47 protein-coding genes (2 of these 47 only partly in view) are annotated in these 57,671 nt (G+C 66.3%); 31 read left to right on the top strand and 16 right to left on the bottom strand.

Features of this window, described 5'->3' with window-relative positions:
* A protein-coding gene (locus U1738_RS16575) for a TonB-dependent receptor domain-containing protein (protein WP_332790157.1) crosses the window boundary here: on the top strand, positions 1 to 1,769 show its 3' portion. It extends 136 nt beyond the left edge of the window; only the last 1,769 of its 1,905 coding nucleotides appear in the window; the start codon falls outside the window, past its left edge; the stop codon is at positions 1,767 to 1,769.
* An 83-nt stretch (positions 1,770 to 1,852) separates the two neighbouring features.
* Entirely contained in the window at positions 1,853 to 3,928 is a 2,076-nt protein-coding gene (locus U1738_RS16570; RefSeq protein WP_332790156.1) for a hypothetical protein, read from the top strand.
* Here the strand turns inward: U1738_RS16570 and U1738_RS16565 are convergent.
* Both U1738_RS16565 and U1738_RS16560 read right to left on the bottom strand, forming a co-directional pair.
* The gene (locus U1738_RS16565) at positions 3,903 to 4,580 is read right to left on the bottom strand and encodes a DUF6445 family protein (RefSeq protein WP_332790155.1); all 678 of its coding nucleotides are present in this window, start codon (positions 4,578 to 4,580) and stop codon (positions 3,903 to 3,905) included. The two genes, U1738_RS16570 and U1738_RS16565, sit on opposite strands and share 26 nt — an antisense overlap.
* Positions 4,577 to 6,064, bottom strand: coding sequence for a tryptophan halogenase family protein (locus tag U1738_RS16560; RefSeq protein ID WP_332790154.1), 1,488 nt, complete (start codon positions 6,062 to 6,064; stop codon positions 4,577 to 4,579). The genes U1738_RS16565 and U1738_RS16560 overlap by 4 nt, the downstream gene beginning before the upstream one ends.
* Here U1738_RS16560 and U1738_RS16555 point away from each other — a divergent pair.
* Genes U1738_RS16555 through U1738_RS16545 form a run of 3 tightly spaced genes read left to right on the top strand, consistent with a single transcriptional unit; the run spans position 6,054 to position 6,903 of the window.
* On the top strand, positions 6,054 to 6,209 hold the full coding sequence (locus U1738_RS16555) for a hypothetical protein (RefSeq protein ID WP_332790153.1): 156 nt from the start codon (positions 6,054 to 6,056) through the stop codon (positions 6,207 to 6,209). The two genes, U1738_RS16560 and U1738_RS16555, sit on opposite strands and share 11 nt — an antisense overlap.
* Before the next feature lie 60 nt (positions 6,210 to 6,269).
* On the top strand, positions 6,270 to 6,440 hold the full coding sequence (locus U1738_RS20325; protein WP_443027039.1) for a hypothetical protein: 171 nt from the start codon (positions 6,270 to 6,272) through the stop codon (positions 6,438 to 6,440).
* 52 nt (positions 6,441 to 6,492) lie between these two features.
* A complete protein-coding gene (locus U1738_RS16545; RefSeq protein WP_332790152.1) occupies positions 6,493 to 6,903 on the top strand; it encodes a hypothetical protein in 411 nt (136 codons plus the stop codon).
* Positions 6,904 to 6,913: 10 nt separating this feature from the next.
* Here U1738_RS16545 and U1738_RS16540 read toward each other — a convergent pair whose 3' ends face one another.
* Together U1738_RS16540 and U1738_RS16535 are read right to left on the bottom strand one after the other, a co-directional pair.
* Positions 6,914 to 7,234, bottom strand: coding sequence for a hypothetical protein (locus tag U1738_RS16540; RefSeq protein ID WP_332790151.1), 321 nt, complete (start codon positions 7,232 to 7,234; stop codon positions 6,914 to 6,916).
* A gap of 54 nt (positions 7,235 to 7,288) precedes the next feature.
* Positions 7,289 to 7,810, bottom strand: a complete 522-nt coding sequence (locus tag U1738_RS16535) for a DUF1993 domain-containing protein (protein WP_332790150.1) — start codon at positions 7,808 to 7,810, stop codon at positions 7,289 to 7,291.
* A gap of 186 nt (positions 7,811 to 7,996) precedes the next feature.
* Between U1738_RS16535 and U1738_RS16530 the strand changes: the two genes are divergently transcribed.
* The 3 genes from U1738_RS16530 to U1738_RS16520 all read left to right on the top strand — a co-directional run bounded on the left by U1738_RS16530 (position 7,997) and on the right by U1738_RS16520 (position 12,320).
* Positions 7,997 to 9,388, top strand: a complete 1,392-nt coding sequence (locus tag U1738_RS16530) for a M20/M25/M40 family metallo-hydrolase (protein WP_332790149.1) — start codon at positions 7,997 to 7,999, stop codon at positions 9,386 to 9,388.
* A gap of 1 nt (position 9,389) precedes the next feature.
* Positions 9,390 to 10,583, top strand: a complete 1,194-nt coding sequence (locus U1738_RS16525; RefSeq protein ID WP_332790148.1) for an aromatic ring-hydroxylating oxygenase subunit alpha — start codon at positions 9,390 to 9,392, stop codon at positions 10,581 to 10,583.
* A 129-nt stretch (positions 10,584 to 10,712) separates the two neighbouring features.
* Positions 10,713 to 12,320 (top strand): phytoene desaturase family protein, encoded by a 1,608-nt coding sequence (locus U1738_RS16520; RefSeq protein WP_332790147.1) that lies wholly within the window; start codon positions 10,713 to 10,715, stop codon positions 12,318 to 12,320.
* Here U1738_RS16520 and U1738_RS16515 read toward each other — a convergent pair.
* Positions 12,282 to 13,598 (bottom strand): APC family permease, encoded by a 1,317-nt coding sequence (locus U1738_RS16515; protein ID WP_332790146.1) that lies wholly within the window; start codon positions 13,596 to 13,598, stop codon positions 12,282 to 12,284. The two genes, U1738_RS16520 and U1738_RS16515, sit on opposite strands and share 39 nt — an antisense overlap.
* A gap of 76 nt (positions 13,599 to 13,674) precedes the next feature.
* Between U1738_RS16515 and U1738_RS16510 the strand changes: the two genes are divergently transcribed.
* Both U1738_RS16510 and U1738_RS16505 read left to right on the top strand, forming a co-directional pair.
* Entirely contained in the window at positions 13,675 to 15,270 is a 1,596-nt protein-coding gene (locus U1738_RS16510) for a tetratricopeptide repeat-containing sulfotransferase family protein (protein WP_332790145.1), read from the top strand.
* A gap of 135 nt (positions 15,271 to 15,405) precedes the next feature.
* The gene (locus U1738_RS16505) at positions 15,406 to 17,910 is read left to right on the top strand and encodes a TonB-dependent receptor (RefSeq protein WP_332790144.1); all 2,505 of its coding nucleotides are present in this window, start codon (positions 15,406 to 15,408) and stop codon (positions 17,908 to 17,910) included.
* 690 nt (positions 17,911 to 18,600) lie between these two features.
* Here U1738_RS16505 and U1738_RS16500 read toward each other — a convergent pair.
* Entirely contained in the window at positions 18,601 to 19,512 is a 912-nt protein-coding gene (locus tag U1738_RS16500) for a crotonase/enoyl-CoA hydratase family protein (protein ID WP_332790143.1), read from the bottom strand.
* Positions 19,513 to 19,620: 108 nt separating this feature from the next.
* Here U1738_RS16500 and U1738_RS16495 point away from each other — a divergent pair, with 108 nt between their 5' ends.
* A complete protein-coding gene (locus U1738_RS16495; protein WP_332790142.1) occupies positions 19,621 to 22,122 on the top strand; it encodes a DegT/DnrJ/EryC1/StrS family aminotransferase in 2,502 nt (833 codons plus the stop codon).
* Positions 22,119 to 23,165 carry a glycosyltransferase family 2 protein gene (locus U1738_RS16490; RefSeq protein ID WP_332790141.1) on the top strand — a complete coding sequence of 349 codons (1,047 nt, stop codon included), beginning with the start codon at positions 22,119 to 22,121 and terminating at the stop codon, positions 23,163 to 23,165. Before U1738_RS16495 ends, U1738_RS16490 begins: the two co-directional genes overlap by 4 nt.
* A gap of 120 nt (positions 23,166 to 23,285) precedes the next feature.
* On the opposite strand, the gene U1738_RS16485 is transcribed toward U1738_RS16490, so the two are convergent.
* On the bottom strand, positions 23,286 to 23,879 hold the full coding sequence (locus U1738_RS16485) for a hypothetical protein (RefSeq protein WP_332790140.1): 594 nt from the start codon (positions 23,877 to 23,879) through the stop codon (positions 23,286 to 23,288).
* A 281-nt stretch (positions 23,880 to 24,160) separates the two neighbouring features.
* On the opposite strand from U1738_RS16485, the gene U1738_RS16480 reads away from it, so the two are divergent.
* The 3 genes from U1738_RS16480 to U1738_RS16470 all read left to right on the top strand — a co-directional run bounded on the left by U1738_RS16480 (position 24,161) and on the right by U1738_RS16470 (position 26,435).
* A complete protein-coding gene (locus U1738_RS16480; RefSeq protein WP_332790139.1) occupies positions 24,161 to 24,832 on the top strand; it encodes a response regulator in 672 nt (223 codons plus the stop codon).
* Positions 24,829 to 26,217: a sensor histidine kinase gene (locus U1738_RS16475; RefSeq protein ID WP_332790138.1), complete on the top strand. Its 1,389-nt coding sequence runs from the start codon at positions 24,829 to 24,831 to the stop codon at positions 26,215 to 26,217. The genes U1738_RS16480 and U1738_RS16475 overlap by 4 nt, the downstream gene beginning before the upstream one ends.
* A gap of 68 nt (positions 26,218 to 26,285) precedes the next feature.
* Positions 26,286 to 26,435: a hypothetical protein gene (locus U1738_RS16470; protein ID WP_332790137.1), complete on the top strand. Its 150-nt coding sequence runs from the start codon at positions 26,286 to 26,288 to the stop codon at positions 26,433 to 26,435.
* Between the two features lie 157 nt (positions 26,436 to 26,592).
* On the opposite strand, the gene U1738_RS16465 is transcribed toward U1738_RS16470, so the two are convergent.
* Positions 26,593 to 28,143 (bottom strand): PAS domain-containing hybrid sensor histidine kinase/response regulator family protein, encoded by a 1,551-nt coding sequence (locus tag U1738_RS16465; RefSeq protein WP_332790136.1) that lies wholly within the window; start codon positions 28,141 to 28,143, stop codon positions 26,593 to 26,595.
* Between the two features lie 148 nt (positions 28,144 to 28,291).
* Between U1738_RS16465 and U1738_RS16460 the strand changes: the two genes are divergently transcribed.
* From U1738_RS16460 to U1738_RS16440, 5 genes are all read left to right on the top strand, one after another.
* On the top strand, positions 28,292 to 28,906 hold the full coding sequence (locus tag U1738_RS16460) for a TetR/AcrR family transcriptional regulator (RefSeq protein ID WP_332790135.1): 615 nt from the start codon (positions 28,292 to 28,294) through the stop codon (positions 28,904 to 28,906).
* A gap of 315 nt (positions 28,907 to 29,221) precedes the next feature.
* A complete protein-coding gene (locus U1738_RS16455; protein WP_332790134.1) occupies positions 29,222 to 29,608 on the top strand; it encodes a hypothetical protein in 387 nt (128 codons plus the stop codon).
* Complete coding sequence (locus tag U1738_RS16450) at positions 29,605 to 30,867, top strand: efflux RND transporter periplasmic adaptor subunit (RefSeq protein WP_332790133.1); 1,263 nt, start codon at positions 29,605 to 29,607, stop codon at positions 30,865 to 30,867. Before U1738_RS16455 ends, U1738_RS16450 begins: the two co-directional genes overlap by 4 nt.
* A 25-nt stretch (positions 30,868 to 30,892) precedes the next feature.
* Positions 30,893 to 34,069, top strand: a complete 3,177-nt coding sequence (locus U1738_RS16445) for an efflux RND transporter permease subunit (protein WP_332790132.1) — start codon at positions 30,893 to 30,895, stop codon at positions 34,067 to 34,069.
* Positions 34,070 to 34,081: 12 nt separating this feature from the next.
* The gene (locus U1738_RS16440) at positions 34,082 to 35,479 is read left to right on the top strand and encodes an efflux transporter outer membrane subunit (protein WP_332790131.1); all 1,398 of its coding nucleotides are present in this window, start codon (positions 34,082 to 34,084) and stop codon (positions 35,477 to 35,479) included.
* A 12-nt stretch (positions 35,480 to 35,491) separates the two neighbouring features.
* On the opposite strand, the gene msrB is transcribed toward U1738_RS16440, so the two are convergent.
* The gene (msrB, locus tag U1738_RS16435; protein WP_332790130.1) at positions 35,492 to 35,941 is read right to left on the bottom strand and encodes a peptide-methionine (R)-S-oxide reductase MsrB; all 450 of its coding nucleotides are present in this window, start codon (positions 35,939 to 35,941) and stop codon (positions 35,492 to 35,494) included.
* A 94-nt stretch (positions 35,942 to 36,035) separates the two neighbouring features.
* Here msrB and U1738_RS16430 point away from each other — a divergent pair, with 94 nt between their 5' ends.
* The 5 genes from U1738_RS16430 to U1738_RS16410 all read left to right on the top strand — a co-directional run bounded on the left by U1738_RS16430 (position 36,036) and on the right by U1738_RS16410 (position 41,194).
* The gene (locus U1738_RS16430; RefSeq protein WP_332790129.1) at positions 36,036 to 36,395 is read left to right on the top strand and encodes a thiol-disulfide oxidoreductase DCC family protein; all 360 of its coding nucleotides are present in this window, start codon (positions 36,036 to 36,038) and stop codon (positions 36,393 to 36,395) included.
* Positions 36,392 to 36,886: a DUF427 domain-containing protein gene (locus tag U1738_RS16425; RefSeq protein ID WP_332790128.1), complete on the top strand. Its 495-nt coding sequence runs from the start codon at positions 36,392 to 36,394 to the stop codon at positions 36,884 to 36,886. The genes U1738_RS16430 and U1738_RS16425 overlap by 4 nt, the downstream gene beginning before the upstream one ends.
* 4 nt (positions 36,887 to 36,890) lie before the next feature.
* Positions 36,891 to 38,228, top strand: coding sequence for an ABC1 kinase family protein (locus U1738_RS16420; protein ID WP_332790127.1), 1,338 nt, complete (start codon positions 36,891 to 36,893; stop codon positions 38,226 to 38,228).
* Between the two features lie 78 nt (positions 38,229 to 38,306).
* Entirely contained in the window at positions 38,307 to 39,845 is a 1,539-nt protein-coding gene (locus tag U1738_RS16415; RefSeq protein ID WP_332790126.1) for a carboxylesterase/lipase family protein, read from the top strand.
* Positions 39,821 to 41,194, top strand: a complete 1,374-nt coding sequence (locus tag U1738_RS16410) for a glycoside hydrolase family 1 protein (protein ID WP_332790125.1) — start codon at positions 39,821 to 39,823, stop codon at positions 41,192 to 41,194. Before U1738_RS16415 ends, U1738_RS16410 begins: the two co-directional genes overlap by 25 nt.
* A 50-nt stretch (positions 41,195 to 41,244) precedes the next feature.
* On the opposite strand, the gene U1738_RS16405 is transcribed toward U1738_RS16410, so the two are convergent.
* Positions 41,245 to 44,304 (bottom strand): TonB-dependent receptor domain-containing protein, encoded by a 3,060-nt coding sequence (locus U1738_RS16405; RefSeq protein ID WP_332790124.1) that lies wholly within the window; start codon positions 44,302 to 44,304, stop codon positions 41,245 to 41,247.
* Between the two features lie 61 nt (positions 44,305 to 44,365).
* Positions 44,366 to 45,463, bottom strand: coding sequence for an alpha/beta fold hydrolase (locus tag U1738_RS16400; RefSeq protein WP_332790123.1), 1,098 nt, complete (start codon positions 45,461 to 45,463; stop codon positions 44,366 to 44,368).
* Positions 45,464 to 45,642: 179 nt separating this feature from the next.
* Between U1738_RS16400 and U1738_RS16395 the strand changes: the two genes are divergently transcribed.
* From U1738_RS16395 to U1738_RS16385, 3 genes are all read left to right on the top strand, one after another.
* Positions 45,643 to 46,512 (top strand): shikimate dehydrogenase, encoded by an 870-nt coding sequence (locus U1738_RS16395; protein WP_332790122.1) that lies wholly within the window; start codon positions 45,643 to 45,645, stop codon positions 46,510 to 46,512.
* Between the two features lie 79 nt (positions 46,513 to 46,591).
* Positions 46,592 to 47,887, top strand: coding sequence for an MFS transporter (locus U1738_RS16390; RefSeq protein WP_332790121.1), 1,296 nt, complete (start codon positions 46,592 to 46,594; stop codon positions 47,885 to 47,887).
* Positions 47,887 to 48,930 carry a hypothetical protein gene (locus tag U1738_RS16385; protein WP_332790120.1) on the top strand — a complete coding sequence of 348 codons (1,044 nt, stop codon included), beginning with the start codon at positions 47,887 to 47,889 and terminating at the stop codon, positions 48,928 to 48,930. The genes U1738_RS16390 and U1738_RS16385 overlap by 1 nt, the downstream gene beginning before the upstream one ends.
* Positions 48,931 to 49,107: 177 nt before the next feature.
* Here the strand turns inward: U1738_RS16385 and U1738_RS16380 are convergent, their stop codons facing one another.
* Together U1738_RS16380 and U1738_RS16375 are read right to left on the bottom strand one after the other, a co-directional pair.
* Positions 49,108 to 49,761: a TetR/AcrR family transcriptional regulator gene (locus tag U1738_RS16380; protein WP_332790119.1), complete on the bottom strand. Its 654-nt coding sequence runs from the start codon at positions 49,759 to 49,761 to the stop codon at positions 49,108 to 49,110.
* A gap of 66 nt (positions 49,762 to 49,827) precedes the next feature.
* Positions 49,828 to 51,486 carry a carboxylesterase/lipase family protein gene (locus U1738_RS16375; RefSeq protein ID WP_332790118.1) on the bottom strand — a complete coding sequence of 553 codons (1,659 nt, stop codon included), beginning with the start codon at positions 51,484 to 51,486 and terminating at the stop codon, positions 49,828 to 49,830.
* 140 nt (positions 51,487 to 51,626) lie between these two features.
* Here U1738_RS16375 and U1738_RS16370 point away from each other — a divergent pair, with 140 nt between their 5' ends.
* The gene (locus U1738_RS16370) at positions 51,627 to 52,166 is read left to right on the top strand and encodes a DUF3237 domain-containing protein (protein ID WP_332790117.1); all 540 of its coding nucleotides are present in this window, start codon (positions 51,627 to 51,629) and stop codon (positions 52,164 to 52,166) included.
* An 11-nt stretch (positions 52,167 to 52,177) separates the two neighbouring features.
* On the top strand, positions 52,178 to 54,046 hold the full coding sequence (locus U1738_RS16365; protein WP_332790116.1) for a bifunctional sugar phosphate isomerase/epimerase/4-hydroxyphenylpyruvate dioxygenase family protein: 1,869 nt from the start codon (positions 52,178 to 52,180) through the stop codon (positions 54,044 to 54,046).
* Between the two features lie 31 nt (positions 54,047 to 54,077).
* On the opposite strand, the gene U1738_RS16360 is transcribed toward U1738_RS16365, so the two are convergent.
* Positions 54,078 to 54,404 carry an L-rhamnose mutarotase gene (locus tag U1738_RS16360; protein WP_332790115.1) on the bottom strand — a complete coding sequence of 109 codons (327 nt, stop codon included), beginning with the start codon at positions 54,402 to 54,404 and terminating at the stop codon, positions 54,078 to 54,080.
* Between the two features lie 6 nt (positions 54,405 to 54,410).
* Positions 54,411 to 55,394 (bottom strand): glycosylasparaginase, encoded by a 984-nt coding sequence (locus U1738_RS16355; protein WP_332790114.1) that lies wholly within the window; start codon positions 55,392 to 55,394, stop codon positions 54,411 to 54,413.
* Between the two features lie 291 nt (positions 55,395 to 55,685).
* Here U1738_RS16355 and fucP point away from each other — a divergent pair, with 291 nt between their 5' ends.
* Positions 55,686 to 56,969, top strand: a complete 1,284-nt coding sequence (fucP, locus tag U1738_RS16350; RefSeq protein ID WP_332790113.1) for an L-fucose:H+ symporter permease — start codon at positions 55,686 to 55,688, stop codon at positions 56,967 to 56,969.
* Between the two features lie 151 nt (positions 56,970 to 57,120).
* Here fucP and U1738_RS16345 read toward each other — a convergent pair whose 3' ends face one another.
* On the bottom strand, positions 57,121 to 57,671 hold the 3' portion of the coding sequence (locus U1738_RS16345) for an IclR family transcriptional regulator (protein ID WP_332790112.1). The gene runs 265 nt beyond the window's last position; only the last 551 of its 816 coding nucleotides appear in the window; the start codon falls outside the window, past its right edge; it ends in the stop codon at positions 57,121 to 57,123.

The following is a 57,671-nucleotide window of genomic DNA, read 5'->3' as shown; positions in this document are numbered from 1 at the left end:
ATCGCTTCACCAACGGCAAGCCGGGCAGCATCCCCAGCCTCGACACGCAGTTTGGCAATGTCGGCGGCGACGCCTTCGGCAACATCGCGGTGCCGGTTTCGACCTTCGCCCATTCCAGCGGTTTCCGCGAATTCCGCTACAGCGACGGCGTGAAGGCCAAGACCGCGCAGGGCCGGCTCGATTTCGAAAAACCGCTGGGCGAATCGATCACCCTGTTCGGCCATGGCCGCTACCTGAAATATTCGTACGACTTCAACGGCCTGTTCCCCGGCTCGGGCACCGGCAATGCCGGTCTCACCAGCGCGGTGAATTACCTCACCTATCGCCCGACCGGCACCGCCGTGTCGCCGATCAACGACGTGCTGGGCCTGGGCATCGCGGCCTTCCCGAACACCGCGCGCTTCGGCATCAAGAACCTGCGCACCGGCGTCCTGCTCGGCGCGAACCAAACGGCGGCGCTCAACGCGCTGAACGGCAACGGCTTCCTGCAGCGCACGACGCTCAACCATGATTCCATCGACGGACGCGATCTCGGCATCAATGCCGGCGGCACCTGGCAGTATGAATCGGGCGGCCTGAAGAACTCGCTGACCGTCGGCGCGATGTACTACAACGTGAAGCGCGTCCAGGATCAGTCCGCGACCGCCAGCGTCGTCAACGACGTCCGCACCAACAGCGACATCTACGACATCGTCGCGCTGGACGCGAACAACAACGTCATCGGCACGCTGAGCGACAATGGCCTGGTCTCCTACGGCGATTGGGGGGCAGGCATTCGCGAGCGCAAGGATTCGACCTTCTCGCTCTACGCCAACGACGAATTGTCGATCGGCGATCTGCACCTCGATGCCGGCATCCGTTGGGAAAGCGACACCGCCACCGCGTTCGACGGGCAGACCGCCGCCATCAACCAGTCGGTCCAGCCGGGCGTTGTCGGCGTGGTCCGCACGGTCGGTTCGACGTTCAATGGCGTCTATGCTCCGGCCAATTCAATGATAACCGGCCCGGACGGCAAGATCACCCGGTCGAAAGCGTCGTATACGGTGGGCGCGAACTATCAGTTCACGCCGAACCTGGCGATCTATGCGCGCTTCGCCGATGGTTTCCAGACCAACAACATCGATCCGGTTACGACGATACGGTTGTATGAGGCTGGCATCCGGTATCAATATGGCCGAATTTTCACCGGCTCCGCGACGGTGTTCCGCACCGATTTCAAGGATCAGAGCTATAATTTCGCCGATCCGATCAACCCGACGATCCAGAGCAACATCAGGGCCGATCTGCGCACCAAGGGCGTCGAACTCGATCTGAACGTCCGGCCGATCGAGTGGTTCTCGCTTGATCTGCAAGGCGTGTTCCAGGACCCCAAGCTCGTCAATCTGGCGATCAACGGCGCAAATCAGGCCGGGTTCGAAGGCAACCGGCCGGAACGCACCCCGGCCCGTCTGTTCACGATCACCCCGACCGTGAAACTGCCGAACGGCCTGGGCGAAGTGTATGGCCGCTACAAATATGTCGGCAAGATCTTCGCCGATGCCGGCAACGGCGTGGCCTTGCCGAGCTACGGCGTGACCAGCGTCGGCGTCACGTTCAACATCAGCGAGAAGCTGCAGGCGAACTTCAATGCCGACAACATCTTCAACGTCGTCGGCCTGACGGAAGGCAATCCGCGCCAGGGCCAGACCCAGGCGATCACCGACGGGTATTTCTACGCTCGCGGCATCGTCGGCGCGACTTACGGCGGTTCGATCACGTTCAAGTTCTGATCGGCCGGCAAGACGAGATCGGGCGCGCGGCGGCTGGCAGGCCGACCGCGCCTTCGTCATTCTGGAACGCGAAGGAGACGGTTATGCGGCGTTATGTGCAGGGTATCGCGGCCGGCGCTCTGGTGCTGGCGGGCAGCCAGAACATGGCGGCGAACGGGCAGGCCGCGGCAAAGCCGGAACTCGCCTACAATCTGGTCGAGGGACAGAATCTCAACGCCTTCGTGCGCGACGGCAAGGTCGCCGCGCACCTGCTCCTGCGCAACGGTACCGATCCACGCATCCTTATCGCCTTCCCCGCCGGCAATAGCGGCGTCGGCCTGTGGTTCGCGCCGCTCGCCGCGCCCGCGACGTGGCGGCTCGATCAGGCCCCCGCGCCGGTGACGCTGGCCGATGCCAAGGGCCGGCCATTGTACGGCATCGCCACCACCGCCTCGCTGGCGACGCCGCGACTGGCGATCAAGCGGGCCGTGCTGTCGAACGTACGGTTCCTGCGCGACTATCAGGCGGTCGGCCGGTTCCCCGACGCGGTCGCAACCCCGCTGCGGATCGAGGGATCGCGGCTGTTGTATCAGCGTGACCGAGTCGATGGCGCGCCGGGTTATCGGCTCGAGGTCGCGGTGCTGGAGGGGCGGATCGCCGATGGCGCGATCCTCGCGGGCGCAAGCGGACGCATCACCCTGCGGATCGTCGCCGCGAGCGGCGATACGCCGCTGACCGGCCTGACCAAGGCCGAACTGCTCAACGCAAACGCGGCGCGCGATCCCGCCGCGCGCGATGCGCTGGCCTTTCTCAGCTACCGCGAGAAATTCCTCGCCGGATCGTGGCGGTTCGACACCTATTTCGGGCGCGACACGCTGATGTCGGTGCGGCTGCTGATGCCGGCGCTGCGCGGACCCGCAATCGAGGCCGGATTGGGCGCGGTGCTCGCCCGCCTGAATCCTGCGGGTGAAGTCGCGCACGAAGAGGGCCTGTCCGAATTCGCGATCATCGATCATCGACAGAACAAGCAGCCCGGCGGCGATACGCCGACGCTCGATTACGGCATGATCGACGACGATTACATGCTGGCACCGGTCGCGGGCGATTATCTGCTCGATCACGCCCCCCGCCGCGATGCGCTCGCCTTCTTGGCGCGCGCGGTGCCGAGTGCGGGGCAGCCGGGCAGCAGCGCGACGGCGGGTGCCTTGCTCGTCCGCAACCTGCGCTTCGTGCTGGCCGCCGCCGAACCGTTCGCCGCCAGGCCGGATCGGCGGCGCCTGATCGCGATCCACGAAGGCCGGCTGACCGGACAGTGGCGCGACAGCGAGGAGGGGATCGGCCGGGGCCGCTATCCCTATGACGTCAACGCCGTGTTCGTCCCCGCCGCATTGGAGGCCGGCGCGAAGCTGCTGCGGGCCGGTTTGCTCGATCCGTATCTTACGCCCGCCGACCGCATGTCGTTCGGACGCGCCGACGCGATGGCACGGGTCTGGCGCGATCAGGCACCGCACCTGTTCCGCGTCGATGTCGCGCCCCGCGAAGCCGCCGAACAGGTGAAGCTTTATGCCGCGCGCGTCGGCGTGCCCGCCGCGCCGGCGCTCGCCGCGCTGATGGGCAAGCCGCTGACGTTCCATGCCATCTCGCTCGATGCGCAGGGCGCGGCGGTGCCGATCATCAATTCCGACGATGGTTTCATGCTGTTGTTCGGCCATCCGTCACCCGCCGATCTCAACACCTATGTCGGCGCACTCGCCCGCCCCTTCCCGGCTGGCTTGATGACCGATATCGGTCTGCTCGTCGCCAATCCCGCAATCGCAACCCCGGTGGTGCAGGATCGCTTCGCCCCGGCCGCCTATCACGGCGCGGTGGTGTGGTCGTGGCAGCAGGCGCTGTTCGCCGCCGGCCTCGAACGGCAGTTGGCACGGCGCGATCTGCCCGCCACGACGCGATCGATCCTGCTCGATGCGCAGAGCCGATTGTGGCGCGCGATCCAGGCGACGCGCGCGACGCAGAGTTCCGAACTGTGGTCCTGGGCCTATGAAGGCGGGCGCTACCGCGTCGTGCCGTTCGGTGCTGGCAAGCAGGACGTGGACGAATCGAACGCCGCGCAATTGTGGAGCACGGTGTATCTCGCGGTGCAGCCGCCGCGTGCGCCTAGCCGGCGGACAGGAAAGCGGTGACGGTCAGCCGGCCCGTCACAGGGTCGGCGCTGAGCGGCGCATGCGGGGAAATCGCCCCGCTGTGCAGCAGCGCGCTGCGATAGATCACGGCACGATTGTAGCGCGCCTCCACGTCGGCGATGCGCTCGAACAAAGGCGTGCTGCCGCCTGGATACGCCGGAGACGGCTCGCCGCTCTCGCGTAATTCGCCATTCAACCGCGCCAGATAATCGGTCGATCGCGCGGCATCGATCGTCTCGAAGCCGCTGGCGCGGTGCCGGAAGAATGCGGTGCCGTCGTCGCTTTCCGGTGCAAGGTAATGGACCAAAGCGATCCGGCCCGGCTGCACCGCATCGACATGCGGCAAGCGCTGCGCGACGGTGAGATCGGACGGCGGCGTGGTGACGATCGAGAAGCTCGCATCGATCAGGTCGATCGCCCCGGCATGGCCGAACACCCCGGACAGGATCGTCGTCAGCACCGGGCGCACCCGGGCGAAATAGTCCGCCGGGAGGCGCGCGCGAATGCCCGGATAATTACGCTGCGCCGCTGCGAACGGGGTCTTCTGCGCGAACTGGCGCAAGGCATCCGGATCGGGATGGAAGCCGTCGACGATGACGATCGGCTGTTGCTCGGTGCCGATCCGCCGCGCGACGATCTCGGGGCGGATCATCCGGCCCCCGCGCCAGCCATCGCCCCGGCCGCCGCCCCGGCCGCTGCCCCGGCCATCGCCTTCGCCAACGCATCGTCGTGGCGCGGCAGCGTGGGCGCGGCGCGCGCGATCACGTCGGCGATCTGGCGCACCTGCGCCATGTTGGTTGCCGGATCGAGTATATCGGCGAGCGGATTGTAGTTCTCCGCCGTGATCCCCTGTCCGGCCAGCACCGCCAGCCAGCTCGCATCGCGGAACAATTCGTCGCTGCCCAGCATCAGCCGTCCCGATCGGCGATACTGCGCCTCGCGCGCGATCAGGCTCTCGGGCAATCGCATCTCCCGCCGCTCGACCCACATGGGTTCGGTGCGATGCTGCGCATGATAATGCAGGATCAGGAAATCCTTGATCCCGTCCATATCGGCATTCAACAGCGCGTTGAACTGATCGGCCAGCGCCGGGTCGCAATCGCGGTCGGGGAATAGGGTCAGCAGCTTGGCGATGCCGCTCTGGATCAGGTGGATGCTGGTCGATTCCAGTGGCTCGAGGAAACCCGAGGACAGGCCTATCGCGACGACGTTGCCGATCCATGCCTGCCGCCGCGTGCCCGCCTTGAAACGCAGCATCCGTGGCTCGGCCAAAGCCTCTCCGTCGAGATTGGCGAGCAATGTCGCCGCCGCCTCGTCATCGCTGATGAACCGGCTCGCATAGACGTAGCCGTTGCCGGTGCGGTGCTGCAACGGGATGCGCCATTGCCAGCCGGCCGAGCGCGCGGTCGATCGGGTATAGGGCGTGGTCTCGGCGACGCGCGCGCACGGCACCGCCACCGCGCGATCGCAGGGTAGCCAGTGCGACCAATCCTCGAACGTGCCCTCCATCGCGCCGTCGATCAACAGCGCGCGAAAGCCCGAGCAATCGATGAACAGATCGCCATCCAGACGCTCGCCGCGCTCGGTCGTCAGCGCGGAGACGAAGCCGGTCTGCACATCGCGATCGACCTTGCCCAGCTTGCCCTCGACCCGCACCACGCCGGCCGCCTCGGCGATGCCGCTCAGGTGCTTAGCATAAAGGCTGGCGTCGAAATGATAGGCGTAGCCCAGCGTCGAAAGGATCGAGCGCGCATCGCCCGTCGGCTTGGCGAACCGGTTGTCCGCCGCAAGCCGGCCCGCAAGCGAAAAGGCCGATAGCGGTAGGTCCAACCCCGCCGCCCGCGCCTTGAACCAGCGATGATGAAACGCGACGCCGGGCAGTCGTGCGCCGAACTCGCCGAACGGGTGAAAGTAACGGTGCCCCGGGTGCAGCCAATCGACGAACTCGATCCCCAGCTTGAAGCTCGCCTTCGTCGCGCGGAGGAATTCGGCCTCGTCGAGACCGATCAATTCGTTGAACCAGTGGATCGTCGGGATCGTCGCCTCCCCGACGCCGACCGTGCCGATCTCCTCGGATTCCAGCAGCGTGATGCGCACTGCCGGTCCGAACGATCGCGCCAGCGCGGTGGCCGTCATCCAGCCTGCCGTTCCACCACCCAAAATGACGACCGAGCCTATCCTGCGTGATGCGGGCATCGGTGCATCCGCCGCTCCTGAAATCATCTTCAGCATCCTCGACATTCTTGTGATCGTGCAGATCGAACAATGCCGCCGACGCTAGCGTAATCGGCTCAGAAAGCGATATTTTATCGGTGGAGCGACAGGTGGATGCGCCGTCTTATTGCGCCGCGATCATCTCTGTCATTTCGGCTTCGCTCACCACCTCGGCATATTTCGCCTGCAGGTCGAACAGGTTCGCCTCGTGCGGTGCGGGATCGCGATCGCCGCAGGCTTCGCGAACGATGACGTCTCGGACGACGACCTGTCCGGTGGCAATCTGATCGCGTCATGAACCGCGCGGACATCGTCTTTGCGGTTCGGCGTATCCGGGGTAAGATGGGCGCATGATCCGTTCAAAGCCATCTCATCGTCTCGGTCTTCCGCTGGGCATCGCCCTGATCTTGGGCTGGTCGGGCCACGCCTCTGCCCAGGCACAGGATATACCAGCGCCGACGACGTCGCAGGTCGTACCGTCCCTCGCCAGCGACGCGATTCGCCTGAGCGACGCGGAACGCAACGCGATTCTGGACAGCAACACCGTCGAAAGCGCGGCCGTTGCACGTGGCGAAGCGGGCAAGTCGGGCCTCGCCAAACTCGGCATCCATGGCGAGATGGGCGTCATGGTCGGATCGAACGGAACGCGCGGCATCTATGGCGTGGCAGAGATTCCGCTCGGTGAAAACGCGGGCGCAGTAGTGTCGTTCGAATCCAGCCGGTTCGGCGGCTATCGGCACAGGTCCAACACCGCGCCCTGAGTGCTGAAAACTACTTCGCGCAGTCCTTCAAACCATAACGCTTCCACGCAGCATCGGATCGCACCCCCGCTTTTGCCTTGATCAGCGTGCAGGCCAGATCGCGCTGATCCGGCAGCGTGCACTTCGCGACGATGAACGGCCCCTCATTGCCGGCGGGCAGGCAGGACACCTTCTGGCCCATCGTCAGCCCGGCCAGGATGCCACGCGCCTTTTTCGGCACGAGCGCGCCTGTTTCCAGCCCGGCGATGCGGATGCTGGTCTTGTCGCTGCAGACGAGCGTAGTGCCATCCGGCACACCGGCGACGAGACACAGGATCGTGGCAGCCATCATGATAGATCGTCCTCAATATTGACGCGCGGGGCGCCGGAATAATCTGCGGAACGCCTAGCGCTTGATCCGCGGCCGGCCCATGAAGTCCTGCTTGCCCAGCTTCACCCCCTGCGCCCGCAGAATCGCGTAAGCGGTGGTCGCATGAAAATAGAAGTTCGGCTGCGAGAAGGAGAGCAGGAAATTCGCGCCGGTGAACGGCAATATCGTTTCGCCGAACGCGAATTGCGTATCGCTGTCCGCCAATGCGTCGATGCTTTCGCGATCCAGCCCCTTCAGACTGGCGATCGCCCCCTGCAGCACGTCGTGGAGCCCGGCAAAGTCGGTCGGCCATGCCGACCGGTCCGGAGAAAAGCTGCCCGCCTTCACGCCGTCGATCCCGCCGACCGAATGCGCCGCGCAGGATTTCACCTGATAGCCGAACGGCAGCATGTCCGGCGCCAGCCGGGCATCGATCAGATCCGCTTCCGCCCGACCCTGTTCGACGCAAAACGCCTGCGCCTTGTCGAGCAGCGCATCGACCGCCCCCAGAATCTGCAGGTTGGACGGCACGACGGCATCGTAGAGTGAAAACGGCATGATCCTGCTCCAACTATTATGCCGGGCTTATGCGCGTCCTTTACCACCACGTCCACGCGGACGTCGCCTTCTGTTCTACGCCTCTTGGGCAAGCACACGCCATTTCCCCCGAGATCCATTTCACCCGAGACAAGGTGCGCGCCGCGCTCTAGCCTGCGCGCTGATCTTTCGGGAAGGTGACGGCACATGCGGCGACTGGCTTTGGCGACGGCGATCCTCGCTGCGATTACCGGCAGTGCACACGCCGCCGATACCGCCAGCCCCGCCGCGCAGGCCCAGGCGCTGGAGATCGCAAAGCGCGCCATCGCCTTCCGTTCGGTCACCGGCCCCGGCAACCAGACGCCGCAGCTCGCCGCCTATCTCAAATCGGTGCTGGTTGCCGGCGGATTCGCCGATGCCGATATCAGCATCACGCCGGTGGACGACACCGCCTATCTGATCGCGCGCTGGCGCGGCAGCGATGCCAAGTCCAAGCCGCTGGTCATCTCTGGCCATATCGACGTGGTCGAGGCGAAGCCGGCCGACTGGCAGCGCGATCCCTTCACCCCGGTGGTCGAGAACGGCTATCTCTACGGCCGCGGCGCGACCGACATGAAGCTCGACGCCGCGCTCGCCATGGCCGCTCTGCTGCAACTCAAGAAGGACGGCTACAAACCACGCCGCGACATCGTGCTCGAATTTTCGGGTGACGAGGAAACCGCGATGAAGACGTCGGCGCTGATCGCCGAGAAATTGAAGGACGCCGATATCGTCCTCAACATCGATGGCGGCGGCGGCGCGCTGGACGAGAAGACCGGCAAGCCGCTGTACTGGACGTGGAACGGCGCGGAAAAGACCTATGCCGATTTCGAGCTGACCGTCACCAATGCCGGCGGCCATTCCTCCGCCCCGCGCAAGGACAATGCCATCGTCCAGTTGTCGCGCGCGCTGGACAAGATCGGCGCGTATCAGTTCAAGCCCGAGGTCAGCGACCTGACCCGCGCCTATTTCGCCACCGCCGCGAAATACGAACAGCCGGCCATCGCCGCCGCGATGAAGGCCTTCGCCGCCGATCCGGAGGACAAGGCCGCGATCGCCACGCTAACCGCCGATCCCGGTTTCATCGGCAAGATCGGCACGACCTGCGTCGCGACGATGGTGAATGGCGGCCATGCGCTGAACGCCCTGCCGCAACGCGCCAGCGCCAACATCAACTGCCGCATCTTCCCCGGGCATCAGCCCGACGCGATCATGGCCGAACTGGCTAAGGTCGCCGCCGACCCGGCGGTGACATTCAAGAACGTCACCGAAGGCGCAGTGCCCAACGACGCCTCGCCGATGCGCGCCGATTTCGTCGCGGCGGTGCAGACCGCGATGAGCAAGATCTATCCCGGCGTGCCGGTATTCCCCAGCATGGCATCCGGCGCGAGCGACAGCATGTGGTTCCGCTATCACAAGGTGCCGAGCTATGGCGCGAGCCCGGTGTTCATCAAGGGATCGGACGATTTCAGCCACGGCCTGAACGAGCGCACGCCGGTGAACAACATCGCCCCCGCGATCACTTATTACCTATCGCTGTTCCGGACGCTGTCGAAATAACATGGCGCGCCGCTTCGCCGATCTGCCCCAAACCGATCCGCCGGCCGATCCCGACGCCGATTGGAGCCTGCCCGGCTGGCTCTACACCGACGCGGAATATTTCGAGGTCGAGGTGGCGCGCGTCCTGCGCCCGTCATGGCAAATCGTCTGCCATGTCAGCGATATTCCGAACGTCGGCGATTACCATACGCTCGATTATATCGGCGAAAGCGTGATCGCCGTGCGTGGCGAAGACAATGAGGTCCGCGCCTTCGCAAATGTCTGCCGCCACCGCGCGATGCGGCTGGTGGAAGGTCCGGCGGGCGGCGCGAAGAAGCTGGTCTGCCCCTATCACGCCTGGGCGTACGAACTCGACGGCCGTCTGACCGGTGTGCCGATGCGCAAGGATTACCCTGCGCTCGACATGGGCAAGATGGGCCTCGTACCCGTCGGCGTGGAAATCTGGAACGGCTTCGTGTTCGTCCGCCTCGAGGATGACGGCGGCCCCTCGGTGACCGAGATGATGGCCCCCTACACCCCCGAAATCGCACCGTACCGGTTCGAGGATCTGCGCGCGATCGCCCCGGTCCGCACGCGCACCCGTGCGGTGAACTGGAAGAATGTCGGCGACAATTATTCCGACAATCTCCACATCCCGGTCGCCCATGCCGGCCTGACGCGACTGTTCGGCAAGAGCTATGCGATCGAAGCGGAACCGTTTGTCGACAAGATGTCCGGCTATCTCGCCGATCGCCCCTCCGCCGATCCATGGGAGCGGATATACCAGACGCACCTGCCCCGCGCGGAGCATCTGCCCGAGAGCCACCAGAAGCTGTGGCTCTATTACAAATTGTGGCCGAACATGGCGTTCGACATCTATCCCGATCAGGTCGATTTCATGCAGTGGCTGCCGCTGACGCCGACCATTTCGCTGCTGCGCGAGATGACCTTCGCGCTGCCCGACGACAGGCGGGAAATGAAGGTCGTGCGCTACGCCAACTGGCGCATCAACCGCACCGTCAATGCCGAGGACACCTGGCTGATCGAGCGCGTGCAACAGGGTATGGCGTCGCAATCCTACGATGTCGGCCCAATCGGCCGCAGCGAAGTGTGCCTGCGCAGCTTCGCGCGGAAGATCAGGGAGCGGACCCCGGAGGCGAGGCTGCACCGTGCGCCTCCGGCGGGGTGGAGCAAGCGGCCGAGGGCATTGGAATAACCCCTCTCCCATCGGGAGAGGGAGGGGCCCGCCGCGCAGCGGTGGGAGGGTGAGGGTGATGGATGGCGCGGCGGCTCGTATTTGGGTCGCCCTCACCCAACCCTCTCCCAAAGGGAGAGGGCTTTAAGAATGACCAAACAATACGACGCACTCATCATCGGCGGCGGCCACAACGGCCTGGTCTGCGCTTTCTACCTCGCCCGCGCCGGCCTCAAAGTGCGCGTGCTCGAACGCCGCCACATCGTCGGCGGCGCGGCGGTCACCGAGGAATTCCACCCCGGCTTCCGAAATTCGACCGCCAGCTACACCGTCAGTCTGCTGCGCCCCAAGGTGATCCGGGACATGCGCCTGCACGAACGCGGCTGGCGCATCATCGAGCGCACGATCAGCAACTTCTTCCCGCATGACGACGGCTATCTGAAGCTCGGCGGCGGGCAGGCGCGCACCCAGGCCGAATTCGCCCGCTTCTCCCCCAGGGACGCCGAGACCTTCCCGAAATACGAACAGGCGCTCGAACAGGTCGCCGCCGTGCTGCGCGACATGGCGCTGAAGACTCCGCCCAATGCCGGCGGTGGCCTGCGCGCGCTGATCGCCGCCGCCGCGCAAGGCAAACGCCTCGCGGGCATGAGCATCGAGGCGCAGCGCGACGTGATGGACCTGTTCGTCAAATCGGCACGCGGCTTCCTCGATAGCTGGTACGAGAATCCGTTCATCAAGGCCGCCTTCGGCTTCGACGCGGTGGTCGGAAACTATGCCAGCCCCGATACGCCGGGCAGCGCCTATGTCCTGCTCCACCACGTCTTCGGCGAGGTGAACGGCAAGCTCGGCGCCTGGGGGCACAGCGTCGGCGGCATGGGCGCGATCAGCGATTATATGGCCGAGGCGTGTGTCGAAGCGGGCGTCGAGATCAGCCTCGAAGCGCCGGTCGCCCGCGTGCTGGTGGATGGCAACAAGGCCGCTGGCGTAGTACTGGAGTCCGGCGAGGAGATCGCCGCGAAGATCGTCGCCGCCAATGTCGGCCCGGCCTTGCTGTTCCGCCAACTCGTCAACCGCGCCGACATGACACCCGAATTCGCCCGCCGGATGGACAATTTCAAGGCCGGTTCCGGCACGTTCCGCATGAACGTCGCGCTCAGCGAACTGCCCGATTTCAGCGTTCTGCCCGGCTCCGTGAAGGCCGAACATCACACCGCCGGGATCATCATTTCGCCCACGCTCGATTACATGGATCGGGCCTTCATCGACGCTAAGGCGTTCGGCTGGTCCAAAACGCCGATCGTCGAGATGAAGCTGCCGACATCGGTGGACGACAGCCTTGCCCCACCCGGCCAGCACATCGCCAGCCTGTTCTGCCAGCAATTCGCACCCGAACTCCCCGACGGCCGTTCGTGGGACGACGAACGCGAGGCGGCGGCGGAAACGATCATCGACACGGTGACGCGCCACGCGCCCAATTTCCGCAAGTCGATCATCGCCACGCAGATCCACTCGCCGCTCGATCTGGAACGCAAGTTCGGCCTGATCGGCGGCGATATCATGCACGGCCATATGAGCCTCGACCAACTCTGGGCCGCGCGCCCGGTGCTGGGCCACGGCGATTATCGCAGCCCGATCAAGGGCCTGTATATGTGCGGCGCGGGCACGCATCCCGGCGGCGGCGTCACCGGCGCGCCGGGGCATAACGCGGCGCACGAGATTTTACGGGATCGTAGCCTGTTGGGGCGGGTGTTCGGCTGAAACGGTATCAACGGGCGATGCGCGTTTCGCCCACCAATATAGCGGCCAGCCGGTCAGCATCAGCACGAACCCCCATGCGCTCGCCTCCACGCCCGCGCCCCACATCGCCCAGCCGCTGAAACCGAGCCCGAGCGTCGCGGGCATCACCGCCACCCGCCGCACCAATGCCGCCAGGCAGATCGCGGCATAGAGCCACAGCGCCACGCAGGTCGTCAGCAACGCGGCGAATTGAAATGCGCCGCTCAGCGACCGGCTGGCGGTGGAGACGACGAGCAGGCTCGCAAGGCCGCTCGACACCAATTGCATCCGCACCGAAACGTCACGCGCGCTCACCACCGCGAACCATTTCGGCAGCAGCCCGGCCCGCGCCATGCCGAGCGGCACCTCGCCCTGAACGAGCACCCAGCCGTTGAGACAGCCCATCGCCGCAATCGCCGCAAAGGCCGCGACGAACAGCCCGGCACCGTGTCCGACAAACGTCTCCGCAAACAAAGCGAACGGCGCGGGCGACGCCGCGACCTGATCGGCCGGCAGCGCGAAGGCCATGCCCGAGCTGACCAGAATGTAGAGCAGGCCGGTCAGCGCGATGCCCAGCATGGTCGCGCGCATGATATTGCGCGCCGGATCCTGCACCCGCTCCGCCACGCAGCCCGCCGTCTCGAATCCGACCAGCGGAAACAGGGTCAGCGTGATCGCCGCGGTCAGCCCGGCATAGCCCGGCCCGGTTCCCGGCCATGGCGGCGCGCTACCCTGGCCCGAACCCCATAGCCAGATCACGATCCCGACCACGACGATCAGCGGCACCAGCTTCAGCAGCGTCGTCGCCACCTGCACCTGCCCGGCCAGCTTGGTGCCGGCCAGATTGGTCAGCGTCAGCAGCCAGATCAGCGCCACCGTGGCGATCGCGCCGTTCAGCGGCGTCGCCCCCAGCCCGGGTGCGAACACGCTGAGATAACTGATCGCCGCCCCGGCGATCGCCGCGATCGCCGTCCAGCACGAAATCCAGTAGCTCCAGCCGACCAGCACGCCGACCAGCGGCCCCAACACTTCGCCGGCGATCGCGATCGATCCGGTTTCCGCCGGCATCAGCCGCGCCATGGCGGCGATGACATAGCCGATCGCCAGCACGCCCAGAATGCTGACGATCCACGCCACGACCCCGATCCAGCCATAGGGCGCGATGGCGACGGGGAGCAGGAAGATGCCCGATCCGATCATCCCGCCGACGATCAGGGCGGTCGCGGTCCAGAATCCGAACGGTCGTGTCTCGGTCGTCATGTGCTGGCCCCCCGACTGTCGGCCCCAACACGCAGTCTAGGCACGGTTCGTCTTTCGACGCTAAGACTATTCGCGCATGAATACCGTCACCCTTCCCCTACGCGATTACCCGCAGACGCTGATCGACGCCGCACTCGCGTTACACGACAATCGCCTGTCGGACGCCGAGCCGCTGTTGAAGGGACATCTCAAGGCGGATCCGTTCGACGTCCGCGCGATCCGCATGCTCGCCGAACTCGCCGGCCGCATCGGGCGCTACAGGGATGCCGAGAACCTCCTGCGCCGCGCAATCGAGCTCTCGCCCGAATTCACCGCCGCGCGGGCCAACCTCGCCATCGTCCTCTACCGCCAGAACCGCGCACCCGAGGCGATCGCCGAACTCGATCGCGTGCTGGAAGAGGACCCCGACAATCCCGGCCACGCCAATCTGAAGGCGGCGGCGCTCGGCCGGATCGGTGGTTTCGACGAGGCGATCGACCTCTACGAACAGGTGCTCAAAGATGCCCCCCGCCAGCCCAAGGTGTGGATGAGCTTCGGCCACATGCTGAAGACCGTCGGCCGACAGGCGGACGGCATCGCGGCCTATCGCCGATCGATCGAACTCGCCCCCGAACTCGGCGAAGCGTGGTGGAGCCTCGCCAACCTGAAGACCGTGAAGTTCGACGCCGTCGATATCGCCGCGATGCAGGCGCAACTGGCGCGCACCGACATCTCTGACGAAGACCGCTTCCACCTGGATTTCGCGATCGGCAAGGCGCTTGAGGATCGCAAGCAAGCGGCCGAAGCCTTCGCCCATTACGACGCCGGCAACGCCCTGCGCCGCACGAAGATCGTCTACGATGCGCAGGAAACCACCGCCTTCGTCGACAAGAGCATCGCGCTCTGCACGCCCGATTTCTTCGCCGCCCGCACCGGCGCGGGCAGCTTCGTGCCCGATCCGATCTTTATCCTCGGCATGCCCCGCGCCGGGTCCACCCTAGTCGAACAGATCCTCTCCAGCCACTCGCTGGTCGAAGGCACATCCGAACTCCCCGACATCCCCACCCTCGCCCGCCGCTGGACCGACTATCCCGAGAGCCTCGCCACTCTCCCGCCCGAAAAACTCCACGCGCTCGGCGAGGAGTATATCGATCGCACCCGCATACAGCGCCGCACCGATCGCCCGTTCTTCATCGACAAACTGCCCAACAACTGGGCGCATCTGCCGTTCATCCACCTGATACTGCCGAACGCCAGGATCATCGATGCGCGCCGCCATCCGCTCGGGTGCTGCTTCTCCAACTTCAAACAGCATTTCGCGCGCGGCCAGGCGTTCAGCTACGATCTCGCCGATATGGGCGGATATTACCGCGATTACGTCCGCCTGCTCGCGCACATCGACGCGGTCCTGCCCGGCCGGGTCCACCGCGTGATCTACGAACGGATGGTCGAGGATACGGAAAGCGAAGTGCGCGCGCTGCTCGCCGCCTGCGGACTCGATTTCGAGCCCGCCTGCCTCGATTTCCACAAGACCGACCGCGCCGTGCGCACCGCCAGTTCGGAACAGGTCCGCCAGCCGATTTTCCGCGACGGCACCGATGCGTGGAAGCCCTTCGAACCCTATCTCGATCGGCTCAAGGCCGCTCTTGGCCAAGTACTGACCGACTATCCGGATGCTCCCGACTTCGCTTGAGCAAGACGTCGTCACGCAAGCGTTGTAAATCTGTCACGTTACCGTATCGAATTTCGCCGATCGCACGCGCCCCGTTGACGAATGTTGCACTCGCGAACACCCTTCGCGCAACGAAAAGTCGTCAAAAGGGATCTCATGCTTCGAAACGCACGCCGCGCCGCTATTGCCGCGCTGCTCGCCTCCGCCGCACTCTCCACCCCGGCGTTCGCGCAGGACGTGCCCGCCACGCCGGCGGCCGCCGCCGAAGATAGCGGCGACATCGTCGTCACCGCGCAGAAGCGTGAAGAGAACCTACAGGACGTGCCGGTCAGCATCCAGGCGATCAGCACGCGCAAGCTCGATCAGCTCAACATCTCGAACTTCGCGCAATTCTCGCAATTGCTGCCATCGGTCGCGTTCCAGAGCCAGCAGCCCGGCGTCACCACCGTCTATATGCGCGGCGTGGCGAGCGGCGGCGACGGCAACCATTCCGGCTCGCTCCCCTCGGTCGGCGTGTATCTGGACGAACAGCCCGTGACGACGATCGGCGGCACGCTCGACGTGCACGTTTACGATATCGCCCGCATCGAAAGCCTCGCCGGGCCGCAGGGCACGCTCTACGGCGCGTCGAGCCAGGCCGGCACGATCCGCATCATCACCAACAAGCCCGAGCTGCACAATTTCTCCGGCCGCGTCGATGCCGAGGTCAACACCGTCGCGCATGGTGGACAGGGCGGCAAGCTGGAGGGCTATCTCAACGTGCCGATCGCCGACATGGCGGCGCTGCGGGTGGTCGGCTTCTATCAGCGCGACGCCGGCTATATCGACAATGTCGCGGGCACGCGCAGCTTCATCGTCTCCGCGCCCGCAACGCCGCTGGCACCGGGCTATACCGGCACCGTCACCAACGCGCCGTTCGTGAAGAAGGATTTCAACACCACCGAAACCTTCGGCGGCCGCGCCGCGCTGAAGATCGATCTCGACGATAATTGGACGGTCACGCCCGGCGTGATCTATCAGGAGCAGAAGACCAAGGGCATCTTCGGCTACGACAAGCGCGTCGGCGACCTGAAGGTGCAGCGCTTCGCCCCCGATTACCGCCGCGAACGCTTCGTGCAGGCCGCGCTGACGATCGAGGGCAAGATCGGCAATTGGGACGCGACCTATGCTGGCGCCTATCTCGATCGCACGACGCATTCGGGCACCGATTACACCGATTATGCCGAGGCCTATGATGCGCTCTATTCGTCGGTCGGCGGCGTGGCGGGCTATCTGTATTTCCAGAACGCGGCCGGCCAGACGATCGATCAGCGCCAGTATGTCGTCGCCTCGGATCACTTCAAGAAGATGAGCCAGGAATTCCGCGTTGCCTCGCCGCGGAGCGATCGCTTCCGCATCGTCGCGGGTGTCTTCTATCAACGCCAGAGCAATCTGATCCATCAGGATTATCAGGTCGCCAACTTGGCACCCGCTCTGTCCGTCAACGGTTTCGCCGGCACCTTGTGGCTGACCCAGCAGCACCGCGTGGACAAGGATTACGCCGTGTTCGGCGAGGCGAGCTACGACATCCTGCCGAACCTCACCTTCACCGCCGGCGGACGTGCGTTCATCTACGACAACACGCTGATCGGATTCTACGGCTTCGGCCGCAATCCGGCCGGCCCGCCCTATAACGGAGTCGGCAGCAGCGGCACCGGCGTCGCCGCCTGCTTCACCACCACCGGGGCGACAGTGCGCAACAATCCCGGCGGCACATTGCTGCCGCCTGCCGTCGCGGGCGGGCCCTGCACCAATCTCGGCGTGTTCAACGGCGGCTCGGTCGATCCCAAACAGGCCGACGGTCAAGGCTTCACGCACAAGCTTAACCTAACGTGGAAACCGAAGGACGGCCTGCTCGCCTACGCCACCTGGTCGCGCGGCTTCCGTCCCGGCGGCATCAACCGCCAGGGTACGCTGCCGCCCTACGATCCCGATTACCTGACCAATTACGAAATCGGCTTCAAGACCACGCCGATCGATCATCTGCGCTTCAACGGCGCGGTCTACATGCAGGATTGGAAGGCGTTCCAATTCTCCTTCCTCGGCCTCAACAGCCTGACGCAGATCCAGAATGGCTCGAACGCGCGCATCAAGGGCGTCGAGGCGGATCTGAACTGGACGCCGGACCCGTCCTTCTCGTTCACCGCCAGCGGTGCCTACACCGATGCGAAGACGCGCCAGAACATCTGTAGCGCGGCCGACCCGACCTTCGCCTGCGTCACCACGCCGACGGGGGGCACCAACTCCATCCTCGCGCCCAAGGGCACGCGCCTGCCGATCACGCCCAAGTTCAAGGCCAATGCGACGGCACGCTATTCGGTGCCGGTCGGCACGGACTTCAAGGCCTATGTGCAGGGGCTGGTCGCGTATCAGGGTTCGGCCTCGACCGACATTCGCACGGCGGCCGCCGCCGTGCTCGGTCGCCTGTCGGCCTACACCACCGGCAATTTGTCGATCGGCGCGGAGAATTCGCGCTACAGCTTCGAACTGTTCGCGCAGAACATCACCGACGAACGCGCCGAACTCTCGCGCTATCAGGCGTGCAGCGTGTGCAACCAGCGCAACTACACCGTCGTCGCCACCCCCCGCACGATCGGCATCCGCGCAGGGGCGAAGTTCTAGTAAAGGTAGATGCCCTCACCCATCCGTTCGTGCTGAGCCTGTCGAAGCACGGACCGGGTGAGGTACAATATCTATTATCGAATTGATCTAAAGGAGCCGTTCGTCCTGAGTAACCACTGAGCTCTTGTCGAAGTGGTGTATCGAAGGACAGGGCTTGGGGCAGGTCCTTCGATACGGGTCTTCGACAAGCTCAGCCCCTACTCAGGACGAACGGGTTGGTTGGCCATGATAGGGTAATGGCCCACCCCTATCCGTTTGTGCCGAGCCGGTCGAAGCGCCGGTCGATCCCGCTGAAGATGCAAACCGACGACCCCATCGCTCGTTGAGCGTCAAGACCCTCCCGTATTCGTCCAAACCAGCAAGCGCCATTTGATCGGCTGCGACTGAGGGTGGGAATGATGATTTTGCGGCGGAAAAGGATCATTGGCGTTGCTCGTCACCTCGCGATTGCAAGCGCGACATTTGTAGATGCCAGATTTCGGCACCGTAGCGCCGGGATTATAGTCAGTCGTCCAGATGGGCTCAGTGCCGCCTACCTTAAGAACAGAACTCGTATCAACATACCACGCCATTACAAAATTCCCGAATTGCTTAGTTGGTCGGGCAATGTGATGCATCAGGTAGGGACTTGGCTACTTGAGATGAGTTCATTCCGGAGCATCTCTTGCATCGACGCTGGATACTAATCGATCAGCGATACTCCGGCGCATCGAACCACGGCGCGAACTCGTCCCACGCCTCCGACACCCGGTCGGGAAACACCGCCGCGCGTTTCTCCAGGAAGCTCGACACGCCCTCGCGCGCATCGTCGCTCGCGCCGCGTGCCCAGATCGCGCGGCTTTCCAGCCGGTGCGCCTCCATCGGATGCCCCGCGCCCATTCCGGCATACATCATCCGCCGCAACAGCGAGACCGACACCGCCGACGTCTCGGTCGTCAACGAGATCGCCAACGCCCGCGCCGCCGGCAGCAGGTCGTCCGGCGCATGTACGCCTTTCACCAGCCCGCCGGCCAGCGCCTCGGCGGCATCGAACACCCGGCCCGAATAGCACCAGTCCAGCGCCTGACCGATGCCGACCAGTCGCGGCAGGAACCAGGTCGATGTCGCCTCGGGCGCGATGCCCCGGCGCGAGAAGACGAAGCCGAACCGCGCCGCCTCGCTCGCCAGGCGGAAGTCCATCGGCAACGTCATCGTCGCGCCGATCCCCACCGCCGGGCCGTTGATCGCGCCGATCACCGGTTTCCTGGAGGCGAAGATGCGCAGCGCCACGATCCCGCCGCCGTCACGCACCGCCGGATGCGCATAATCCACGCTGCCATCGGCGCGCACCGGCGATTCCGCGCCGTTCCACCCGCCGCTGGTGTCGTAATCGAACGTCGCCGCGCCACCCGACAAGTCGGCACCCGCGCAGAACCCCCGCCCCGCGCCCGTCACGATCACCGCGCGCACCGCATCGTCGGCATCGGTCGCATCGAACGCCGCGACCAGATCACGCATCATCGCGCCGTTGAACGCGTTGAGCCTGTCCGGCCGGTCGAGCGTGATCGTGGCGATTCCGTCCTCGACCGTCAGCGCGATCGACTCGAAGTCGTTGATGCCCATGCATTCTCTCCTGTTGCGCCATGCTAGGCATGCGGATCGGGAACGCACAAGTTTGGCGGAACGCCCTCGTAACGGGTTTTTAGAAACTCCCGCCGCATAAGCGCGCACATGAAACGCTACCCGCTCATCGCCCCCAACCCGCCCCGCCTCAGCGAACATGGCGAGGCGCTCCGCCGGATCGAGGCCTCCGGTGTGTTCAGCAACAACGGGGCGGAGGTGCGCGGGTTCGAGCGCGACGTTACCGATCGCCTGTTCGGCGGGCACGGCGCCAGCCTCGCCGTCGGCAACGCGACGCTCGGGCTGATGATCGCGATCAAGCAGGCCGCAATGCAGGCCGGGCGCCCGGATGGCTTCGCACTGATGCCCAGCCTGACCTTCGCCGCGACCGGCCAGGCCGCTTTGTGGTCCGGCCTCACGCCGTTGATCTGCGATGTCGATCCCGACGACTGGAGCACCTGCGCGCATGCCGAGGAACGGCTGCTCGAAACGCACGGCGACAAGATCGCCGTCCTGCTGCCCTACGCCACCTTCGGCAACGCGATCGACCTCGATCGCTACGCCTGGTTGCAGCAGAAATATCGGGTCGGCGTGGTGATCGATGCCGCCTCCTCGCTCGGCACGGTCGATGATTCGGGCAACGGCTTCGGCCATGATGCGCCGTTCGCGATCGTCTATTCGATGCACGCCACCAAGACCTTCGCGGTGGCCGAGGGCGGGCTGATCCATAGCGGCGACGCGGCGCTGATCGACCAGCTGCGCGCGATGACCAATTTCGGGTTCGAGGGCAGCCGAAGCGCCACCCTGCCCGGTATCAACGCCAAGCTGCCCGAGGTCGTCGCGGTACTGGCGCAGGCCAAGCTCGAAGAGATCGAGGCGGTGTGCGATGCCCGCACCGAACTCGAGATCGCCTACCGCGCCGGCCTGTCCGGTTTCCAGCTTCAGAAGGTGCAGGGCCGCCGCCGCGCGATGCAGTTCATGCCCGTCCTGCTGCCCCGGGCGCTTGCCGCCAAACGCGACGCGATCACCGCCGCGATGGACGAAGCCGGCGTCGGCACCGGCCGCTATTTCAGCCCGCACCTCGCCGAACAGCCCCTGTTCAAGGCGGAGGCGATCATCGATCCCACGCCCGTCTCCGACGATGTCGGCGGGCGCATGATCTCGCTGCCGATCACCGATGCGATGACCGCCGCCGACGCCAGCGCCGTCGCCGCCATCTTCACCCGCATCTGCGCCGAGGCCAGCGCGACCGTGCCCGCCACCTTACGCACCCGCCCGATCGCACGCACCCTGATCGTCGGCGGCGGCCCCGCCGGCACCGCTCTGCTCACCTCCGCCACCAAGCGCGGCCAATTGGGCGATTTCGCAAAGGGCCTGGTCGTGGTCGAACGCGATGCCACGATCGGCGGCGGTCGCCTCGGCCGCTACGCGATCACCTCGGACAGCACCGCCACCACCTTCCTGACGGCGGTGAAGGACAATCCGTACCCAGAAATTGCCGCGATCCTTGATCACCCGGCGGGCAAGGCCGTCGCGCGTTACACCGATGCGATCGGCGTGCCTTTGGTCGAGGCCGGCCCGCTGATCCGCGCCACCGGCGACCGGCTCGGCGATATCGTCGGCGCAAACGGCGGCGAAGTGCTGAACGGCCACGAAGCGCTCGGCACGCGCCGGGTGGAGGGCGGCCTGTGGTCCACCCGCCTGCGCCGCCGCGCCGACGGCACCGAATTCGAGCAGCTCTCGCACAACGTCGTTATCGCCACCGGCGGCCACCAGCCGCTCGATCGCCTCGCCGCGCAGCAGATCGCGGGCGCATCGCTCGTCGCGCAAGCGGGCGATCGCCTGCTCCAGTCGGACGAGGTGCTGGCTTTGGGCGGCATGGCCAAGGTCGCCGATCTCCTGTCGGGCAAGCGCGCGCCGAAGATCGTCGTGATCGGCGGATCGACCAGCGCGCTCGCCACGATCTTCCTGATCCTGAAGACCGCGCCCGCCATTCCCTTCGGCGAGAACGGCATCACCCTGCTCCACCGCCGACCCCTGCGCCCCTTCTACCCCTCGATCGCGGCAGCGGAGGCGGAGGGCTTCACCGATTTCACCAAGGACGACATCTGCCCGGTCAGCGGCTTCGTCTATCGCCTCGCCGGCTTCCGGCTCGAGGCGCGCGAACTGGTGCTGCGCATGCTCGGCGTCGATGGCCGCGTCGCCGATCCGCGCATCCGGGGCCATCGCATCGCCGGCCCCGACGACGACGTCGCCCGCACTGCATTGGCCGAGGCCGACATCGTCATCGCAGCACTCGGCTATCGCCCGCACGCGCTGCCCGTCTTCGATACGGATGGCACGCCGATCGATCTCGCCGCCGCGCACAATCGCGCGATGGTCGACCGGCATTGCCGCGTCGTCGATGTCACCGGTGCCCCGATTCCCGGCCTGTTCGGCATCGGCCTCGCCGCCGGCTTCGTGCCGTGGGGCAGATTGGGCGGCGAGGCGAGCTTCTCGGGCCAAGCCAACGGCCTGTGGCAATGGCAGAACGATGTCGGCCAGATGATCGTCGATCAGGTGCTCGGCGAACTGGTGGTCGAAGACACCGCACCACGGCGCGCCGTCGCATGAGCGATCCCACCGTCAGCGTCATCATGGCCGCGTATAACGGCGCGGCCATGATCCCCGAAACCGTCGCCAGCCTGCAGGCGCAGACGCTGACCGATTTCGAGGTCATCATCGTCGACGATTGCTCGACCGACAATACGCGCGACGTGCTGCGCGATATCGAGGACCCGCGCTTCCGCATCATCGAGGCGGAGGTGAACCAGGGCCCCGTCCGCACCCGCAACACCGCCGTCACCCACGCCCGCGGCCGCTATCTCGCCGGCCTCGACCAGGACGATCTGTGCCTGCCCGAACGCTTCGCCAAGCAGGTCGCTTATCTCGACGCGAACCCGGACACGGTGCTGATCGGCACCGGCGCGGCGTGGCTGGACGACGGGATCGTCACCTCCGCCCCGCGCACCGCAGTCTCCACCCCCGCACTGATCGAATGGCTGCTGCGGATCGAAAATCCGCTCGTCTGGTCCTCGGTCATGGTCCGCGCCAGCGCCGCCAGCGACCCGTTCACCGATCCGGTGCGCCTCTATGCCGAGGATTTCGATCTCTACCAGCGCATGAGCCGCGTCGGCCGCATCGCCCGGCTGGACGAGGAACTGGTGATCTATCGTCGCCACGCCGGCGGCGCATCGCAGCGTTACACCGAAACGATGACCGCCAACGCCGCCCGCGTGCTCGCCGACTCCTACGCGCCGGTCTTCGGCGACAGATCGGAGGAAGCCGCCTGGCTGATCGTCCGCCACATGATGGCGCACACGCCGATCCCGGATCGCGCGACGTTGGTCGCCCTGGGCGAAGTCCTCACCACATTACAATCCGATTTCCTCGCCACGCACGACGTGGATACGGAAAGCCTGAAGATGATCCGCTGGGAAACCGCCCGCCGCTGGGGCCGCGCCGGCCGCATCGCGCTGCGCAACGGCACGTTGACGCTGGCCGACATCGTCTCGGCCCGGCCGGACCATCTCGGCATGGGGTATCAGGGCATGGAGGAACTCGTCCTCTCGCGCCTGATCGGCCGCGCGCGCGTCGCGAAACGCCGCTACGGCTGACCCTTCCGTTCCCCGGCGAAGGCCGGGGCCCAGTCGCGAAGGTCGATGTAAACCGGACGCCACGTCCGTATCGACCGTTGCGCGACTGGACCCCGGCCTCCGCCGGGGAACAAGAAGTCTTTACTTCGTCGCGGCAGGCGCGGTCGCAGGGGCAACCGCAGCGGTTGCCGGAGCCGCCGCAGCAACCGGCGGCGGCGGGGGCGCACGATCGTCATCCCGATCCGGCCCGCCGTCCGGCCCGCGATCGTCCGGCCCCCGACCCTCAGGACCGCGACGCGGCCCCTTGCGATCATGCCCGCCCGGACCACCCGGCCCGTGCATCGGCCCGAGCGCCGTCACCTTGCCGTCCGCACCGACCAGAAAACCGGCCCGCACGAAGCCATGGTCGAAGCGACCCTGCACCGTCACCGCCTGCCCGGCCGCGACCAGCGCGCCATCATCGCCCTCGCGCCCGAGATCGACCAGCGCCCGGCCCGATCCATCGGCCAGCACCACCTTGTTGCCGTAGATCTGGTCGACCCGGCCCTTGATCGTCACGATATTGTCGCCGGATTTCAGCGAGGCGATCGCCACCGGCACCGCCGGGGCCATCGTCGCGCTCGGCCGCGTCGCCGCGACGGTGATCGCCCCGCCCGCGCCGCCGATGGCGAGCAGGCCGGCGGCGATCAGGCCGATCTTGCGCCGCGACGGGCGCTGGTTTGTATCTTCGGTCATGGCATTCACTCCTCTTGGGGTTTCGACTGCACCCTCTCTAGACCCGCCCACCCCACCCACACTGAACCGCGCCGTTCAGTTTCCGTTTGGGTGGGGTGGGTAGGTCCTCCTGCTCCCCTCCCTGGAAGGGAGGGGTTGGGGGTGGGTCGCTCTTGTGGGAATGCAGCAACTGCCCCAGGCCGACCCACCCCCGCCCCCTCCCTTCCAGGGAGGGGAGAAGATAGATGACGGTGTTCGATCGAACGGCGTAAAGACACCGAACCCACCAGCAGGAGTCCCAAATGCGCGTATTGCTGGTCGAGGACGACACCAATCTCGCCGAAGGCATCGCCCGTGCCCTCCGCGCGGAGAACTTCGCCGTCGATGTCGCCACCAACGGTGAAGACGGCGGCCATCTCGGCGCGACCGAATTGTACGACGTCGCGATCCTCGATCTCGGCCTGCCCAAACGCGACGGCCTGTCCGTGCTGCGCGACTGGCGCGCCGCCGGGCGCGATCTGCCGGTGCTGATCCTCACCGCGCGTGACGGCTGGTCGGAAAAGGTCGAGGGCTTCAAGGCCGGGGCCGACGATTATCTCACCAAGCCGTTCCGCATCGAGGAGGTCGTGATGCGCCTGCGTGCGCTCGTCCGCCGCGCCGCCGGCCATGCCTCGGCGCGCGTCGCCTGCGGCCCGCTCGCCTTCGACGCGCAACTCGGCACGTTCGAACTGGACGGCCTGCCGCTGAAACTCACCGCGTTCGAATGGCGCGTCCTGTCGCAACTCATGCTCCGCCGCGAGGTGGTGATCGAACGCGCCGACCTGATCGAGCGGGTCTATGAAGGCGATGCGGATGTCGATTCCAACTCGATCGAGGTCATCATCGGCCGCCTGCGCCGCAAGATCGGCGCGGAGATGATCGAGACGGTGCGCGGGCGCGGCTATCGGCTGACGGCGGGCGCGGCGGGCGCATGAAGCGCTGGCTCACTTCCCTACGCGGTCGCCTCCTGCTGATCGCCTTTGCCTCCACCCTCGCGGCCTTGCTGTTCGCCGGTTTCGCGATCGGTCATGTCCTCGAACGCGTCGTGATGCGCAGCCTCGACGACCGGCTGGATGCGCAGATCATGGTGCTGGCCCGCGCCGTGCGCCCTGACGGCACGCTCGATTCCGCCCGCGCGATCGACCTGCCGAACTTCGGGGTCGTCGGGTCGGGTTGGGCATGGCGCGTCGATGGCCCCGCCGGTTCCCGCACCAGCGCGGCGGGCGCGCCGGATTTGCCGCGGGTCGAACCCCCACATCCCGATCGCGACGAAGCCGCGCGCCACGACAGGAACCGTCGCGACAAGCTCCACCCCCGCGACGACATCCGCCCCGGCGAGATCGAAGGCCCGGCCGGCGAGCGCCTCCACTCGCGCCAATTGGTCGTCGCCACGCCCGCCGGGTCGGTCACCATCGCCGCGTCCGGCCCGCGCCGCGTCGTCGCCGCGCCCCTGCGGGAGGCGATGCTGCCGCTGCTCGCCTCGCTCGGGATCCTTGGGTTCGGCCTCGCGCTCGCCACCCTCGTCCAGTTGCGCTTCGGGCTGCGGCCGCTCGGGCGCCTGCGCATTGCGCTCGCCGACGTGCGCGCCGGCCGCCTGCGCCACGTCCCCGCCGATCAGCCCGAGGAACTCGCCGGCGTGGTAAGCGAACTCAACGCGCTGATCGACCAGAACGAGGCCGGCCTCGCCGCCGCGCGCCGCCACGTCTCGAACCTCGCGCACGGCATGAAGACCCCGCTCGCCGCCTTGGCGCTCAAACTCGGCGAAGACGGGCGCGATCCGGACGGCAGCCTGTCGGCGATGGTCGCCGAGGTCGATTCCCGCGTCCGCCACCATCTCGGCCGCGCCCGCGCCGCCACCCCCGCCGGCCGCAGCCGCACCCGAACCCCGCTCGCCCCCGCCGTCGCCGATCTCGCCGCCGTGCTCGATCGCCTGCACGCCGACCGCCCCGTCACGACCGACATGCATATCCCCGCCGATCTCTCGCTCGCGGTCGATCCGCAAGATCTGGACGAGATGCTCGGCAACCTGCTCGACAATGCCCGCCGCCACGCCCGAACCGCCCTCGCCGTCACTGCCGCCAGCCAAGGCTCGATGGCGACGATCCGCATCGAGGATGACGGCCCCGGCCTCACGGATGCCGCGATGCGCGACGCGCTCGTCCCCGGCCAGCGCCTCGACGAGGCCGGCGAGGGTTACGGTTTCGGCCTGTCGATCGTGCAGGAACTCGCCGAACTCAACGGCGGCACGCTCGCCCTCGCCCGCTCGGCCCGCGCGGGCTGGGGGCTGGCCGTCACGCTGACCCTCCCCCTATCCAGCTGATGCAACGCATGCTTGCGGTACACGTTTAATCGCGGCACTTCACCGACGACCTCAGCCGGAAGACCAACATGTCCATCGACGACCAGATGATCGACACGCCCGACGGCCCCATGACCTGGGCACAGTGGAAGAAGAAGAACCCGGTCCAAATCCCCTCGCGCCGCACCAAGGGCAAGGACCTACCGGTCAAGGTGAAACTCTTCACTGATAAGCCCTGAACGGCGCGCGGGCTCAAGGTCCTGATGACGCCTCACCACCCCCGTCATCCCCGCGAAGGCGGGGATCCCGCTTCTTCTACTGAGTGCGGGGCAAGGCAGCGGGATCCCCGCCTTCGCGGGGATGACGGAATGGTTGCTACCTAAAATCCGCCAAGCCTCAAGCCGCCTCCCGAATCCGTTCCCCCGCCGCGCGGCGCAGCACGCGCGAGACGTGGTCGATAGAATACGGTTTCTGGATCAGCTCGAACCCGTCCGTGCCGTTCGCCGCCAGGATGTGGCTGTATCCGCTGGCCAGCACCACCGGCAGCCCCAGATTCATCTCGCGGATCGCGCGGCCCATCTCCATGCCCGTCATCCCCGGCATCACCACGTCCGAGAACACCACGTCGAAGCGCGCGGAATCCGCCGTCACCTCGGCCAGCCCCTCGACGCCGTTGGTCGCCAGCACCGTCGTGAACCCGAGCTGGTCGAGCGCATCGACTGTGCTGGCCGCGACCTCGGCATTGTCCTCGACCACCAGCACGCACGGTACCGCCGTCATATTCGCCTCAACCTCCGGCGCGACCGGCACCGCCTCGGCCCGCGCGATCCCTTCGACCTGCGGCAAATATAGGGTGAAGCTGCTTCCCGCGCCGACTTCGCTCTCGACCTGGATGTCGCCGCCCGATTGCCGCGCGAAGCCGAACACCTGAGACAGGCCCAGCCCGGTGCCGGACCCGACCGGCTTGGTGGTGAAAAACGGTTCGAAGATCCGCGCGCGCTGGTCCGCCGCGATGCCCCCACCGGTGTCGGTGATCGTCACCGCGACATAATCGCCCGGCACGGCGGCGCGTTCGCGCAGCGCCGGAATTTGCTGCACCGCCCGTGCGGAAACGATCAGGCGTCCCTCGCCGTTCATCGCGTCGCGCGCGTTGACCGTCATGTTCACCAGCGCCGTATCGAACTGGCTCGTGTCCGCATTGATCGCGAAGGAAGCGTCGGGCACGTCGACCTCGATCGTGACGCGCGATCCGACCAGCGTCTTCATCATCGTGCCGATCGCGTGGATATTGTCGCCGACGTCGAACACCGTCGGCTTCAGCGCCTGACGCCTGGCGAAGGCGAGCAATTGCTGCGTCAACTTCGACGCCCGCCCCACCGCCTCGCCGATCGCCCCGACATAGCGCGCGCGGCGTTCTTCCTTCTGGTCGGGCAGCTTCAGCATCTCGACCGCCGATTGCACGATCGTCAGCAGATTGTTGAAATCGTGCGCCACGCCTCCGGTCAGTTGCCCGACGGCCTCCATTTTTTGCGACTGCCGCAACGCATCCTCCGCGGCATACAAAGCGGCCTCGGCACGCAATCGTGCGCTGATGTCCTTGGCGTGGTGGAACGCGCCGATGATCGTGCCGCTCTCATCGCGCAGCGGCGCGTAGGAGATGTCCCAATAGGGTTTGTTGAGATTGGGATCGCCGAATTCCTCGGTGACGTTGAACACTTCGCCGGCCAGCGCGCGCGCCATGAAGCCCCGAATGATCGGGGCCTGTTCGGGCAGGAACAGATCCGGGAACACGTCACCGATCTGCACGCGATGATTGTAGATGCGGAAGAATTCGTCGCTATGCGCACGGTTGAAGGCGATCATCCGAAAATCGTGATCGAACGCGCAGATCGGCGCCTGATCGGATTGCCCGATCACTTCCCAGAGCCCCATTGAACCTGCCGACATGCGCACCTCGTTCAACCCCTTGATCCGGCACCCTATCACGATTTCCGTGCACGCAAAGCGATCGTACGGGGCGGCCATTCCGCCGGGATGGAGTCAGGTGTCGGAGATACTGGACCTTTTTAACCCGGCCCCCTATATACCGATCGGTATGAAACAATGCTTCGCCCCATCGCCCACCAAGGGCCGCCCACGGGAGTTCGATCTCGACGAGGCGCTGACGGCAGCATTGCGCGTGTTCTGGCGCAACGGCTACGAGAGCGCGTCGATGGCGGAACTGACCGCCGAGATGGGCATCACCAAGCCCAGTCTCTATGCCGCGTTCGGCAACAAGGAAGCCTTGTTTCACAAGGCGTTGGACCTCTACGAGCGCGAGAAGCTGGCCTATACCGTCGCCGCGCTCGAAGCGCCGACCGCGCGCGGCGTGGCGGAACATTTCCTGCTCGGCGCGCTGGCGATCCACATGAACACCGGCGACCCCAAGGGCTGCATGGGCGTGATCTCCACCGTGACCTGCGGCGCCGAGGCCGAGTCGATCAAGGCCGATCTCACCGTCCGCCGTGCTTCGTCCGAAGCGGCGCTGATCGCGCGGTTCGAACGTGCGCAGGCTGAGGGCGAACTGCCCGAGGGCCTGACGCCCGCCGCGCTGACGCGCTTCCTGTACGCAATGCTCCAGGGCATGTCGGTGCAGTCGAGTTCGGGCGCTAGCTGCGTCGAACTGCGGCAGCTCGTCGATACGACGATGATGGTCTGGCCCACGCGCTGAAATAAATATACCTAGCGGTACAGAAAGCCGTTGACGCAACGCAGCATGGGATTATATACCGCTTGGTATCGAAGTTGGATCCTGATTCGGACCCGACAGCCGGCGAAGGAATTCCAGCCATGACCACCGCCACCACCTGATCCTTCGAGGGACGCGCTGCGCGCAACCTTCGCCAACTTCCACCACCAACCACGCCGCCGGCCCGCTCGTTTCGCGGTTCCGGATCCGATTTTCCGCGCCTTGCGGGCCGCACACCGACGACGATCCGCGTCTCGGTGATCGCCCTGCCGCGCCCAAGCCACAAGGGGACACAACATGGCTTATCTGGGTATCGAAGAGATGTATTCGGGTCCATCGACGGACCTGAAGGCCGCACCCGTCAGCACCGGTTTCACCGCGCTCGAATGGAGCGTAATCGCACTGGCCAAGAAGGATTCGATCGGCAGCCTGAAGGCACCAGGCCGCATGTCCCGCGCGCTCGGCACGGTCTTCGGTCGCGGCGTCAATTCCCGCCTCGCCGAACCGCGCCTCGAAATGCTCCGCCGCGTCGCCGTCTATGCGTGGCGGCGCGGTTACGCTTTGCCGGCCTCCGAGGTCTCCGCCTTCCTGCGCGCCGGCTTCAGTATGGCGCAGGCCGAAGTGCTGGTCGCCAGCATCACCGGCGGATCGGTCGGCCAACTCGCCTGGAAGGTCGCGGCATGAACATGATCACCACGATCGAGGCCGCCAGGGACGACGCGCCCGCCGCCCGCAAACGCCTGTCCGGCTGGCAGCGCGGCGCGTTGCTGCTCGTGCCGCTCGCCATCGTCGGCGGCGTGGGGGCGAAGCTGATCGACCAATCCCCGGCAACCGCAGCCGTCGCCCCGCCCGCCGCCGTCACCGTCGCCACGCCGTTGGTGCGAGACGTCAACGAGTGGGACGATTATATCGGCCGCTTCGCCCCCAGCCGCGCGGTCGAAATCCGCCCGCGCGTGTCGGGCGAAGTCACCGGCATCCATTTCCGCGACGGCGAGATCGTGCGCAAGGGCCAGTTGCTCTTCACGATCGACGCACGCCCGTTCAATGCGGCGCTGTCGGAAGCGCGCGCCAACGTCGCCAGCGCCGCCAGCGCGCTTGCGCTAGCCCGCGCCGATCTCGGCCGCGCGACACGTCTGGTCGATGACGAGGCGGTCTCGGCCGGCGAAGTCGATGCCCTGCGCGCCAAGGTACAGGCCTCGGAAGCCGCACTCGCCGCCGCCGCCGCCCGCGTCCGCGCCCGTGCGCTGGATGTCGAGTTCACCCAGGTCCGCGCGCCGATCGCCGGGCGCATCTCGGATCGCCGCGTCGATGCCGGCAATCAGGTCGCCGGCGGCGAAGGCACCGGCGGAAGCGTGCTGACGACGATCAACGCGCTCGACCCGATCTACTTTACCTTCGACGGATCGGAGGCGCTGTTCCTGAAGACGCAGCGCGCGCGCCAGCCGGGCGCCGCCCCCGCCGCCGTCGAGATCCAGTTGCAGGACGAAACCGAGCATCGCTGGAAAGGCCAGCTCGATTTCACCGACAACGGCCTCGATCAGCGCTCCGGTACGATCCGGGGCCGCGCGGTGCTCGCCAATCCGGGCTATTTCCTCACCCCCGGCATGTTCGGCAACATGCGCCTGTCGAGCGGCGGCACGGTCAAGGCGCTGCTCGTGCCGGATTCGGCGGTACAGACCGATCAGGCACGCAAGCTGGTGCTGACGGTGGACGCCAAGAACGCCGTCGTCGCCAAGCCGGTCACGCTCGGCCCGGTGGTCGATGGTCTGCGCATCATCCGCTCCGGCCTTGCCCCCACCGATCGCGTGATCCTCACCGGTACGCAGATGGCGATGCCCGGCGCGCAGGTCGCACCCAGGCCGGGCAAGATCGCGGCGCAGGCATCCGCCGCCCCGGCCACCGCGCAACCGCTCGCCGGAGACGCCACGCTCGCGGCGCGCTGACCCTCTTTAAAGCAGGACATTCCCCATGCGCTTTTCGCGCTTCTTCATCACGCGGCCGATCTTCGCCGCGGTGATCGCGGTCGTCATCACTCTGGTCGGCGCGATCGCCTATATGAGCCTGCCGGTGTCGCAATATCCCGACATCGTCCCGCCGACCGTCACGGTCAGCGCGGCCTATCCCGGCGCGAGCGCGGAGACGGTGGCCGAAACGGTCGCCGCCCCGATCGAGCAGGAGATCAACGGCGTCGACAACATGCTGTACCAGTCGTCGCAATCGACCGGCGACGGCAAGCTGACGATTACCGTGACGTTCAAGATCGGCACTGATCTGGATGCCGCGCAGGTGCTGGTGCAGAACCGCGTCGCGGTCGCCGTGCCGCGCCTGCCGGAGGACGTGCAGCGCCTGGGCGTCGTCACGCGCAAGACCTCGCCCGACTTCCTGATGGTCGTCAACATGGTCTCGCCCGACGATTCGCTCGATCGCGGCTACATCTCCAATTACGCGCTGACGCAGGTGCGCGATCGCCTGTCGCGCATCGATGGCGTCGGCGACGTGCAATTGTTCGGCGCGCGCGATTATTCGATGCGCGTCTGGATCGATCCCGGCCGCGCCGCCGCGCTCGATCTGACGGCGGGCGAGATCGTCGCCGCGCTGCGCGCCCAGAACGTGCAGGTCGCCGCCGGTACGCTCGGCCAGCCGCCATACGCCCAAGGCAACGCCTTCCAGCTGAACGTCGAGACGCAGGGCCGCCTCACCGATCCCAAGCAGTTCGCCGATGTCGTGATCCGCACCGACAAGGATGGTCGCCAGGTGCGCGTGTCGGATGTCGCCCGCGTCGAACTCGGCGCGCAGGATTACGGCGCGAACACCTATCTCAGCGGCAAGCCCACCGTAATCCTCGCGGTGTTCCAGCGCCCCGGCTCGAACGCCCTCGCCGCCGCGCAGAAGGTCAGCTCCGAGATGGAGGCGATGTCGAAGCGCTTCCCCAAGGGCCTCGGCTACCGCGTGATCTACAACCCGACGGAGTTCATCTCGCAATCGATCGACGCGGTGAAGCATACCCTGATCGAGGCGATGATCCTCGTCGTGCTCGTCATCCTCGTCTTCCTGCAGAAATGGCGTGCCGCGATCATCCCGATCGTCGCCATTCCCGTCTCGCTGATCGGCACGTTCGCAGTGCTTGCGGCGGTCGGCTATTCGCTCAACAACCTGTCCTTGTTCGGGCTGGTGCTGGCGATCGGCATCGTCGTCGACGACGCGATCGTCGTGGTCGAGAATGTCGAACGCAACCTCGAAGGCGGCCTGTCGCCGCTGGAGGCCGCGCGCACGTCGATGGACGAGGTGTCGGGCGCGTTGGTCGCGATCGTGCTGGTGCTGTGCGCGGTGTTCATCCCCACGTTGTTCCTCACCGGCCTGTCGGGCGCGTTCTACCGCCAGTTCGCGGTGACGATCTCGACCGCCACGATCATCTCGCTCATCCTCTCGCTAACGCTCTCCCCCGCGCTCGCTGCCCTGCTGCTGCGCCCGCATGCCGATCCGGCGAGCGACAACCGGGTGCAGCGCGTGATCCGGCGTGCCGGTGATGCCTTCAACCGCGCGTTCGAACGCATGAGCCTCGCTTATGCCGGCCTCACCCGCCGGCTCGTGATGGCCCCCAAAAGTATGATGATGGTCTATTGCGGCCTGATCGCGCTGACCGTCGCCGTGTTCGCCTGGACGCCGACCGGCTTCGTGCCGGCACAGGATCAGGGCTACTTCCTCACCGTCATCCAGCTCCCGCCCGGCTCCTCGGTCGAGCGCACCGATGCGGTGATGCAGAAGGTCGCCAAACGCATCCTGCCGCTGGCCGGAGTAAAGGGCGCGGTGATGCTTGCCGGGTTCGACGGCCCGTCGCAGACGCTCGCCCCCAATGCCGCCGCAGCCTATATCCCGCTCAAATCGTTCGAAGAGCGCGAGAAGCTCGGCGTCACGCTCGCCTCCATCATGGGCGAGGCGCAGAAGGCCACCGCCGATATCGACGAGGCCCGCTTGCTGATCGTGCCACCACCGTTGATCCAGGGCATCGGTTCGGCCGGCGGCTATCGCCTGATGGTGCAGGATCAGGAGGGGCGCGGTTACGGCGAGCTCAACAAGGTCTCGACCGACCTGATCGGCAAGGCCAACCAGACCAAGGGGCTGGCGCAGATCTACAGCTTCTTCGAAACATCGACGCCGCGCATCTTCGCCGATGTCGATCGCGCCAAGGCCAACATGCTCGGCGTGCCCCCGGAACGCGTGTTCGAGGCGTTGCAGGTCTATCTCGGTTCGGCCTTCGTCAACGACTTCAACCTGTTGGGGCGCACCTACCGCGTCACCGCACAGGCCGACGCACCGTTCCGCAACACCACCGCCGACATCGCGAACCTGAAGACGCGCTCCAATTCCGGGCAGATGGTCCCGGTGGGGTCGGTCGCGACGTTCCAGGACAAGACCGGGCCTTACCGCGTGGTCCGCTACAACCTCGCCCCCGCGGTAGAGGTGGATGGCGATACCGCGCCGGGCTTCTCCTCCGGCCAGTCTTTGGTCGCGATGGAAAAGCTCGCCGACACCGCATTGCCCAGCGGATACACGCACGAATGGACCGGCATCGCCTTCCAGCAGAAGCTGGCCGGCAGTACGGCGGCGCTCGTGTTCGGAATGGCGGTGGTGTTCGTCTTCCTGGTGCTGGCGGCGCAATATGAGAGCGTCACTTTGCCGCTGGCGATCATCCTGATCGTGCCGATGTGCCTGCTCGCGGCGATGACCGGCGTGAATTTGCGCGGCATGGACAATAACGTGCTGACGCAGATCGGCCTCGTCGTGCTGATCGCGCTTGCCGCCAAGAACGCGATCCTCGTGGTCGAGTTCGCACGGCAGGCCGAGGAACAGGACGGCCTGTCCCCGATAGAGGCCGCGGTGCGTGCGGCGCAGGACCGGTTGCGCCCGATCCTGATGACCAGCTTCGCCTTCATCCTTGGCACCGTGCCGCTGGTGATCGCGACCGGCGCGGGGTCGGAACTGCGCCAGGCGCTGGGCACGGCGGTGTTCTTCGGGATGATCGGCGTCACCGGCTTCGGCCTGCTCTTCACCCCCACCTTCTACGTCGTGTGCCGCGCGCTGGCGGCCCGGTTCGCCCGCCGCCCGTCCGGTGGCGCGATGCCCGTCCTCCAGCCTGCCGAATAAAGGCCAGATCCCATGAAACGCGCTTTGCTCTCCTCCCTCTCCGCGCTGACGCTCGCCGCCTGCGCCGTCGGCCCCAACTATGTCGCGCCGATCCCGGCTCCCAAGGCGACCGCGTCGTTCATCGGCACGGCCAGCCCGAGCGTCGCGGCGACCGCCGCCGACGATCATTGGTGGCGGCTGTACGACGATGCGGTGCTCGACGGCCTCGTCGCCGATGCGCTGAAGGCCAATACCGACATCCGCGTCGCGGTCGCCCGGCTGGATGCCGCCCGCGCATCCTTGCGTGGCGCCCGGACGGACCGTTTGCCGCAGACCAGTATCGGTGCCGGTTACAATTACGGCCGCTCGTCGGCGGTGCAGCGCCTGCCCGGCCTTGCCGTCGAAAATAGCAACGTCGATGTCGGGCTGAGCGTCGCGTACGAGGCCGATCTGTTCGGCCGGGTGAGCCGCAATATCGAGGCGTCGCGCGGTGATGTCGGCGCGGCGGAGGCCGACGCCGATGCGGTGCGCGTCGCGATCGTCGCCGCCACCACGCGCGCCTATGTCGATGCCGCCGCTTCGGCCGAGCGGCTGGCGGTGGCGGAGCGCGTCGTCGCCCTGCTCGACCGGAGCGCGACGCTGACCGGCAAGCGCGTGGCGGCCGGCCGCGCCGCGCCGCTCGATACGATCCGCATCACCACGCTGCGCGATCAGCGCGCGGCCTTGGTGCCTGCGCTTCAGGCCGATCGGCAGGCGGCCCTGTTCCGCCTTGCAACGCTCACCGGCCGCACGCCGCAGGATCTGCCCGCCATCGCCAGCGAACGCACCACCACGCCGCGCCTCACCCAGCCGATCCCGGTCGGCGACGGTGCCGCCTTACTCGCGCGCCGTCCGGACGTGCGGGCGGCCGAACGCCGGCTGGCCGCCTCCACTGCGCGGATCGGAGTTGCCACGGCAGACCTCTATCCGCGTATTTCGCTGGGCGGATCGGTCGGATCGACCGGCACCGGTTTCGGCGACATCTTCGGCGCAGGGCCGCTACGTTGGCTGGTCGGATCGCTGATCAACTGGTCGTTCCCCAATACCAGCGCCGCCCGCGCCCGCATTGCCGGAGCCGAGGCCGACAGCCGCGGCGCGCTCGCGACCTTCGACGGCACGGTGCTGCAGGCATTGCAGGAAACCGAAACCGCGATGTCGACCTATGCCCGCGAACTCGATCGCCGCACCGCGCTTCAGTCGGCACGAAACGGTGCCGAAAAAGCCGCACGCATCACCCGCGCCCGCCAGCGTGAAGGACAGATCGACTTTCTGGACGTGCTAGATGCCGAACGCACCTTCGCCGACGCCGATGCCGATCTCGCCGCCGCCGATGCGCGCATTGCCGGGGCGCAAGTCGATCTGTTCCGCTCGCTAGGGGGCGGCTGGAGCTAGCGCGCTAGACGGTCAGGCGACGTCCTCGACCTGCGGCAGATAGTCGCCATATCCCTCGGCCGCCATGTCGTCGCGATGCACGAAGCGCAGCGAGGCCGAGTTGATGCAATAGCGCAGCCCGCCGCGATCGCGCGGGCCATCGTCGAACACATGGCCCAAATGGCTGTCGCCGTGCTGCGAGCGCACCTCGGTACGCACCATGCCGTGCGAAACGTCGCGGATCTCTTCGACATAAGCCGGCTCGATCGGCTTGGTGAAGCTCGGCCAGCCGCAATGCGAATCGAACTTGTCGGCCGATGCAAACAGCGGCTCGCCCGAGACGATATCGACATAGATGCCGGGCTGCTTGTTATCGAGATACTTGCCGGTGCCCGGCCGCTCGGTGCCACTCTGCTGCGTCACATGGAACTGTTCGGGCGAAAGCGCGGTGATCGCTTCGGCGGTCTTGCTGTACTTGGTCATGGGCGGATCTCCTATCCCGTCCTAAATGGGAAGCCCTTCGAATATTTCCATCGCCTGCGGTGCGGATCGACCACGAACTCCCTACATCCAAGGCATGAACCAACTGACCGTCTGGCACGACGGCGCATGCCCGTTGTGCCGCCGTGAGATCGCCCTGATGCGACGGCTCGACCGGGCCGGTGCCATCCGGTTCGTCGATGCGGCGGATGGCGATAGCCTGTGCCCGATCGACCGCGCCGACCTGCTCGCGCGGTTCCATGCCCGCGAGAACGGCGTGATGCTGTCGGGGGCCGCAGCCTTTGCGGCGATGTGGCGGGCGATCCCGCTGCTGCGTCCGCTCGGGCTCGCGGCACGACGACCATGGGTGCTGGCGTTGCTCGAACGCGCCTATCTCCGATTTCTCCGCATTCGCCCCCGACTGCAACGCCTCGCCGGCCAAAGGTCCGCGACATGAGGCCGCGCCCCGATCCCGCGGGTCCGGGCCAGGAAAGCGTCTGGTCCTTCCCGCGACCAGCCATTGCCGAGCCGAGCGCCTCGCGCATCAAGATCGAGCATCATGGCATCGTCGTCGCCTCCTCCCGCGCCTGCATCCGCACGCTCGAGACCAGCCATCCGCCAAGCTATTACATTCCGCCCTCCGACATCGCGCCGGGGGTGCTGCGCCGGGCGGCGGGCAGTTCGTTCTGCGAATGGAAGGGTGCCGCGAGCTATTGGGATGTCGTGATCGGCGATGTGGTGCTGCCGCGCGTCGGCTGGAGCTATGCCAATCCCAGTCCGGCCTTCGCGATCCTGCGGGATCACGTCGCTTTCTATGCCGGCCCGTTCGATCGCTGCAGCGTCGATGGCGAGACGGTGGTGCCGCAGCCCGGCGATTTCTATGGCGGCTGGATTACCGGGGCGTTGGCCGGCCCGTTCAAGGGCGTCCCGGGAAGCCGGGGCTGGTGATTTCATGAGCGACGAAGATCCGGACACCAAGGGCCGCGCGGTGCCGAGTGGGCGCCTGTCGCGCTTCGGCCATTTCGGGTGGCTGGCGGGTGGCGTCGCCGGTGGTATGCTGGCCGAGGGCGCGCGCCGGCTGGCCGACGGCGAACGCCCCCGCATGCGCGACATGCTGCTGACGCCGGGGAATGTCGGGCGCATCGCCGATCGCCTGTCGCATCTGCGCGGCGCGGCGATGAAGCTCGGCCAGATGATTTCGATGGACGCAGGCGACATGCTGCCGCCCGAACTGGCGGAGATCATGGCGCGGCTGCGACAGAACGCGCACCGCATGCCGCCGCAACAACTCCAGCAGATCCTTGCGACGCATTGGGGCAAGGATTGGCGAACGCGCTTCGCGCGCTTCGACGCCACGCCGATCGCCGCCGCCTCGATCGGGCAGGTCCACCGCGCGCAGACGCGCGACGGTCGCGATCTCGCGATCAAGGTGCAATATCCCGGTGTGCGCGAGAGCATCGACGCCGATGTCGACAATGTCGCGACTCTCTTGCGCGTGTCCGGCCTGTTGCCGCGCGAACTCGATGTCGCGCCTTTGTTGCTCGCGGCCAAGGCCCAGTTGCACGAAGAGGCCGATTACATCCGGGAGGGCGGGCAGATGACGCTGTTCGGCACGCTGCTCGCCGATTCGCCGGATTATGTCGTGCCGAAGCTCGACACGGAATTCACCACCGACCGCGTCCTCGCGATGAGTTTCGTCGAAGGCCGGCCGATCGAGAGCCTGGTTGATGCGCCACAGGAAACGCGCGATACGGCGATGGCCTCGCTGATCGCGCTGCTGCTGCGCGAACTGTTCGAATTCGGCGTGATGCAGACCGACCCCAATTTCGCCAATTATCGCTACCAGCCCGAAACCGGCCGGCTGGTGTTGCTCGATTTCGGGGCGTCGCGGCCTGTCGAAAAGGCAATCGCGGCCGGATATCTGGCGCTGCTCCGCGCGATGATCGATGGACGCCGCGACGACGCGCGCGAGGCGGCGGTCGCGGCCGGTTTTGTCGGCCCGGGCGCGATCGCAAATCATCGTGCGCGGATCGACCGGATGATCGACATCGTCATCGCGGAACTGCGCAAGCCCGGCGCGTTCGACTTCGGCGACCGGGCGTTCGTCGGCGTGTTGCGCGATGAGGGCATGGACGTCGCCGCCGACCAGTCGGCCTGGCACATCCCGCCGGCCGAGATCCTGTTCATCCAGCGCAAGATCAGCGGCACCGCTCTGCTTGCGACCCGGCTGAAGGCCCGCGTCGATGTGCGTGCGATGATCGACCCCTATTTCGCAAAACACATTGACTAATTCATGAATTAAGATCCTAATCGCCATCGACGGATCGCGAGTATCGCTCGACGAACCGCGCCGATGGAGAGGAACCCGATGCTGTTGCGCCTGCTGTCCACGATCGCGCTGTCTGCCGCGCTGCCCGCCGCTGTGATCGCCACCCCTGCAAACGCCCAAACGCAATCGCCGCAAGCGAAGATCGATACGGGCACCGTATCGGGCACCACCGAAGGCCCGCTTGCCGTCTTCCGTGGCATCCCGTTCGCCGCGCCGCCGCAGGGGCCACTCCGCTGGAAGGCACCGCGGCCTGCTTTGCCTTGGACCGGCATCCGCGAGGCGCGCAGCTTCGGCGCGGCCTGCCCGCAGGGGCCGGAGCATAAGGAGGCTTGGGCGCAGGTCGGCCCGATGAGCGAGGATTGCCTGTTCCTCAACGTCTGGCGGCCGAAGCGCGCGGGCAGATATCCGGTGATGGTGTTCCTCCACGGCGGCGGCTTCACCTATGGCGCGGCCGGCGTGCCGCTGTACGACGGCGCGGCCCTGGCGGCGCGCGGCGTGGTGATCGTGACCGTGAATTATCGCCTCGGCCGGCTGGGCTTCTTCGCCCATCCCGCGCTGACCCGCGAGGACCCGACGGGACAACTCGGAAATTACGCGATCATGGACCAGATCGCGGCGCTCAAATGGGTCAAGCGCAACATCGCGAACTTCGCCGGCGATCCCGCGAACGTCACCTTGTTCGGCGAATCCGCCGGCGCGGGATCGGTGCAGATCCTGATGGGCTCGCCGCTATCGGCCGGTCTGTTCCACAAGGCGATTTCGGAATCCGGCGCGGGCGGCAGCGCGCTGTTCCCGATCCGCGGCGGTGCGATCAGCGCCGAGAAACTGGGCGAGCTATGGGCGGGCGGCCTCGGCCTCAAGGATGCCACGCCCGAACAACTGCGCGCCATTCCCTTGGCGGATGTGGTGAAGAACGGCCGAGCCTTCCCCTTCATCGACGGCAAGGTCGTCGTGCGCAGCCCGGGCGAGCCGTTCTATCAGGGCAAGGAGATGCGCATCCCGCTCATCATCGGCGGGAATTCCAACGAATCGAGTCTCGGCGGCATGACCGAGGCCAATGCCAGGATCCTGCTCGGCCCGGCCTTTCCGGATCTGCTCGCCGGCTATGTCTCGTACACCGGCAAGGCACCGGCCGCCGCCGCGATCGATCTCGCCGAGGATGCCGGGTTCGTGCTGCCGTCCTTCGCGCTGGCGGACAAGCATGCGGCCGCCGGAGCCAAGGCGTTCGTCTATTATTTCGATCAGGTGCCGGTGGATCAGCGCGCCGGATCGGCCGGAACCGATCATGGCGGCGAACTGGAATATGTCTTCGGCACCAAGGCGGCGGCGCATCGCTGGGACGCCGAGGATGCCAAGGTATCGCAGATGATGGGCGATTATTGGGTGCGCTTCGCCCGCACCGGCGATCCCAACGGCAGCGGTGCGCCACGCTGGCCCGCCGTGACGACGCAGCCGACCGCGTATCTGTCCGTCGGAGCCGACACCAAGGCGGCGCGCCTGCAACCGATCCAGGAACAGGCCAAGGCAGCGACGATGGCGGACTCGGTCAGGAAATGGGCGGCGATGCCCCGGCCCTGACGCTGGCGATCGAAGGAAGGTTCGTGATGGCATCGAACGACCAGCCCAGCCGGCGGCACATCGTCGCCGGCGCGACCGGCCTGCTCGCCGTGGGAGCGATCCCGTTGGCCGCCGCTGCAGCCGGGCGACCCGCGCCGAAGGATTTCCTGTGGGGCACGGCGATCTCCGCGCACCAGAGCGAGGGCGGCAACACCAATTCGGACAGCTGGCTGCTGGAAACGGGCACGCCCACCGCGTTCGAGGATCCGTCCGGCGACGCCTGCGACAGCTATCATCGTTACGCGGAAGATCTCGACATCGCCGGGCGGCTGGGGCTCAATTGCTATCGGTTCGGGATCGAATGGGCGCGGATCGAGCCGGCGGAGGGCATGTTCTCGCAAGCCGCGCTCGACCATTACGTCCGCGTGCTGGAGGCGTGCCACGCGCGCAAGCTGTTGCCGATCGTAACCTACAACCACTTCACCGTGCCCCTGTGGTTCGCGATGCACGGCGGGTTCGAGGTGGCGGACGGGGCCGATCTGTTCGCCCGTTTCTGCGGGCGAGCGACGGAGCATCTCGGGCATCTGATCGGCATGGCCTCGACCTTCAACGAGGCCAATATCGTCCTCTTGCGCAAGGTCCTGCCGCGCTTCGCCAGCGATGCGGCGGCGGCGAATGCTCGGGCGATGATCGCGGCGGCGGCGCGGCGCACCGCCTCGCCCGCTTTCTCGTCGATGCTGTTCGGCGATCCCGACAGGATCAGCACGGTGATGCTCGACGCGCATGCCAAGGGCTACGCCGCGATCAAGGCCGTGCGAGCCGACTTGCCCGTCGGCGTGACGCTATCGATGCAGGAAATCCAGGGCGTCGGCCCGGACAATCTCGCCGCACAGGCCGAGCGGACGATGTACGGCGGCTGGATCGAGGCGGCGAACGCATCCGATTTCGTCGGCGTGCAGACCTATTCGCGGCTACGCATCGACGCCCGGGGTTTGATGAAATCCGAACCCGGCGTTCCGCTCACCGACATGGGCTATGAGAATTATCCGCACGCGATCGGTGCCACGATCCGTTACGCCGCCAAGCATATAGATCGCCCGATCTACCTCACCGAAACCGGCATCGCCGCCGAGGATGATGCGATCCGCGTAAGGTTCATCGCCGATACGCTAGCCGAGGTGCGCAAATGCATCGACGAAGGGATCGCGGTGAAGGGCTATCTCTATTGGTCGCTGCTCGACAATTTCGAATGGACCTCGGGATACGCCAAGAAATTCGGCCTGGTCGCGGTCGATCGCAAGACCTTCCGCCGCACGCTCAAGCCCAGCGCGCGCTATCTCGGCATGCGGGCCAAGGCGAACCTGTTGTAGGAAAACGATGGCGCGGCCTCCGGTCGAAAACCGGGGCCGCGCCGTTTAGCTCAGAAGCCGAACTTGACGCCCACGTAGAAGGAGCGGCCGATCGGATCGTATAGGGCGACATCGGTGCCGTTCTGCGAACTCGCGACGATCGGCAGGCCCTTGTCGAGCAAATTGTTGACGCCGCCACGGATCTCGAAGCGCTTGTTCACCTTGGTCGACAGGAAGAGATCGAACAGCGAATAAGCAGGCACGCCGGCCTGCGCGGTGGCGGGCGTCAGCACCGAGCTGACATCGGACAACGGACCCTGATAGCGCCAGCGCAGGCCGAGCCCGAACCCATCCGAACGATAGCCGATCGTCGTCAGCGCCTTCCACCGTGGCGTCGCGCGCGGCGGCACGGCCCCGGTTCCGGCACCACCGTTGCTGACCCCGGTATAATCCAGGAATGCCGTATTCGGCAGCAATTGCACCTTGTAGCTGCGCGTCCAGCCGATCGACGTATCGGCATAGACCTTGCCCGTCGAACCGCCGACCGCCACCGGCAGGCCGAGATGCGCCTGAATCTCGACGCCGTCGGTCTTCAGTCCGCCGAGGTTGAGATACGGCGTCGACACCGTGACGATCTGGCCCGTCGCATCGCGCTGGATCAATTGGCAATACGGATTGCTGTTGGCGTAGGTCGGGTTGGAACCGTCGAGGTTGAAGCATTTCGACAGCACGGTCAGGCCCGGCACGGACGAGATCACGTTCTTGATGTTGATGTTGTAATAATCGACCGACAGCGAGAAATCGCGGAAGAAGCCGGACTTGATCGGCGAATTGAGCACCAGCCCGAAATTGTAGGTGTTGGCCTTTTCCGGGGTCAGCCCGGTATTGCCGGTGATCGTCTGGCCGGTCGCCGTGGTCGGGAAGGTATAGCTGCCGATCGCGGCGGCGGGCACGCCCTGCGCCACGCACAAGGTGCTGACCTGCGCGCCATTCGCCCCGGTGCGGGCGGTCGAGCGGATATCGCACGGATCGCCGAGCGAGGCCGGCGGCGTGCCGATCACCAACTGCGTGCCCGATGCCGGGGCGAACAGTTCGCCGATGTTCGGCGCACGCACCGCGCGCTGATAGCTACCACGGAACAGGAGCGGTTCGACCGGCCGCCAGCGCGCATCGCCCTCGAAGCTGGTCACGGTGCCGGTGGTCGAATAGTCCGATACGCGCACCGCGCCGCCGATGCCGAGTTCCTCGAAGAACGGCTTGCCCGAGATCAACGGGATATCGAGCTGCGCCGCCGCTTCCTTCAGCGAGATCGCGCCGCGCGCACCCTGCGAGGCGATGATCGATTCGAGATTCTGCGCCGCCAGATCGCTGTCGGGGACGTAGCTGTAGCTGTTGCGGCGATAATCGGCGACGAAGGCGATCTGGGCCGGGCCGGCCCCCAGATCGAACAGCTTGCCGTTGATCTGCGCCTGCACCTGCGTCTGCGACACCTTTTCGCGCGAGAAGGCATCCTTGGTGATGTAGTTGACGCACGCTTGCGACAGGCTGCGCGCATTGGCATCGCCGAACGGGTTGAAGCCGCCCGCGCACAGCGCATTGCCGCCGTCGGTCGCGCTCAACAAATTCTGCACCCGGCTTTTCACGATGGCCGAATGGATCGTCTGGTTGTGGACGGATTCGTCGTACGATCCGTAGGCGTCGAACGTCCAGCCGCTCGCGATCTCGCCACGCACACCGGCCAGATATTGCTGGACGTTATACTGCTCCTCGAAATTCTTGTACGGCACGCCGACATAGCGGCCGTTCCAGGTGAAGTTGGCGGCGGCGTTGGGCCGCGACGCCAGGATCGTGCGCAGGTCGGTCGGGATGAACGGGTTGGTGACGGGGATGCTGGTCAGCGCACCGAACTGCGTCAGGCTGCCGCCGCTCGCCGTATGAACGCTCAGATCGACATACATGAACTGGCCATACGCGGTGATGCCCGGTGCCAGCTCGTAATCCGCTTTAAGGAACGCCGTCTTGCGGTTCAGGCCGTTATAGAAGTCGATCTGCTGCCCCACCGGCATGCGCACATTGTTGTTGACGAGCAGATAGCCCTGTCCGTTCGTCGGTCCTCGATAATTGACCGCGCCGGTCTGCACGAACAGCGAACGATCGTCGTTGAAGCCCAGATTGAGCAGCGGATTGATCGTGCTGGTCACGCCGTAGCGCGCGAACACGCCCTGCACGACGGCGGCGTTGGGGGCGTTGGTCGCGCTGGGGACGAAGGTGCCGGTGCCGATAAAGGACGACGGCGTCTTGTCGTAGAAGAAGCTGCGCGCGCTGCCGTTGATCGGGTTCTGCTTGGCATAGCTGAACGCGGCCGTCACATGGCCGCGATCCTCCGCGAAGGTCGATCCGAACGCGAGCGATCCGTTGAAGCGATAGCCGTCGCCGCGCTCGCTGATCGTGTTCAGCAGGTCGATCTTGAAGCCGTCCAGCTTGCGCACGGTCTTGAAGTTGACCACGCCGGACATCGCGTCCGATCCGTAGACCGCCGACGCGCCGCCGGTGATCACGTCGATCCCGTCGATGATCGCCTCGGGCAGGATGTTGATGTCGACGTTACCGTTGATGTCCGACGCCGGCAGCCGCCGCCCGTCGAGCAGCACGAGGTTGCGGTTGGTGCCGAGGCCATGAAGGTTGATCGAGGCGCGACCGCCGGTGCCCTGCCCGCCGGTGCCGGCATTGCCGCCCGTCGTGAAGCTCGGGAACTGGTTCAGCGCATCCTGCAGCGTAGCGACGCCGGCTTCCTTGATCGCGGCATCGCCCACGCTGATGATCGGGCTGACCGAGGTGTTGTTCGGGCGCTGGATCAGCGATCCGGTGACGACGATGTCGGATTCGCTGCTGGTGTCGGCAGCGGCCGGTTGTGCAACAGCGGCACGGGCGGCGTCGGTCTGCGCGGCGGCGGTGGTCGCTTCGCCGGGCGTCGTCACTTGGTCGGTGGTCGTCTTCGGTCCCTGCGTGCCGATATCCTGCGCGGCGGCCGGCGTGGCGGCCAGGCCGATCGCCAGCGCGGCGACGCCGACCGCCAGCGCGCGGCGCGATGCGGATTGCGCCAGGATCCGGCGCGTTGTCATGCTCGTCATGGATTATCCTCCCTCTGATGTTCGCCCGCCGGTTCGCTCCGGCGTCGCGTCGTGATCTCTTTCAGCGCTTCCGGTCGCCGATCTGTGCGTCGATGAAATCCACGGCGGTGCGCAGCGCCAGCTTGCTCGCATCGCGCGTCGCCTCGGGCGTCTTGCCGATCCAGCTATGGTCAACGCCGGGAATGACGATCTTGCGCACCGACACACCCTTGGCGCGCAAGGCCGCGTCGAACGTCTCGGTCTGCGCCTCGGGCACCGTCTGGTCGTCGCTGCCGTGCATCAGCAGGAACGGCGGGTCGCTGCGATCGACATAGGTCACCGGCGAGGCGAAGGCGCGCTGTTCGGGCGTGCAATCTCCGGCGGGGCAGCCGAGGAACAGATTGTCCGCGCTCGGGCCCGGCGGCATGCCGGGGGGCGGGCTGGTGCGTTTCGGCATCATGGCGAAATCGTAGATGCCGAACCAGCCGACCACCGCCTGCACGCAGTCCGACGCCTGGTCGCTGCCCGCCGCGGTCGATGCCACGGTCTCGACATTCGCGGTCTTCGGCACGATCCGCGCGCCGGGTTCCAGCGCGGCGACGTTGCAGCTCACCCCGGCCAGCGCCGCGAGATGCCCGCCGGCCGACTGACCCCAGATCGCCGCCCGCTTCGGATCGATATTATAGGTCGCGGCACGGGCGCGCAGCCAGCGGATGCCGGCCTTCACGTCCTGGATCGCGGCCGGAAACGGTGCCTCGCGCGAGAAGCGATACGACACGCTGGCGACGACATAACCCCTGGCAGCAAGGCTCGCGAGCACCTTGGGCCAGTCGACATAGGCGGCGCTGCGACGCGGCCCGCCCGCCATCCATCCGCCGCCATGCACATAGACGATCAGCGGGCGCGGGCCGGCCGAGGCGAAGCTGGCCGGCGGCAGGAACAGATCGAGTTTCAGCGGACGATAGCCCGGCAATGTCTGATAGGTGATGTCGGGATAGCCGGCCACGCCATCGGTGAACTGCACCTTCGTCGTCGCGAAGGAATCCGCGCCGACCGCCTGCACGCTCGCACCGATCACCGCCGCATCGGCGATCTCTTTGCCGCTGCTTTGCGCCAGTGCCGGTCCGGCCAGCGGCGTCAGCAGCAATGCTGTGGTGGCAATCGCGAGTCGCAGGCCCATCCCCATCCCCTTCAATCCGACGCTCTGCGGCGTCCGTCCGGGCGTTTGCCGATCCGATGATCGCCGCCCGTTGACATTTGATGTACGAAATGGTTCGTACCGAGTCAATTCCGATTTCAAATCGATTGGCAAACGACCCGGACGATGGTCGTATACGCCGCACAGGGGAGGTTGCAGCCGTGACGGACACAGCAGGGGCGGAGGAGTCCGCAGGCGCCGACGCCGCCACGTCACCGATCCTGACGGGCCTGATCGGCATGGACATCCAGGGATCGCGCTCGCCCGAAATGCATGAGCGCGAGGCGGCGGCGCAGGGCATCGCGCTCCACTATCGCCTGCTCGATCTCGCCGTTCCGCCCCACACCGCCGACGATCTCGCCGCCACGCTCGATACGGCGAAGCGCTCGGGCTTTGCCGGCGTCAACGTCACCCATCCGTTCAAGCAACGCATCATCGCCCTGCTCGACGAGCTCAGCGATGAGGCGCGCGCGATCGGCGCGGTGAACACCGTCGTCTTTCAGAATGGACGCAGCACCGGGCACAACACCGATTCCTATGGCTTCGGCGAGGGGTTCGAGCGGCAATTGGGCGGCGTCGCGCTGAACCGCGTCGTGCAGGTCGGCGCCGGCGGCGCGGGGGCCGCGACGGCGATGGCGATGGTCAAGCTGGGCTGCCGCGATCTGGTGATCGTCGATCCGCAGGCGAACCGTGCCGCCGATCTCGTCGGCCGCCTGCCTGGCGGCGTCGCCCGCGCCGCCACGCGCGATATCGCCGACGAACTGGCCGGGGCGGACGGCATCATCAACGCCACGCCGATCGGCATGCAGGGGCATCCCGGCATGCCGATCGATCCCGCATTGCTGCGCGCCGAGATGTGGGTCGCCGACGTCGTCTATTTCCCACTCGAGACCGAATTGCTGCGCGCCGCCCGCGCCGCCGGATGCCGCACCGCGCATGGCGGCGACATGGCGGTGTTCCAGGCGGCACGCGCCTTCGACCTGTTCACCGGCCACGCCGCCGATCGCCAGCGCATGGCGGCCGGTTTCTGATTTCCCCGCTACAGACGAGAAGCGCGGCAAGGGCGTCGATCAGAACGCCCACCGCAAGAGAGGATGAGAGATGCAGGACATGACCGCGCGCCGAACCGCCCCGGCAGGCCAACGCCCTACCCGCGCGCGCTTCGCCATGCTCGGCCTGATCGCGACGGGAACGCTGGTCAATTATCTCGACCGCACCGTGCTGGGCATCGCCGCGCCCGCGCTGACCAAGGAACTGGCGATCAATTCCGCGGTGATGGGCCTCGTCTTCTCCGCTTTCTCCTGGAGCTATGCCGCGTCGCAAATCCCCGGCGGCCTGTTCCTCGATCGCTTCGGCACACGCCTCACCTACGCCCTGTCGGTCGGCTTCTGGTCGCTGTTCACCCTGCTCCACGCTCTGGTCGGCGGCCTCGCATCTTTGCTCGGGCTGCGGCTCGCGCTCGGCATCGCCGAGGCTCCGTGCTTTCCCGCCAACAGCCGCGTCGTCGCCACCTGGTTCCCGCAATCGGAGCGCGCCTTCGCCACCGGCGTCTACACGGTCGGCGAATATATCGGCCTCGCTTTTCTCAGCCCGTTATTGTTCTGGCTGCTGGCGAACCATGGCTGGCGCTCTCTGTTCATCGTCTGCGGGCTGGTCGGCTTCGCATTCGTGCTTGTCTGGCTCGCACGGTACCGCGAACCCGGCGACCATAGAAACGTCAACGCCGCCGAACTCGATCTCATCGCGGAGGGCGGCGGGCTGGTCGGCGGTGGTGCCAAGGGCGGCAAGATCGACTGGAGCAAGGCCGGCAAGCTGCTGCGCTTCCGCCAGATGTGGGGCATCTGCATCGGCCAGTTCGCCGGCAATTCGACTCTGGTCTTCTTCCTCACCTGGTTCCCGACCTATCTCGCGACCGAGCGCCACATGGCCTTCCTCAAGATCGGTTTCTACGCGGTGCTGCCGTTCATCGCGGCATCGGTCGGCGTGCTGTTCGGCGGGTGGTGGTCGGATACGATGCTGCGCCGGGGGATGTCCGCCAACATCGCGCGCAAGGTGCCGATCATCACCGGCCTGCTACTCGCCTCCACGATCATCGCGGCCAACTTCGTCGATTCGAACAATGCAGTGATCGCGATCCTGTCGCTCGCTTTCTTCGCGCAGGGCATGGCCGCCTTGGGCTGGACATTGGTGTCGGACATCGCACCGCGCGGCATGCTCGGGCTGACCGGCGGCATCTTCAATCTCGCCGCCAATCTCGCCGGGATCATCACGCCTCTGGTGATCGGCGCGATCGTCGCGGCGACGGGGTCGTTCTTCTATGCGCTCGCCTATGTCGGCGGTCTCGCGATCGTCGGGGCGCTCGCCTACATTTTCGTACTCGGCGACGTGAAGCGTATCGAATTGTGATGCTGCTGGCGGCATTGCTGGCGCTGGCGGCCCCCGCCGCGCCGTGTCCGAACGGCACCGCGCTCTCTTATGTCTGCGGCACGGCGCACCCCGAGGATATCGTCGCCATCCCCGGCACGCGCTGGATGATCGCCAGCGGCTTCGCGCAAGGTGCCGGCCTGAAACTGGTCGACACGACAAATCGGCAAGCGACGCTCTGGTATGACGGCAGCGCGGCGCAGATTGATCCCGACCGCACCACCTATCCCGGCTGCCCCGTCCCGGTCGATCCCGCTTTGTTCAACGCGCGCGGCCTCAGCCTGCGCAAGATTGGCGACGGCCGCTACACTCTCCACGTCGTCAATCACGGCGGGCGCGAATCGATCGAGATCTTCGACGTGACGCTGAGCGGCGACCGCCCCGCCCTGCGCTGGCGCGGCTGCCGCCTGATGCCGCCCGGACAGGTCGGCAACGCCGTCGCGACCTTCGCCGACGGCACGATGCTCGTGACCGTCCTGACGCGCCCCGGCACCACGATCGCCGATTTCGTGCTCGGGAAACGCACCGGCGCGGTGTGGCAATGGGCCCCCGGTGCCAGCGCCTTCACCGAGCTTCCCGGCACGCAACTGCCCGGCAATAACGGGCTCGAAACCGATCCCGACGAGCGCCATTTCTACGTCGTCGCCTTCGGCTGGCACGCCGTCTTGGTTTATGATCGGCGACACCCGAAAAAGCCCGTGCGGACGATCGAGATGCCCGGCTTCATGCCCGACAATGTGCACTGGACGGACAATCGTCTCGTCGCCGCCGGGATGCGCCTCGACGAACCCGCTTGTGGCGGCCTGCGCAAGGTCTTGAGTGGCGAGGCCGACAAGATGCTCTGCCATCGCGGCTATGTCGTCGCGGCGATCGATCCCGTCTCGGGCACGGTATCAACCCTCGCCTACGGCGCGCCGGAAGAGGCGTTCAACGGCGTCTCGGCGGCGGCGATCGGCGGCGACACCTTATGGCTGGGATCGTACCAGGCCGATCGCCTGGCCTATCGCACCCTGCCCGGCCGCTAGAGCAAGATGATTTTGGTTTGAATCGCGGTTTCCCTACACCGTCATTCCCGCGAAGGCGGGAATCCATACTGGCTGAACTGAGTGGGTCTCATGACGTGCAGTGATTATGGATTTCCGCCTTCGCGGGAATGACGGACAATTTGGTTTGACCTCATATCATCACGCTCTAGCGCACGATCACACCGGGCGGCAGGACGCCAGCACCACCCCGACGACCTGTTCCCGCCGCCGTTCCACCGCCTCGGGCGACACCATGTCGCGGCGGAAGATTTCGGAAAAGGTATAGCGGTTCGAAACGTTGTAGAAGCACAGGGCGCTGATCGTCATGTGCAGTTCGATCGGATCAAGATCGGCGCGGAACACGCCTTCGTCGCGGCCCTTGGCGATGATCTCGCCCAGCACGCGGATCACGCTCTCGTTGCGTCGCTTGATGCCCACGACATGCTTGATGAACTCGCCGTGGTGCATGTTCTCGTTCATCACCAGCCGGACGAATTCTGGATGGCCGTGGTGATAATCGAAGGTCAGCCGGATATTGGCCTTCAGCGCTTCTTCCGCGCCCATCGTCTCGATCGGCATCGCCGTCTCGGTCTCGCGAATGCGGGTATAGGCCTCCTCCAGCACGGCGCGATACAGCCCCTCCTTGCTCGCGAAATGATAATAGATCATCCGCTTGCTCGTGTTGGTGCGCTCGGCGATCTCGTCGATGCGCGCGCCGCTCAGCCCCTTGTCGGAGAATTCCTGCCGGGCGACCTCCAGGATGTTAGCCTTCGTCGCCTCCGAATCCGCGGCCCTCGTGCCGCGCGGCTCTGCTGTCGTCGCGATGGTCAATGGTCCCTACCCGATCTGCCGCCATACCGCGTACGGCCAAGCTTGGCCGCGATCAACCTGCGGCGTTCAATCGCGCGGGCCGGCGGGCCGCGACGGCACCGGCGTGCGCGCGATCGGATGCGCCTCCAGCCAGTCGAGCCGCGCGGTATCGATGTCGCGCACGGCGATATTATCCCCGAACGCCATCTCGCGCTGCCGCCGTGGCGTCCACGCGGGCCAGTCCGCGCCGGGCCGCCCATCGCGCGCGAACGCGATCAGGTGATCCATCATCGTGTCGGACAGCGTGCGATCGTACGCCGTCCAGTCCCGCGTCCGGCGCGCGCGGTTGTAGACGTCCAGCGAACCCAGCCAGTACGGAATATCGCCGGTATGATACGCGCCCACCGTCGCCGGATTCTGGTCGGCGAAGGTCACGCCCGGCGTATAGGGGTGCTTGCGCGAGAATTCGTCGAGATAGGCCGGCTGGCCGATCGCCGCCTGATCGCGCGCGCATTGCCGCGAGGCCAGCGCAAAGCCGCCGAGATGCGCGACCATGTGCCCCATCGCCTTCACCTCGACATCGGCCTTCGCCGGAAAGCGTTTCAGGAACGCATCGGCATCGCCGCCGAACGCCGCCCGCGCCGCCTCTCGATATTCCATCAGCGTCGCGACATGGCCGAACGGGCTCATCAGGATATCGATATCGTCGGTGTTCGAACTGGCGATGATCGGCACGCGGTTGATCCGCCCCACCGCCAGCAAGGCCGCCTTCTGCTCCGGCAGCACCAGCCCGTCCACGATCGGCCCGCCGATGCGAACCCCGGCGACGTTCGCACCCAACTGGCTTTCGCTCTGGATCGCCAGGATCCGGTCGGCGGGAATGGCACGCATCGCCGTCAGCGACTCCGCCTTCAGCCGCTGCTGCACCGCGACGCCCACCGCCTCGGCCTCGGACAGCGTCGGCATCACGTCGCGGTAATTGCACCAGCTCGTCATCGCGGCGCTGCGGAACAGGCCCTTGGCTTCGGGCGAAAAGATCATCGCCGCGACCGACAGTGCGCCCGCCGATTGCCCGACGATCGTCACCTGGTCGGGATCGCCCCCGAACGCGGCGATGTTCGCGCGCACCCAGCGGAGCGCCGCGATCTGGTCCATCAGCGCGTAATTGCCCGAATGCCCGCCTTGCTCGCGGCTGAGATCGGGGTGCGCCAGGAACCCGAACGCGCCCACGCGGTAATTGAAATTGACGAACACCGCCCCGCGTCGCGCCACGTCCGCGCCACCGTAATTCGGCATGCCGGCCGATCCGATCGTGAAGCCGCCGCCATAGATGAACACCACGACCGGCAGTTTCGCGGCCGGTTTGGCGGCGGGTGTCCAGATGTTCATGTAGAGGCAGTCCTCCGACGTCGCCTCCTCGCCGAAATAATGATTGATGCCGTGCGGTCGCAGCACCTGAATGCATTCCGGCCCGGTGCGATCGGCATTGCGCACGCCGCTCCAGGCGATTTCGCGCGGTGCCGCCCAGCGCCGCTCGCCGACCGGCGGCGCGGCATAGGGGATGCCGAGATACGCCCGCACGCCGTCCGCGATCTGCGTACCGGCGATCGCACCCGATTGCGTCCGCACCGGGTCCGACGCGATCGGCTTCATCGCCTCCCCGCGAATCGGGTCCGCCAGGGTATGGTTCGGGGTGTCGTTCGCCATCGCGGTGGCGGCAGAAACGGCCAGAAGGGCGGATGCCATGAGCATCCTCACATGCGCTTTCATTGATCCTCCTGACCGGGCGCAACGAACCTCTTGCCGATTTCAGCCCCGGAGCGCACAATGTGTACGAAATGGTTCGTGATCGTCAAGCGACGGACCGGTGATAGGGGATGGCAAGCATGGACGGCCAGACGACGCGGCGCGCATTTTTCGGCACGATGGCCGTGGCGGCTCTGCCCTCGATCCTGCCGGCCGAGGCTTTGGCCGCGCCCCTGCCACCGGACGACGCGACGCCGAAAGTCGAATTCGCCTTCGCCGCGCGCGTCCTGCTGGAGCCTACGCGCGAGATCGGCCGCACCCCCTACGGCATCCGCCGCCGCATCCCGATCATCGGCGGCACGTTCGAGGGGCCACGCATTCGCGGGGTCGTGCTGCCGGGCGGTGCCGACTGGCAATTGCAGCGCGCCGACGATTATACGCTGATCGAGGCCGATTATATGATCCAGGCCGAAGACGGCACGCAAATCCACGTCCGCAACCGCGGCCTCACCAACACCCGCGTCGCCGGCGCCAAGGCCCGCTACCTGCACACCATCCCCGAATTCGAAGCGCCAGACGGCCCGCACAACTGGCTCAACCACTCCATCTTCGTAGGCTCCCTCCAAAGCGTCACCGGTGGGCCACCCTCGGTCATCGTCAACGTCTTCCGTCTCGCCTGAGGAACCTTCCGTTGCGCACCTCCATCGCCACCGTCTCGGTCAGCGGCACCCTCGAACAGAAACTCACCGCGATCGCCGCCGCCGGCTACGATGCGGTCGAGATCTTCGAAACCGACCTCCTGTCCTGCGCTGCGTCGCCCCGCGAGATCGCCCGCCAGTTGGACGATCTCGGCCTGACCTGCGCGCTCTACCAGCCGTTTCGCGATTTCGAAGGCATGCCGGGCACGCTGCGCCAACGCGCGTTCGACCGGGCCGAACGCAAGTTCGACGTGATGGCGGAACTCGGCACCGACCGCATCCTATTCTGCTCCAACTGCTCGCCCCAGTCGCTCGGCGAACAAGACCGCATCGTCGATGATTTCCGCGCTTTGGGCGAACGCGCCGCCGCGCGTGGCGTGCTTGTCGGCTATGAAGCGCTGGCCTGGGGACGGCACGTCTACGATCACCGCCAGGTCTGGGATATCGTCAAGGCGGTCGATCATCCTTCCATCGGCATCCTGCTCGACAGTTTCCACTCGCTCTCGCGCAACATCCCGAACGAAAGTTTGGCCGAGATCGATCCGGCCAAGATCGTCTTCGTTCAGCTCGCCGATGCGCCCTTGCTGTCGATGGACCTGCTGTTCTGGAGCCGCCATTTCCGCTGCATGCCGGGCCAGGGCGACCTGCCCGTCGCCGGCTTCGTCGCCGAACTGCTCAAACTGGGCTATAACGGCCCACTGTCGCTGGAGATTTTCAACGACCGCTTTCGCGCCGGATCGACCGCCCCGGTCGCGCAGGACGGACTGCGCTCGCTGGTCGCCGTCCACGATCAGGCCCAACGCCTGATCGGCACACGCTCTCCGCTACCGCCGCCAGCCCCGATCGGCGGCGTGGAGTTCATCGAATTCGCCGCCTCCGACGAAGAAGCCGCGCGACTGGAGCCGCTGTTCACCGGCCTCGGCTTCGCCAAGATCGGGCAGCATCGCTCCAAACAAGTCGATCGCTGGCGGCAGGGCGCGATCAACCTCGTCGTAAATCGCGAACAGCGCGGCTTCGCGCATTCCTACGAGGTCGTTCACGGTGCCTCGATCTGCGCGCTCGGCCTCACGGTGCCGAACCCGGATGCGACATTGCGCCGCGCCCGCGCGCTCGGCATACAGCGCTATGACGACGGCACGCCGCGCGAAAGCGCCGGAATGCCGGCGCTGCGCGGGGTCGGCGGCAGCCTGATCTATCTGCTACGCGAGGACGCGACAGACCGGATCTGGACCGACGAGTTCCGCGCCTTGCCGGGCGGCGACGGCGATGCCGGACTGGGCGGAATCGACCATGTCGCCGCCTCGGTCGACATCGATGAATTCCTGTCCTGGCAGCTTTATTGGACCGCCTTGTTCGATGTGGCCAAACAGGTCGAACTCGACATCCCCGATCCCGCCGGTCTCGTGCAGAGCCGCGCGATCGAGGGATCGGATGGCGCGTTTCGCGTGACGATGAATGCGTCCGGCGGGCGCGGCACCTTGTCGTCGCGCTTCATCGGCAACGTCTTCGGCGCCGGATTCCAGCACATCGCCTTCACCACCACCGACATCTTTGCCACCGCGCGCAAGCTGGCCTCAAATGGCGTCGCGATGCTGTCGATCCCCGGCAATTATTACGACGACCTGATCGCGCGGTTCGGACTCGACCCGGAACAGGTCGCGGAAATGGCGGCGCACAGCATCCTGTTCGACCGCGACGAAGCCGGTCACGAATATTGGCAGATCTACACCCGCGCCTTCGACAAGCGCTTCTTCTTCGAGATCATCGAACGGCGCGGTGCCTATGCCGGTTACGGGGCCGCCAACGCACCGATCCGGCTCGGCGCCCAGAGCCGGTATCGCGGGGAGCCCGATCCCAGATGACGCAGGCCGTCGACCAGCCGGGGCGAACGCTTCAGTCCTCCAGCGAGAATATCCGCTCCATCGGCGTCCATTTCGCGCCGCCCGGGACCACCGCCGACTGATAGGCATCCATCTCCGCCTCCCACGCCGAAACGACGGGCGCGAGTGCCGGATCGCCGGCGCGGGGAAAGTCCTCGTCGACCTCGGCGATCATCACCAGACGATCGGCGACCTGCCAGATTTCCATTTCGCGACATCCGCGATCGCGGATGTCGCGCAGCACCTCGGGCCAGACCGCGCCCGGCGCATGCCGCGCACGATAGCTCGCGATCAGCGCGGCGTCGTCGACGAGATCGAGGACGGTGACGATACGCGGCATCGGCGATCAGGCCTGCAGGCTGGGGGCTGGCAGCACCCGAGTCTGCCCGTCGCCATCGGTGACCGCATAGGTGAAACCCGGCATCAGCGCGAACGCGCCGACGCTGCCATCGCGACCGATCGCAAGGAAGCCGACCTGCGCGCCGCGCACGGCATCGCCGCGCAATCGCGCGATATGCTCGACTGCCTCGCGACAGGCGGCACCGGGCGATGCGCCCGCGCGCATCGATGCCACGACGCGGGCCGAGCCTGCGATACGGGTCACTTCCTCACCAACGCCGGTCGCCGTCGCGGCACCGACCCCCGCCTCCACGAACAGTCCGCTGCCGACCTGCGGCGAATCGCCCACCCGGCCATGCATCTTGAACGCCATGCCGGATGTCGTGCAGGCACCGGCCAGCGTGCCGCTGCCCAGGCGTCCGATGATGCCGATCGTATCGTGATCGAGCGCACCGCCGCGCGTCCGGTTTTCGATATTGGCGACCGGCTGGTACTTCGCGGTCTTCAACCAGTCGCGCCACGCTTTCTCCGCCTCCGGGGTCAGTAGGTCGCGCTTCGGGAAACCGTTGGCCAGGGCGAAACGGGTCGCACCTTCGCCGACCAGAAAGGTGTGCGGGGTCTTTTCCATCACCGCCCGCGCGACCGACACCGCGTGCACCACATCCTCCAGCGCGGCGACCGCACCGACATGGCCGGCATCGTCCATGATGACTGCATCGAGCGTCACCCGCCCGTCGCGATCGGGATAGCCGCCATAGCCGACCGAATGGTTGGTCGGATCGGCCTCCGGCACGCGCGCGCCGGCCTCGATCGCATCGAGCAGGGAACCGCCCGCCTGCAGCCGGGCGAACGCCGCGGCGTTGGCGGCAGCACCGAAATCCCAGGTCGATGCGATGACCGACCCGCCGCTCTTGCCTGCAGCCGCGGCGACCGGTGCCGCAGCCACGCTTGCCACCGCGCCGCCGATCAGCATCGCGCGCCGGGATGGCATCGTTTCACCCTGCCCTGTCGATCTTTTATCAGGCATGTCGTCGGGATCCTTTCGAAAGCGCAAGCGGCGCAGGACAGGAGCGTGTCGGAGGCCTATTGATTGCGCGACGGCGGGCCGAGCGCAAGCTTGGTCACCATCACCTCATTGCACCCCATGAACCGCTGCCAGCCGCCTTCGTCCCACATCCCGCTTGATCTGAAAACACTTTTGACCAATAAAAATACATCTATTCCGAGCCAACCTTTCGACCGATCGAAGCGACGGCAAAGACCAAAAAACGAGGAGCGGGAAATGGCGGGACGAACGGTCGAAAGACGATATCTGCCCGCGATCCTGCTGACGGTATGCCTGTTCTTCCTGTGGGGAATGGCGAACAATCTCAATGACATATTGATCGCCCAGTTCAAGAAGGCGTTCACGCTGTCGGATTTCGAAACCAGTTTCGTCCAGCAGGCCTTCTACATCGGATACTTCCTGCTTGCCGTGCCCGCCGCGATGTTGACCCGCGCTCGGGGGTACAAGGCCGCGATCGTCACCGGGCTGGTGCTGTACGCCGCGGGCGCGCTTTTATTCTATCCGGCTGCGCATTTCGGGGAATATCGCTACTTCCTCGCGGCCTTGTTCGTGATCGCGTGCGGGCTCGCCTTTCTGGAAACCGCGGCCAATCCGCTGATGACCGAATTGGGCGACCCCGCGGCTGCGGCGAAGCGGCTGAACTGGGCGCAGGCCGCCAATCCGGTCGGCACCATTGCCGGCGTGTTGATCGGAAAATATTTCATCCTGTCGCAGATCGTCCATGACGATGCCGCGATCGCGGCAATGCCCCCGGCGGCCCGCGAAGCGCTGTATCGCGGCGAAGTCGTTGCGGTGCAGACGCCGTACCTCATCATCGGTTTGGTCGTGCTGGGCTTCGCACTCGCCGCCGCTTTGATCCCCTTTCCCGATCACAAGGACTCCGACGACGAGACGAATACGGGCGATACGCGCTTCGCCCAGGTCTTCCGCCACCCCCGTTTGCTCTTCGCGACCATCGCACAATTCTTCTATGTCGGCGCGCAGGTCGGGGTGTGGAGCTATACGATCCGCTATGCCCAGGCCGCCATGCCTGGCCTCGCCGAACATGCCGCCGCCGATTATCTCTTCGTCAGCCTCGTCCTGTTCGGAATCGGCCGGTTCGCGGGCGCCGCATTGATGGGCCGGGTCGCTCCGGCGCGATTGCTCGCCTTATTCGCGACGATCAGCGCGGGCCTCGCCGCCGTCGCCGCGCTCGTCGGCGGACCGATCGGGCTTTATGCGCTCGTCGCGGGCAGCTTCTTCATGTCGATCCAGTTCCCGACGATCTTCGCGCTCGGGATGGAGGGGCTCGGGCCGCTGCGTCGCGCCGGCGCTTCGCTGATCGTGATGGCGATCATCGGCGGCGCGGTGCTGACCGGGCTGATGGGCTGGGTGTCCGATCGCGGCGCGATCGATACCGCGATGCTGGTGCCGGCAGCGTGCTTCCTCATGGTCGTCGCGTTCGCGCTCCGATCCCGCGATGTGGTTCCCAGGACGGCGACTGGCGCGGTCGGACATTAGGGTCTGATGGCCTAAGGTCGAACCATCGCCCTTCCGTTCGTCCTGAGCTTGTCGAAGGACGTGTTCCACGCGCAGCCGGAAATTGTCGAACACCTGCTGCGACAGTCTCGGCACGAACGGTCTATTGAAATCGTCGCGTTCTAGTCGCCGATCAGGGCTGGCCGGCTCCGCCGCGATCGGACCATCCCAGACCGTCGGAGATCCGCCCCGCCGTCTTCCTCAACGCCTCGATCGCCTCGGTCTCGGACAGATGCGGCATCCGACCCAGCGCTTCGAGGAACGGGATGGTCAGGGCGGCGACGATCTGGCCGTCATAGCCGAAGATGGGCCAGCTGATATCCGTCACCCCGGCCATCCGCGTACTGGCCACGCGGTGGAAGCCGTCCGTTCGCACCTTCGCCAGCACCGTATCGATCGCGGGCCGCGCCTTGGACGGCGCCAGCTGATCGAGCAGCGCCGAACGATTGCGTTCCGCCATGAACGCCAGCAGCACATGCCCGGAGCAGGATTCGAGCAATCCGATCCCGGTGCCGACCCGCACCGCGAAGCCCGCCGGACCCGGACTTTCCTGCCGCAGCAGGATCAGGCCGCGATCGCCGGTGACCACAACGAGATGACACGATTGCATCGCGACCTCGCTCAGCCGGTGCATCAGCGGCGCAGCGATGTGCGTCAGTTCCTGCGCCGGCGTGGCACGATGCG

It is taken from the genome of Parasphingomonas caseinilytica (assembly GCF_036663755.1).
Classification (GTDB): domain Bacteria; phylum Pseudomonadota; class Alphaproteobacteria; order Sphingomonadales; family Sphingomonadaceae; genus Sphingomonas.
The sequence above is the reverse complement of the archived record's forward strand: the minus strand, read 5'-3'. Positions and strand labels throughout refer to the sequence as shown.

What these genes read in the sequence shown, in the direction of transcription:
- U1738_RS16570 (WP_332790156.1), top strand. Translation starts at nt 1,853, where the DNA reads ATGCGGCGTTATGTGCAGGGTATCGCGGCCGGCGCTCTGGTGCTGGCG.
- U1738_RS16565 (WP_332790155.1), bottom strand. Translation starts at nt 4,580, where the DNA reads ATGATCCGCCCCGAGATCGTCGCGCGGCGGATCGGCACCGAGCAACAG.
- U1738_RS16560 (WP_332790154.1), bottom strand. Translation starts at nt 6,064, where the DNA reads ATGACGGCCACCGCGCTGGCGCGATCGTTCGGACCGGCAGTGCGCATC.
- U1738_RS16545 (WP_332790152.1), top strand. Translation starts at nt 6,493, where the DNA reads ATGATCCGTTCAAAGCCATCTCATCGTCTCGGTCTTCCGCTGGGCATC.
- U1738_RS16540 (WP_332790151.1), bottom strand. Translation starts at nt 7,234, where the DNA reads ATGATGGCTGCCACGATCCTGTGTCTCGTCGCCGGTGTGCCGGATGGC.
- U1738_RS16535 (WP_332790150.1), bottom strand. Translation starts at nt 7,810, where the DNA reads ATGCCGTTTTCACTCTACGATGCCGTCGTGCCGTCCAACCTGCAGATT.
- U1738_RS16530 (WP_332790149.1), top strand. Translation starts at nt 7,997, where the DNA reads ATGCGGCGACTGGCTTTGGCGACGGCGATCCTCGCTGCGATTACCGGC.
- U1738_RS16525 (WP_332790148.1), top strand. Translation starts at nt 9,390, where the DNA reads ATGGCGCGCCGCTTCGCCGATCTGCCCCAAACCGATCCGCCGGCCGAT.
- U1738_RS16520 (WP_332790147.1), top strand. Translation starts at nt 10,713, where the DNA reads ATGACCAAACAATACGACGCACTCATCATCGGCGGCGGCCACAACGGC.
- U1738_RS16515 (WP_332790146.1), bottom strand. Translation starts at nt 13,598, where the DNA reads ATGACGACCGAGACACGACCGTTCGGATTCTGGACCGCGACCGCCCTG.
- U1738_RS16510 (WP_332790145.1), top strand. Translation starts at nt 13,675, where the DNA reads ATGAATACCGTCACCCTTCCCCTACGCGATTACCCGCAGACGCTGATC.
- U1738_RS16505 (WP_332790144.1), top strand. Translation starts at nt 15,406, where the DNA reads ATGCTTCGAAACGCACGCCGCGCCGCTATTGCCGCGCTGCTCGCCTCC.
- U1738_RS16500 (WP_332790143.1), bottom strand. Translation starts at nt 19,512, where the DNA reads ATGGGCATCAACGACTTCGAGTCGATCGCGCTGACGGTCGAGGACGGA.
- U1738_RS16495 (WP_332790142.1), top strand. Translation starts at nt 19,621, where the DNA reads ATGAAACGCTACCCGCTCATCGCCCCCAACCCGCCCCGCCTCAGCGAA.
- U1738_RS16490 (WP_332790141.1), top strand. Translation starts at nt 22,119, where the DNA reads ATGAGCGATCCCACCGTCAGCGTCATCATGGCCGCGTATAACGGCGCG.
- U1738_RS16485 (WP_332790140.1), bottom strand. Translation starts at nt 23,879, where the DNA reads ATGACCGAAGATACAAACCAGCGCCCGTCGCGGCGCAAGATCGGCCTG.
- U1738_RS16480 (WP_332790139.1), top strand. Translation starts at nt 24,161, where the DNA reads ATGCGCGTATTGCTGGTCGAGGACGACACCAATCTCGCCGAAGGCATC.
- U1738_RS16475 (WP_332790138.1), top strand. Translation starts at nt 24,829, where the DNA reads ATGAAGCGCTGGCTCACTTCCCTACGCGGTCGCCTCCTGCTGATCGCC.
- U1738_RS16470 (WP_332790137.1), top strand. Translation starts at nt 26,286, where the DNA reads ATGTCCATCGACGACCAGATGATCGACACGCCCGACGGCCCCATGACC.
- U1738_RS16465 (WP_332790136.1), bottom strand. Translation starts at nt 28,143, where the DNA reads ATGTCGGCAGGTTCAATGGGGCTCTGGGAAGTGATCGGGCAATCCGAT.
- U1738_RS16460 (WP_332790135.1), top strand. Translation starts at nt 28,292, where the DNA reads ATGAAACAATGCTTCGCCCCATCGCCCACCAAGGGCCGCCCACGGGAG.
- U1738_RS16455 (WP_332790134.1), top strand. Translation starts at nt 29,222, where the DNA reads ATGGCTTATCTGGGTATCGAAGAGATGTATTCGGGTCCATCGACGGAC.
- U1738_RS16450 (WP_332790133.1), top strand. Translation starts at nt 29,605, where the DNA reads ATGAACATGATCACCACGATCGAGGCCGCCAGGGACGACGCGCCCGCC.
- U1738_RS16445 (WP_332790132.1), top strand. Translation starts at nt 30,893, where the DNA reads ATGCGCTTTTCGCGCTTCTTCATCACGCGGCCGATCTTCGCCGCGGTG.
- U1738_RS16440 (WP_332790131.1), top strand. Translation starts at nt 34,082, where the DNA reads ATGAAACGCGCTTTGCTCTCCTCCCTCTCCGCGCTGACGCTCGCCGCC.
- msrB (WP_332790130.1), bottom strand. Translation starts at nt 35,941, where the DNA reads ATGACCAAGTACAGCAAGACCGCCGAAGCGATCACCGCGCTTTCGCCC.
- U1738_RS16430 (WP_332790129.1), top strand. Translation starts at nt 36,036, where the DNA reads ATGAACCAACTGACCGTCTGGCACGACGGCGCATGCCCGTTGTGCCGC.
- U1738_RS16425 (WP_332790128.1), top strand. Translation starts at nt 36,392, where the DNA reads ATGAGGCCGCGCCCCGATCCCGCGGGTCCGGGCCAGGAAAGCGTCTGG.
- U1738_RS16420 (WP_332790127.1), top strand. Translation starts at nt 36,891, where the DNA reads ATGAGCGACGAAGATCCGGACACCAAGGGCCGCGCGGTGCCGAGTGGG.
- U1738_RS16415 (WP_332790126.1), top strand. Translation starts at nt 38,307, where the DNA reads ATGCTGTTGCGCCTGCTGTCCACGATCGCGCTGTCTGCCGCGCTGCCC.
- U1738_RS16410 (WP_332790125.1), top strand. Translation starts at nt 39,821, where the DNA reads ATGGGCGGCGATGCCCCGGCCCTGACGCTGGCGATCGAAGGAAGGTTC.
- U1738_RS16405 (WP_332790124.1), bottom strand. Translation starts at nt 44,304, where the DNA reads ATGACGAGCATGACAACGCGCCGGATCCTGGCGCAATCCGCATCGCGC.
- U1738_RS16400 (WP_332790123.1), bottom strand. Translation starts at nt 45,463, where the DNA reads ATGGGCCTGCGACTCGCGATTGCCACCACAGCATTGCTGCTGACGCCG.
- U1738_RS16390 (WP_332790121.1), top strand. Translation starts at nt 46,592, where the DNA reads ATGACCGCGCGCCGAACCGCCCCGGCAGGCCAACGCCCTACCCGCGCG.
- U1738_RS16385 (WP_332790120.1), top strand. Translation starts at nt 47,887, where the DNA reads ATGCTGCTGGCGGCATTGCTGGCGCTGGCGGCCCCCGCCGCGCCGTGT.
- U1738_RS16375 (WP_332790118.1), bottom strand. Translation starts at nt 51,486, where the DNA reads ATGGCATCCGCCCTTCTGGCCGTTTCTGCCGCCACCGCGATGGCGAAC.
- U1738_RS16370 (WP_332790117.1), top strand. Translation starts at nt 51,627, where the DNA reads ATGGACGGCCAGACGACGCGGCGCGCATTTTTCGGCACGATGGCCGTG.
- U1738_RS16360 (WP_332790115.1), bottom strand. Translation starts at nt 54,404, where the DNA reads ATGCCGCGTATCGTCACCGTCCTCGATCTCGTCGACGACGCCGCGCTG.
- U1738_RS16355 (WP_332790114.1), bottom strand. Translation starts at nt 55,394, where the DNA reads ATGCCATCCCGGCGCGCGATGCTGATCGGCGGCGCGGTGGCAAGCGTG.
- fucP (WP_332790113.1), top strand. Translation starts at nt 55,686, where the DNA reads ATGGCGGGACGAACGGTCGAAAGACGATATCTGCCCGCGATCCTGCTG.